The sequence below is a fragment of the Vibrio sp. 1180_3 genome (assembly GCF_029478545.1).
GTDB classification, from domain to species: Bacteria; Pseudomonadota; Gammaproteobacteria; order Enterobacterales; family Vibrionaceae; genus Vibrio; species Vibrio aestuarianus.
Map to the genome: position 1 here is coordinate 1 of NZ_SJFM01000032.1, position 48,719 is coordinate 48,719.

Genomic DNA, 48,719 nt, shown 5'->3' on the forward strand with positions numbered 1-48,719 from the left:
TAGTTCAGTTGGTTAGAATACCGGCCTGTCACGCCGGGGGTCGCGGGTTCGAGTCCCGTCCGCTCCGCCACTTTATTAGAAACCTCAGCAGCAATGCTGGGGTTTTTTGCGTTTAGGGCATTAAGCTTATACTCGTGACCTCTTTTCCTACTAGCCTCTCTTCTCATGTCTTTATTGTTACATTGCTACAGAGACAGAAGTGCGCAGCACTAAAAAATGAGTATGAAAAAGCCGATACATAACATGATCGGCTTAGATAAAGAAATATTTGTTCTTTATTAACGGTTGGCTACTTTCTCTTGTAATGCACTTTTATCTTCTTCTGTAAGGAAAGCAAGCTCCAATCCGTTTATTTGAGCTTGGCGAATTTGAGCTTGAGAAAGACCGGCTTGAGGTGCTGCAACTTCATATTCATAAGGTAATTCAATGCCTTCAACTGCAGGGTCATCAGTGTTGAGACAGGCAAGTACACCATGTTCAAGGAACTGCTTAATAGGATGAAGACTGAGTGAGTCAACTGTGCTGGTTTGGAAGTTGGATGTTAAGCATGACTCGATACCAATACGCTTTTCTACCAAATAATCCATGAGTCGTGGGTCGTGGATTGCTTTTACGCCATGCCCAATGCGCTCTGCGCCGAGCTCTTTAATTGCTTGCCACATACTTTCTGCACCTGCTGCTTCGCCAGCGTGTACCGTTACTTTCAGACCAGCATCTCTTACTTGCTTAAAGTGTGAGATAAAACGGTCTCCGGGTTGACCAAGTTCATCACCGGCGAGATCGACAGCAACGATGTTGTCTTTTTGCGTCAAAATAGCATTCAATTCCTGCTGGCACGCTTCTGTACCAAAAGTTCGACTCATGATACCGATGAGATTAGCTTGAATACCAAAATCTCGAACTCCTGCTCGAACGCCATCAACCACAGCTTCGACGACTCCTGCAAGTGGTAGGTTATGTTTCATCGCCATGTAATAAGGTGAGAAACGCAATTCTGCATAATCAATTTGTGCATTTAAAGCATCTTCAACGTTTTCGTAAGCAACACGGCGGCACGCATCAAGATCACCAAGTACAGCGACGCCCCAATCGAGTTTAGATAGGAAGGCAACAAGTGATGGTTCGGCTTCGACAATTTGTACGTGTGGTGTTAATTGTTCAATGTTGTCTGCAGGAAGTTTTACATTGAATTGTTGGCCGAGTTCTAAGATGGTTTTGGTGCGAATATTACCGTCGAGGTGACGGTGTAAATCTGTAAGCGGCAGGTTTTTAGTTATCATTATTTTCTTTCCGAATGTTTTTATCTAGCACTAGTATAAAAATCAATATGATCAGTGTCAGTAGTAAAGCCGTTAAAATCGTTCTATTTCGTCGATTTTTGTTTCACGTTAACCATATCTGTTGGCCAATCTGCAAAAGGAATGGCTTTGCTGAATAAAAAGCCTTGTCCATGCGCACATTCTAGCTGCTTGAGTAAATCCACTTGTTCATTAGTCTCAATACCCTCTGCGACTATTTCGACATTAAAACCGCGAGTCATGTTAATAATTGCAGCAACAACTGAACTATCTGTGTTTTCTTGAGCTAACTGGGAAACAAATGCCCTATCAATTTTTAAGCAATCAAAAGGGAGTTTGTGCAAATAAGCGAGAGAGCTATAACCTGTACCAAAGTCATCGATGGCAATATCAATCCCAAGTTGTTTGAGTGACTTCATGTTTTCGAGAATGACCGGATCGTTATCTACAATTCTAGATTCAGTTATCTCTAGCGTCAGGTTGCTTGGGGGAAGTTCTGTTTTTTCTAAGGTCTGCTCAAGTTGTTCGATAAAATCTGGTTGAGAAAGTTGGTTTACCGATAGATTTACATGGATCTTGAAAGTGCTATCCCATTTACCCATCTGGATACCTTTCATGGTATCAAAACAAGATTTGTATAAGATTTGCTCGCCAATTAAACCGATGAAGCCACTCTCTTCCGCAATTGGAATAAAGTCTAAAGGGGGGATAATCTCACCACTTGATGTTACCCAGCGTGCTAAAGCTTCTGCACCTACAATCTTACCCGTAGCAAGCTCTACGATAGGTTGATAAAAGGGGATGTATTCTTGGTTCTCAATCGCCAGCTTAATTTGAGTCAGCATTTGCGTGCGTTTACGTGATTGCTCAGCCATTTCTGGTGAGTAATAGCTGATGTGCGTCAGTTCTAATTTTGCATTTCTTAATGCGATACTACCGTTACGTAGACTGAGTGTCATATTCGCGCTCTCATCACCGAGCACAACACCAATGGATACGTTGATCACTACTTGTTCACTGTACATCGCTACGGGGGCTGAAAACATTTGTAGAATGTTATTTGCTGCGCTTTGGGTTTCAGATCTTTGCTTTGCGGATGGTATGTAAATGGCAAACTCATCGCCACCAATACGTGCAATGTATGAGTTGTTAGCAAAAAGAGAGCGTAGTCTTTCAGCAATGATCACTAACAATTTATCGCCTTGTTGATATCCCAGGCTGTCATTGATGTCTCTGAATTTATCTATACCAACGATAAGTAGGCTACCGTTGAGTTTATTTAAATGCTCACAGCTTTCTATTAAACCCTCTCGGCTATAAAGTTTAGTAAGAGAGTCATAGACCAATTGAGAACGAAGTGCTTTAAACGAGGCTTTTAAATTATTTGCCATTTCATTAAATGAATAAACCAATAAGCTTATCTCATAAATCTTTCCTGCCTTGGGCATCGCACTTTCCCAGTCTCCTTTTGCAAGTTGTTTAGCAGCAGAAGCTGTAGCAGTAATCGGTGTGGTTACATGATTAAATGCAATAAGCCCAATTCCAATGCCGATCAGACTTACGATGCATCCGATTATCCAGCTATTTTGCTGATTTTCTGGAAGTTTGCCTAATAGATCAGTTTCCGATATTGAGACCCCTATGAACCAATGAAGACCATATTGATCTTTAAATGGAGTGAGAAGATTGAAGTAACGAATCCTATCGACGCTGGTTTCAAACTTACTGAATGAAGAGGGCAGCAACGTATTATGGGTATCGACATATTGAGCACTGGCTTGTATTACAGGGTTTGCATTTTCTATTGCAAATAGTCGTTCTCCTTGGGGGGATAAGTTAGTTCCCCATGAGACAACGGCGCTTGCGTTTGAGTGGGCAACAAGCCGTTTTTGCTGATCCATGATATATACATTGGCACGCGTCTGTTTTCTTAATGAATTAAGAAAGGTGTTGAAGGTGTTTATTTTTACATCGCTAACGACGACGCCGATAAATTGGCTACTATCAAAAACGGGAGCGAGAGCGGAGAGGGTGACTTCTTGGCGTTCGTCGACATTGGCATAAATAGAAGACCAGCCAGATGTGAGACTTTTGGCTACAGGGCTATACCACGGCCGGATTCGAGGATCATAATCAACAATGGTAGAGCGGATGTTTCTATTTATCGTGTCACCTTTGTAGATGATTAAATTCTGTTGCGTTCTTTCATCTTGCAGCATGAGCGAGTATTCATGGTCATTTTCTTTTCTAAAACCAACAAACTCGGCTTGCTCTCCACCAAAACTGATGACATCAAGCTGCTCGATTGTTTTGTAAAGACTATTGAAGCTGGTTAGCAGATATTGTTCAATTTTACTTGTATTACCTGGGGTATAGAGGTGGTTGAAGCCAATGCTATGACTGATAGCAAGACTCGCTTGAAACGGTTTTTCGAGAAAGTTGAGTAGATGTTGCTCAACGTTATTTGTTAAAGAAATAAGCTGTTTGCTACTAAGATCATCAACGACACCTTCATAGTGATATTTTTGAACGCCAATGATCACACCAATGGTGAGCAGGAAGACCATAACAAATGGGAGAACAACGGCTGTTCTCAGCGTAATTTGGTTGATAAATGGCATGTCGTGTCTTTTTCTTCCATAAAAAAATTGAGAAAACACGCGAAGGAAGAGGGGGGATTTAGCTTGCTGATTACAAGCTAATCACCAGCTTTAAGTTATTAGTAAAGTTCTTTTAACTTCCTTGTCAGCGTGTTGCGTCCCCATCCTAGCACCTTCGCGGCATCTTGTTTATGCCCATTGGTATGATGGAGTGCTGCTTCTAAAAGTATACGTTCAAATTCAGGGAGTGCGTAAGAAAGTAGTTCAGTTTCTCCTGAAGCTAAGGATGACTTAGCCCAACTTGCAAGCTGTTGCTGCCAACTTATATCATTATCAAACTCGTTATTTTTCTTTTCTGATAATAACTCGGAAGGAAGATCACTGGGCAGAACTTCACTGCCACTTGCCATCACGGTTAGCCATCGACAAATATTTTCAAGTTGACGCACGTTACCTGGCCATTCTAATCGATTTAAAATCTCGACACTTTTGGGGGGTAATGTCTTCATCTCCACACCTAGCTCTTTCGCTGCTAGGGCTAGGAAATGTTTTGTCAGCTTTTCAATATCCTGACGTCGTTCACGTAGTGCTGGAATATGAATTCGAATCACATTGAGGCGGTGAAATAAATCTTCGCGGAATTTGCCTTGATGAACGAGCTTCTCTAAATTTTGGTGAGTTGCAGCGACAATGCGTACATCAACTTTGATCGCTGAATGTCCTCCAACCCGATAAAACTGACCGTCGGCGAGGACGCGTAATAAACGGGTCTGAATATCGAGTGGCATATCACCGATTTCATCTAGAAATAACGTTCCACCATTGGCTTGCTCGAAGCGGCCTTGGCGGACGCTATTCGCACCAGTGAATGCTCCTTTCTCATGGCCAAATAACTCAGATTCAATAAGGTCTTTGGGGATTGCGGCCATATTCAGGGCTATAAATGGCTTTTGTGAGCGAGGACTGTGGCGATGAAGTGCATGCGCGACTAACTCTTTGCCGGTACCTGACTCGCCATTAATGAGCACTGAAATAGACGAGCGAGATAAACGACCAATCGCACGAAACACCTCTTGCATTGATGGTGCTTCACCGATTATTTCTGGCGTGTCATCAATGCCAGCTTGCTGGGCTGATTGCTCTTTACGTTGCTCTTGACCGTGAGCGATCGCTCGTTCAACTAAGGTGAGTGTTTCATCTACATCGAATGGTTTAGGCAGATATTCAAAAGCGCCTTTTTGATAAGCATTAACGGCTGCGTCTAGGTCAGAATGCGCGGTCATAATAATTACGGGCAATTCAGGAGAGCGAGAGTGAACTTGATTGAGCAGTTCGATACCGTCAATGCCTGGCATTCGTATATCTGAAATGAGTACATCTGGCGTTTCTCTTTCTAGTGCCATCAATACACTTTCTGCATCCGAGAAGGTTTCACATTTTATATTGGCAGATGAAAGTGTTTTTTCCATTACCCAACGGATTGAACTATCGTCATCGACAACCCAAACGTATCCTTTACTCATAATTTTTATTCCTTAACAGCAAACCGAATCTCACAGTGGTGAAATGGGTAAATATATTGTAAATGTTGTTCTACCTGGCCAGCTTTCTACATCAATTTTTCCATTATGTTGGTCAATGAGATTTTGTGAGATTGAGAGACCTAAGCCTGTCCCGCCTTCTCGCCCGCTGACCATTGGGTAGAAGAGCGTGTCTTGCAATTCCAATGGAATACCTGGTCCGTTATCGGTGATCTCGATACGTGCGACCAATTTATGTCGCTGGCCATGAATATTAGCTTGGTGCACCGTTCTGGTGCGCAACGTTATTTTTCCATGTGGCTGGGATGTTAATATTTGAGCTGCATTGCTAACGATATTAAGCAAAGCCTGCTCGATTTGATCGGTATCCATCAAAATATCCGGCAGGCTTGGATCATAATCTCGCTCTATTACTAAATTGGTGCTAGCTTCTAGCTCGACTAGCTGTCGAACTTTTTCCAAGATGACATGTAAGTTTTCAGACTGCTTTTTGCCAGGTCTTTGTGGACCAAGCAAACGATCCACCAGCGCACGCAAGCGGTCTGCTTGCTCAATAATGATTTGGGTATATTCAGTTAAACTCTGGTCAGGAAGCATTCTTTCAAGCAGTTGAGCCGCACCACGCAGTCCACCTAATGGGTTTTTAATTTCATGTGCTAAGCCTCTCACCAGTAACTTCGCCGCTTGTTGTTGTGCGTGTTGGTTGAGCTCTTGGGTTAGGCGACGCTGTTGCCCCACTTTTCGCATTTCGACCAATAGCATCAATTCACGTTGCCAAGATATTGGACTAACAGTGACTTCAAGCATCAGTGGTTTACCATCAACGACAAACGTAACATCACTGTCAGTAATGCTTTGACCACTTTGCAAAGGTTGAGATAGCAACGCTAAATCTAACGAAGCATGCTGGATTAATTTCGACAAAGGTTGGTTGATGATACGTTTGGCACTTTGGGAAAATAATTGTTCTGCTGCAGGGTTGGCGTAACGGACCGAAAGTGATTCATCTAGCATCAATGTCGCGGTGACCACATTGTTTAAAATGGTTTGGCTTAGCTCGTAATTCACGTTTTCATCCTTGTTCGTGTTCCAAAATAGTGCACTGCACAAACTTGGTGCATCATATGGCTAAGTATGGCGCATTGGTATCAGAAGAAAAAGTGAAACCTATTGTTATATCAAGCGTCTTGGTGAGAGGGTCATTGTTTCACAGTTGCTCGATGTAAATGCACCGTCACAATCGATGAAGATGCAATAACCTTGCCGTTTACAACTGATTGAATTAAAAAGCGATGACTGCCTCGGTCAATGTTTTTTAGCACCCAACGAGTTTGATTTGTTGGCGTGCTATAGGGCTTTTCATTAAGTAGTAGTTGTAATTGTTCTACGGCACTTAAACGGCGATTCAGCTCAACTTGAATCGTAATTTGCCCAGCGCTGTTATGAATATTTTCACTATTGGTTGGTGAAATAATGGTTATGGTAAGTGGCGCTAAAACTGGTGAGTATTTATCTTGCATGGTGTTGTCGAGCTGAGGTTGCTCGGCAGGTTCGAGTGCTTCAAAAGTAGGAGTTGTGGCTACAATATGAGCGTCGGCAATGACTATTTTTTCAGCTCGGTAGTTTAGTTGGGCATCATCACTTATTGGCTCATCACTAAAGTGGCGAATGTTATCGTCATCTACCCATGTGTACACATTTTGAGCGTTGCTAAGTGCTGCAATAAATACGCTGAGCGTAATGATGATGCTACGAATTAGGTTCACGATCTCTTCCTTCAAAAAGATGTTTTCACATTAGGTGAATAGCGGCGTATATGGCCGTTATCGCTATAACACTAATGCTAGCGTGTGCTTGCTTTTCTCCTAATATTAAAAAGGCCCGCCTGCGAGGCGAGCCTAATAAATCAGTAACCAGAGTTACATTTTACACTTGGGATAAGAACTATACAGAGTAGTACAATTCAAATTCTAGTGGGTGAACAGCCATATTCACACGTTCTACATCTTTTGATTTTAGCGTGATGTAAGAGTCGATGAAATCATCAGAGAATACGCCGCCAGCGGTTAAGAACTCACGGTCTTCGTCCAGTGCTTTCAGAGCCACTTCTAGTGATTCTGCTACTTTTGGAATCTCAGCTGCTTCTTCCGCAGGTAGGTCATACAAATCTTTATCCATTGCTTCACCTGGGTGGATCTTGTTCTTGATACCATCAAGACCAGCCATAAGAAGTGCGGCAAACGCTAGGTATGGGTTTGCTGCTGGATCTGGGAAGCGAGCTTCGATACGACGTGCTTTCGGGCTTGGTACCACAGGGATACGGATAGAAGCAGAGCGGTTACGAGCTGAGTAAGCGAGCATAACTGGCGCTTCAAACCCTGGAACAAGACGCTTGTACGAGTTCGTTGACGGGTTAGCAAATGCGTTGATAGCGCGCGCGTGCTTGATGATACCGCCAATGTAGTAAAGCGCTAGGTCAGATAGACCGCCGTATTTGTCACCAGCAAATAGGTTTACACCGTCTTTTGCTAGAGATTGGTGAACGTGCATACCGCTACCGTTGTCGCCAACAAGTGGTTTAGGCATGAAAGTCGCTGTTTTACCGAATGCGTGAGCAACGTTATGAACAACGTACTTATAGATTTGGATTTCATCTGCTTTAGTCGTTAGCGTGTTGAAGCGAGTTGCGATTTCGTTTTGACCCGCTGTCGCTACTTCATGGTGGTGTGCTTCAACAACTAAGCCCATCTCTTCCATGATCAAACACATCGCTGAGCGAATGTCTTGTGATGAGTCAACTGGCGCTACTGGGAAGTAACCACCTTTAACGCCTGGACGGTGACCTTTGTTACCGCCTTCGATTTCTGCACCAGTGTTCCATGCTGCTTCTACGTCATCAATTTTAAACGATGCGCCAGACATGTCGTTGCTGTATTTCACGTCATCGAATAGGAAGAATTCAGGTTCTGGGCCAACAAGCACTGTGTCTGCTATGCCTGTAGAGCGCATGAAATCTTCAGCGCGCTTTGCGATAGAGCGTGGGTCACGGTCGTAACCTTGCATTGTTGCAGGCTCTAGAATGTCACAACGGATGTTTAGTGTTGCATCTTCTGTGAATGGGTCAAGAACTGCACTTGATGCGTCCGGCATCATTACCATGTCAGATTCATTAATGCCTTTCCAGCCAGCAACTGATGAACCATCGAACATCTTACCTTCTTCGAAGAAGTCTGCGTCGATTTGGTGAGCAGGAATTGAGATATGTTGCTCTTTACCTTTTGTATCGGTAAAGCGCAGGTCAATAAACTTAACTTCGTTTTCTTGGATAAGCGATAGAACGTTTTCTACTGACATCTTGGATAACCTCCAGTGTTATTAAAGCGGTAATAGCCCGAATCGATTGAAACTAGCATTGATTAATTTCATTTCAAACTTATTAATCGATGCTGTTTCCGTTAAAGCCAAATTCGTGCCAAAAAAATTAGTCCATTAATTTCAATTGGTTGCTTAATTTAGTGCCTAGTTTTAACAGATGATTGCACCATAATGATCTTTCTATGCACCATATTGGTGCTTGGTTGTTTTCGCTGCACCATTATCAAACAAACTTGGACTATTCAGCCTAGATTTAAACATATTGTCAATGAGGATTTTGTTCCTTTTGATGCAATTTGTTTCAAATCAAGTTAAGGGCTAAACTGGTAGGGAGCGAAAATCAGCGTGATAGATCACATATTTCTAGGTTTTTCGCCAAAATCTGGTACATTATTGACCGTTTTTAAAATCAAGTTCTATGCTCGTTGCGGCAATGTCCCGAAGCGAGTTACTCCTTTAATAAGTGAAGCAAAATCCATGGCTACTCCACAGATTGATAAATTAAGAAATATCGCGATCATCGCACACGTCGACCACGGTAAAACAACCTTGGTTGATAAACTCCTGCAGCAGTCAGGTACGTTAGAGTCTCGCGGTGAAACGGAAGAGCGGGTCATGGACTCGAACGATATCGAGAAAGAGCGCGGTATTACTATTCTTGCGAAAAACACAGCAATCAACTGGAACGATTACCGCATCAACATCGTAGACACTCCTGGACACGCAGACTTCGGTGGTGAAGTTGAACGTATCATGTCTATGGTTGACTCTGTTTTGCTTATCGTTGACGCTGTTGATGGCCCAATGCCACAAACGCGTTTCGTAACACAAAAAGCATTCGCACATGGCTTGAAGCCAATTGTTGTTATCAACAAAATCGACCGTCCAGGTGCTCGTCCTGATTGGGTTATGGATCAAGTATTCGACCTATTCGATAACCTAGGTGCAACTGATGAACAGCTAGACTTTAAAGTCGTTTACGCTTCAGCACTAAACGGTTGGGCTACGCTAGAAGAAGGTGAGACTGGCGAAAACATGGAACCACTGTTCCAAGCGGTTGTTGACACAGTAGAAGCACCAAACGTAGACCTTGATGGCCCACTGCAAATGCAAGTGTCTCAGCTTGATTACAGCTCTTATGTTGGTGTTATCGGTGTTTGTCGTGTAACTCGTGGTTCTGTTAAAGCAAACCAACAAGTGACCATTATTGGTGCAGACGGCAAAAAACGTAACGGTAAAGTGGGTACGGTTTTAGGCTATCTTGGCCTTGAGCGTCATGAAGTTGAAAAAGCCAATGCTGGTGACATCATTGCGGTAACTGGTTTGGGCGAGCTTAAAATCTCGGACACTATCTGTGACCAAAACAATGTAGAAGCTATGGTTCCACTTTCTGTTGATGAACCAACAGTAACCATGACTTTCCAAGTAAACACTTCTCCTTTTGCAGGTAAAGAAGGTAAGTTCGTGACTTCACGTAACATTCTTGAGCGTCTGCAAAAAGAATTGGTACACAACGTTGCACTACGTGTTGAAGAAACTGACAACCCAGACCGTTTCCGTGTATCAGGTCGTGGTGAACTTCACCTTTCGATTCTGATCGAAAACATGCGTCGTGAAGGTTTTGAGTTAGCGGTATCTCGTCCTGAAGTTATCATCAAAGAAGAAGATGGTCAGAAAATGGAACCGTTTGAAACGGTAACCATTGACGTAATGGAAGAGCACCAAGGCGGCATTATGGAGAAAATTGGTTTACGTAAAGGTGAACTGAAAGATATGTCTCCAGATGGTAAAGGCCGCGTACGTCTAGACTTCGTGATGCCATCTCGTGGTTTGATTGGTTTCCAAACGGAATTCATGACGCTGACTTCAGGCTCTGGTTTGCTTTACCATACATTTGATCACTACGGTCCACACAAAGGCGGTAACATTGGTCAACGTAACAATGGTGTGCTTATCTCTAATGCAACTGGTAAAGCACTGACTTACGCACTGTTTAACCTACAAGAGCGTGGACGTCTATTTACTGAGCACGCAGATGAAGTTTACGAAGGTCAAGTTATCGGTATTCATAACCGTTCTAACGACCTAACAGTAAACTGTCTGAAAGGTAAACAGCTAACAAACGTTCGTGCTTCTGGTACTGATGAAGCGCAAGTGCTTTCTCCGGCAATCAAGTACACGCTTGAGCAAGCTCTAGAGTTCATTGATGATGATGAACTAGTAGAAGTAACGCCAGAGAGCATTCGTATTCGTAAGCGTCACCTGACTGAAAACGATCGTAAACGTGCAAGCCGTGGCTAAGCTTAAGAGCTAAAACTGCGCTTCGTAGAGTAATATGAAAGGGTGAGAAATAACTTCTCGCCCTTTTTTGTATCTGTCGTTTTTATTTAAAGGAAGAAGATGAAACCGATTATTATTTCTGGCGGTCCTGGTGCTGGAAAAACCACAATCATTGAACAATTAAAACACCGAGGATATCTCACCTTTGCTGAAGGTTCTCGTACGCTGATTGAGCAGCAAAGCCAGCATAAAGATGGCATATTACCGTGGACTGACTTAGCGGCTTTTGCGCAGTTATGCTTACAATTGATGAGTGAACAGAAGCAGCAGGCGCAACAAAGTGGAAAGCAGTGTTTTTTGGATAGAGCGATTCCTGATATTTGCGCCTATCTAAAGCAAGGTGGCTTGGCAGTGCCTGATGAATATATTCAAGAGAGCCAAGGTTATCATCGATATGCTTTTATCTGCCGTCCTGAAGCGTCAATTTACGTTCAGGATGCCGTGCGTCCTCATTCATTTTTAGAAGCGTTAGAGATTCATCGTAAGCTACAAGAAACTTACCAAACGCTTGGATTTGAGGTGATTGAAGTGCCTTGGGGAAGCGTGATAGAGCGAGCCGACTTTATCGAAGCTAATACCAATCGTAGTGAATAGCTGGTCATCCTCGCTGGTTAAAACACTCGATAACGGCGTTAGAATTTTTGATGGTAGAATAACTGCTGTTCGATAAATTCCGCCTTGTTATCAAGCATTTTTTTCTAAGCTATTTCTGATCACTTATTTACTGTGATTGGTATGAGATTCAGTCGGCGTAAGTGTCTTTTATTTAGCGTTGAGCTTGGTTAAAAACTTATCAGACTCAGCAATCGCAGTGTTCATTTGTTTGATCGCATAGCTGATATCTTGCTCTAAACTGATGAATTCACCTTGCATAGAACCTATCGCACTCGCATTCAAGTTGTGTTTTAAATACAGCGTATTGTCTCTGAGCGTATTAAGTACTGGTGTCATTTTCTGCTCGGCGCGCTTCATGGCTGACAGCATGGTTTGATAAGACGCTTTTGTTTCTTTCAGCTTTTGTTGGCTTGCTCGTTTCAGTTTGCTGCTGGTATAAAGTTCTAGCTCAGATTGCCATTCATCAAATAGGGCATCAGATACATCTTCAATGGCAGCAATACGATTACTAACCTCTTGTGCGGCTTGTTCACTATCCTGGTATTTATCGTTGATCTGGTTATAAACTTCTTCAAGCTCACCGCCGTTGAAATTGGTCAGTACAGATAATGCCTCTAGAGCGCTAGTAAATTCTTGCTGAGCATCTTGTTGTGAGGTTTTAGCATCTTCAACGCGATCAACCATAATGTCTCGTTTGTGATAGCCAACTTGTTCCATCGCGGAATAGTAAGCCGATTGACAACCCGTTAACGTGAAGATGGAGACAAGTACGGCGAGCAAATAAGGCATCTTAATTTCCTTTCGATTAGAATGACTTTGATACGACGGAGTCTCAAAGTGTTGGTGGTATGAGTAAGCGGTTTATGGATAAGTCTAGTACAATGAATGAGTTGTTAGGGAGATACAAGTTGAAATTTGATCAAGCCGTGAAAGCTGGGATCCAGTTTACACGTTATCTGCTGAACCGTATGGGCCATGACCGTGTTAACGTAAATGCGGGTTATTTAGCCTATATCACGTTACTATCGATTGTTCCGATGCTGACTGTTCTTCTGTCCATTCTCTCCTCATTTTCTATTTTCACCAATGTTGGTGTTGTGATTCAAGATTTCGTTATTACCCACTTTGTTCCTGCTGCGGGTGATGTGGTGCGCGAAGCATTGATCGAGTTTATTGCCAATACGGGCAAGATGACGGCAGTCGGTGGTGGTTTTTTATTTGTCGCCGCGTTAATGCTGATATCGAATATTGATAAGAATTTGAATTACATTTGGCGAGTAAAGAAGAAGCGTCGTATGGTGCTGTCTTTTTCAATGTACTGGATGGTGTTGACACTTGGTCCTATTTTGGTCGGTGCGAGTATTGCGGCGACGTCTTACATCACCTCTCTGAAAATCGTTGATAATGAAACCGTTACCGGAGCGTATAATTTACTACTACGTTGGCTACCTTTTATCTTGTCATTTTGCGCATTTGTCGGCCTTTACCTACTAGTTCCCAACAAGAAAGTGCATTTTTCCCATGCGCTTATTGGCGCTATTGTGGCTGCACTTTTATTTGAATTCAGCAATAAAGGGTTTGCTGCATACATCACTCAATTTCCTTCGTATCAACTAATTTATGGCGCGCTAGCTGCGATTCCCATCTTGTTTGTCTGGGTGTATTTGTGTTGGATGATTGTGTTGGTTGGTGCTGAAGTGACAGCTGCTTTAGGTGAGAAAGAGCACTGGAGCAACAGCAAAGAAATGCTAAACTCATCGCCAGTTTCAAATCAAGAAGTGAAAGGAAGTCAAAGTGATAGCGTTGATCCAGAGAGTGAGTGAAGCCGCCGTTCGTGTTGATGGTCAAGTGGTTGGTGAAATAAACCAAGGTTTATTAGTCTTACTGGGTGTTGAAAAAGACGATGATGAAGCGAAAGCAAAGCGTCTAGTCGAACGAGTCACTAGCTACCGCGTTTTTGAAGACCAAGACGGAAAGATGAACTTAAACGTCCAACAAGTGAACGGTCAGGTATTGGTGGTGTCTCAATTTACATTACCTGCTGATACGAAAAAGGGAACGCGAGCAGGATTTTCTAAAGGTGCTCATCCGGCAGACGCTGAACGTCTGTATGATTACTTCTCGGATCGATGTGAGCAAGTCTTACCTACTCAGCGAGGCCGCTTTGCCGCGGATATGAAAGTATCACTGATCAATGATGGTCCAGTAACGTTCTGGCTTCAGGTTTAATAAAGGAATTAATGGTCGCTTCTTCAGTTTGGATATACCTTTCCCAGCTAGAGGCTACAGCAGTGTTGGTTATGTTTTCACACCCCAAGCACATAGTTTATCTATGCTGATGGGGGGAACTTGCTTGCCATCTATCTGTAACTTCAAGCTGTTCGGGTATCGTTCTTACTAATAGGTTCGGCAATTTAGGGATAGCAATATGTTTAAACTGATTACGCCAATTACCGATAACCAACTCAATAAGTATTATCACTTTCGTTGGCAAATGTTGCGTGAACCATGGCATTTGCCGATTGGCTCTGAACGAGATGAATATGATGGCATGAGCCACCACCGCATGATCGTCGATGGGCGTGGACGGCCGATTGCGATTGGTCGACTTTACATCACGCCTGACTGTGAAGGTCAAATTCGCTATATGGCGGTCAAAAGTAGTCGTCGTAGCAAAGGCATGGGTTCACTTGTGCTGGTGGCATTAGAGTCGCTTGCTCGCCAAGAGGGAGCGAAGCGTTTGGTGTGTAATGCGCGCGAAGATGCCATCGCCTTTTATGAAAGGAATGGCTTTGAAAGACGTGGATCGTTAACCGATGAGCGTGGCCCAGTGCGTCATCAGCAAATGGTTAAGCCGCTTGACCCTATGGCAAACGTATTACGCAAGCCTGAATGGTGTACGGAATTACAAGAGCGTTGGGCGACTCATATCCCCATTAGTGAAAAAATGGGTATTAAAGTTACTCAGTATACTGGTTACCAATTTGAATGTAGTGCCCAATTAAATCCCAACCTTAACCCGCATAACACCATGTTTGCCGGTTCGGCATTTACCTTGGCAACTCTTACCGGCTGGGGGATGGCGTGGTTATTGATGCGAGAGAGAAACCTAGACGGTGACATTGTGTTGGTTGATAGTCGAATTCGTTATCGTCACCCTGTAGTACATAATCCGGTGGCATTAACATCACTTGATGGGATCAGTGGTGATTTAGACCGATTAGCCAGCGGACGCAAAGCGCGTATTGTGGTGGATGTGACGATTGCTAGTGGTGATAAACCAGCAGTTGAGTTCGTTGGCACTTACATGCTTATCCCCAATTACCAAGAGCTGTTGGCAGAATTATCTGACTCTTGAGGGTCACATGAATAGTTCATTTGCTGCTTGTCGTGAATCAGTTCAAAGCGAGTTTCACGGCAAGTTTGCTTAACATCAACGTTAATCTGTGCATTTTTCATATCGAGTAAGTCAATATTACCAATGATGTTCAGTTGTATATCCTGCGTGGCTAGTTGAGCTGGTTCAATTTTGATGCGTCCTCGATCAGCGGTAATCGTCAGGTCATCTAGGTTAAAAGGATGCTCTGTTCTTTGGCCGTATTCATTGCTGGTCAGTAACGTTGCTTCGCGTAGGTTTGCTTTCAAACTACCCGTTAGGGAATGAGCTAGAGTTGAGTGATCACTCGCCAGACCTTGCAATTGCACTTCAAATTCACTAACCCCTTCGATGCTAAAAGGTAATGGTAGAGCATTATTGATAAGAGATAGAGGAAAACCATCAGCGTGAATTTCAGTTTGCCAAGGCTCGCTGATTGCGTTGAAGTCCCACTTAGCTATTGCATCGATATAACCTTTTTCTAAAGGAATAAACAGGCGATCTAAACTCCACTTTCCTTGATCGCTGTGCATTTCAATCACGCTTTGCGTGGCAAGTACACTGTCATAACTGGCGCTATTTGCTGTTATCTGCAACTCTCCTTGCCATAACCCAAAGCGTTTGTTGTCAATTAATGTCAGATCGTACCCCTCGATATTGACACCAGAAAGTTGCCAGTAAGGGGCTTTGGCAAGTTGTATAATCTGGCTGTTGCCGATATTTAGCTTTTCTATACTCATGTTTTCAATTGATGATAGCAACTGAGCGAACCAATCGAAGCCATGTGCCGTCTCATTGACCCATTTTAAACCACGAACATTAAGCTGTTTTAATGACAGAGACGATGGAGTCATGCTCCCCGATAACTGAATATCACCCTGATACAGCTCAGCATTAAAGTCATTGATAATGAGTTGCCCTGGGCGCGTTTCGATACTAATACTGGGTTCAACCCATTGCTGACCGAACCAAGTCGCATCGTCTGCTCTAAGGGATACATAGCCTTGCTCTTGTTGCCAAAGTGAAGCGTGCGGATAGAGGTTTTCTAGTGAGATATCAACATTGCGCAAGTTCACATCACCCATAGTCAAATTGCTATTTAAGATATCCAGACTGTTGATGTGGTCGATCTGGTTGGTTAAATACGCTTGGCTGATTTGAGTTAGTCGCTTACTTTCGTTGGCGCTAAGATTGAGTTTATCTAACGTGACGTTGACCAGAGACCATCCTTGTGGATATTGTTCAGCTTGTCCTGAAATGGCCGCACCTTGCCAGGTAAATGAAAGCCCATAAACGGTGCTGTTATGTGGCTTGTAATCCATATCCAGCAGCACATTATTTAAAGCTTCACCTTGCCAGTAGAGTTGTTCGGCAGAAAATTGAATCTCTCCAAAAGGAATTGATGAGTGCTTATCTGACCAAGAGGGGTGTTGGATCTGCATATTAACTCCACGGGCCACCCAACCTTGATGAGCGATATCGACATTATGCAGTGCTAATTGATGAAGATAGAGATAAGGAAGGCGCGGCAGGTTAGGAAGATCATGCTGCAAATTAAGACCATCAAGTAAGATACTATCAATTACCAGTTGGTTATCGTGGATCAGAGTGGCATTAAGCCAAATATCAGCCTGTGCAATAGGGATTGTCTGTTTATCTTGATGTATTACCAGGTGATGAAAGCGAAAATGTAAAGGGTATTGGTACTCGACCGATTCAAAGGTGATATTGCCCTTAGAAAGTCGCTCTACAACCAATTGGCTAACTGGCGTGGCGTATTGGGTATGTAACAAAGCAAAACAGCCCAATAGCGCGGTCAGCACAAGAGCGATAACTGCAATCAGCAACGCCAATACCTTTTTCATGTTTTCCCTATCCTTAGTCCCTTGTCGTGACAGAGTGAAACAAATTCTCTTTATCGGCAACAAAAAAAGCCCCTGTTAAAAGGGGCTTGTTACGCACTTATCAGTTTTAGTCGACTTGAGGGCCTGCTGCCACTAAAGATTGACCTTCTGCGTTATCGGTGTATTTCGCAAAGTTATTGATAAAGCGAGAAGCTAGATCGTGCGCCTTGCTTTCCCATTGTAATGGGTCAACGTAAGTGTCACGAGGGTCTAGAATACCAGTATCAACACCTAGAAGTGATGTTGGTACTTCTAAGTTGAAGATTGGAATATGCTTTGTCTCTGCATTTTCAATCGAACCATCTAGGATCGCATCAATAATACCGCGTGTATCTTGAATCGAAATACGTTTACCGCTGCCATTCCAACCAGTGTTGACTAAGTAAGCTTCTGCACCTGACGCTTCCATACGTTTTACCAATACTTCAGCGTACTTGGTTGGATGTAGCGTTAAGAACGCAGCGCCAAAACAAGCAGAGAACGTCGGTGTTGGTTCAGTAATACCGCGCTCAGTACCTGCAAGTTTAGCAGTAAAGCCTGATAAGAAGTGATACTTGGTTTGTTCTGGTGTTAATTTTGATACCGGAGGGAGCACGCCAAATGCATCAGCCGATAGGAAGATCACTTTATTTGCGTGACCGCCTTTTGAAACTGGCTTAACGATATTGTCGATATGATGAATTGGGTAAGAAACACGAGTGTTTTCGGTTTTCGAACCATCATCAAAATCAATAGAGCCATCATTGCGCACGGTTACGTTTTCTAATAGGGCATCACGGCGAATCGCGTTGTAGATGTCTGGTTCAGCTTCTTTAGATAGTTTGATGGTTTTTGCGTAGCAACCACCTTCGAAGTTAAACACACCTTCGTCATCCCAACCATGTTCATCATCACCGATCAAAGCGCGTTTAGGATCAGTTGAAAGGGTGGTTTTACCTGTGCCAGATAAGCCGAAGAAAACTGCAACATCACCTTCTTTACCCATGTTTGCAGAGCAGTGCATAGAAGCAATACCTTGTAGAGGCAAGAAGTAGTTCATCATTGCGAACATACCTTTTTTCATCTCGCCGCCATACCAAGTGCCGCCAATCAATTGCATTTTTTCAGTTAGGTTGAATACGGTAAAGTTTTCTGAGTTCAGACCTTGTTCTTGCCATTTTGAGTTGGTGCATTTTGCGCCATTCATGACAACGAAATCAGGCTCAAAACTAACGAGTTCTTCTTCTGTTGGGCGAATGAACATGTTTTTAACAAAGTGTGCTTGCCATGCAACTTCGGTAATTACACGTACACTTAAACGCGTATCTGGGTTAGTTCCACAGTAACCATCAATCACAAAAAGTCGTTTTCCAGACAATTGTTGTGTGACGAGTTCTTTAAGCTCGTCCCAGACTTCTTGGGTAATGGGTTTGTTATCGTTTTTAACCGTGTCTGATGTCCACCACATATTTTCACGGGTGGTGTCATCTTTCACAATGAATTTATCTTTTGGTGAGCGGCCAGTAAAAATACCTGTATCGACAGCTACCGCGCCAAGCTCAGTGACGATGCCTTTTTCATAGCCTTCGAGTTCTGGGCGGGTCTCTTCTTCGAACAGTTGTTCATAACTTGGGTTGCGAAGAACTTCAGTTACGTTTTTTAATCCGTGTTGGGTTAGGTCTAATTGTGCAGCCTTTGTATGTTCCATAACGGTCATAGGTGCTCCTTATAAGGATTTTGTAGGGATTTTGTAATAATATTTGTAGTTTGTAATTGTTATCTGCTCACCATGCTAGCAACGAGACTGGGATAAAACAGGGACGTAGCTCAAAAATTGCCCACGACTGTTGTATGGTTTTAGGTGTCCCGTCACATATTGGCCTAACTATTTTATCGCGCACGCAAACCTTTGCGCTAGATCAAAAAGATTAATACTTTTTAAAAATTAAGTATGGCGTACTGTCGCTTTGGTATTTGATTTTATTGGATTTTGATCACAAAAAAGCCAGCTTGATGCTGGCTCTGAGACGTATTTCACGTGCTTGATAATACATACAAATTAATGAAGAGTACCGCTGTTCTGGGTCGCTTGACGGTAGAGTTCAGTTATCTCTGCTTGGTCAAAGGAATAATTCGTGCCGCAGTAATCACAATGTAAAGAAACTGATCCTTCAGTGGCTAAAATGTCGTTAATTTCATCTTGGCCGATAGTGATGATTGCTGCACCACTGCGTTCACGTGAACAACCACAGTGGAACTCTACTGGCTGCGGGTCGAACAGTTGTACTTTTTCTTGGTTATAAAGACGATAAAGTAGATCGTTGGCTGGTAAAGTAAACAGCTCTTCATTTTTGACGGTATTGGTCAGCTGTTCTAAATGTTCAAAGTCATCAGGTGTTCCAGTACCATCAGGCATAGTTTGTAGCAACATGCCAGCGGCATGGGCTTTGCCTTCATGCTCACCGATACGGATCCAAAGGCGAGTTTTCAACTGTTCTGAGCGGATAAAGTAGCCTTCTAATACTTCAACTAAATTAGCGCCCTCTAGGCCGACTACACCTTGGTAACGCTCGCCTTGCTTTGGTTCAATAGTGATAACAAGATGGCCTTTACCCATTAAGGTATGCAGGTCTGCATCATCAGCAATGTCACCTTCCCAGCGTGCAACGCCACGAACTTTTTGTTCGTTGTCACCGTTAATAACGGCAAGCGATACCGGGCCATTACCTTGCAGTTGCATGGTAATCGAGCCTTCAAATTTGAGTGTTGCAGTCAGTAGTGTAGTCGCTACCATCAATTCGCCTAACAGTTTTTGTACAGGCGCTGGGTATTCCTTGCTAGAGATGATTTCTTGATACACTTTATCCAGTTGTACCAATTCGCCACGTACAGAAAGGTCTTTAAATAAGTAGCGATTTAAAATGTTATTTGCCATTTAGCTATTTCCTCGGAGCATGGTCCCGCTTTTATTGATGTTTAAATTTAATAATGTCTCGACGCTGTTTTTTATCAGGCCGTCGCTCTGGGCTTGGATTATGTGCATTGAGTTTACGTTGCTCGGCATGGTGTGCACGTTTAGCGATACTTTCGCTGGTTTCACTATACAAGGCTTGTGCTTCAGGAGCCCCGCGGCGTTGCCCAGATAATTTCTCAACGGTCACGGTTTTCTCTTCTGGACCTTGGCGTAAGGTAATGGTTGCGCCAAGTTCAACAATTTTGCTAGGTTTACTACGCTGACCATTATAGTGAACTTTACCACCATCGACCATGTTTCGAGCGATAGAACGAGTTTTATAAAAGCGTGCAGCCCATAACCATTTATCTAATCTTATTTGTTCAGTCTCAGAACTCATACTAGGAAAGTGCCTCTAACAGAGTTAGCCTTGCGTGTTTATGTTTGGCTTACAATGGTGTTTTCGTTCCAGATTTTCAAGCGACCCGACAAATTAATGTCAGGTAAAGGGACGCTGAAGAGGTATGTGATATATTAGTTCGTCGTATAAGGCAATGAACTATATGAAAATGATATCGTTGGTTACAAAAGCAAAATGGTTAACGAAAAATTGCAAATAAAGGATATCTTTTGAGGCGAATTAATTTTAGCAGTATGACCTCATCAAGCTCATGGCAGATAGGCTTGCTACAAAAAATACCACAGTGGCAAAAACAAATCAGTTTTGCTCTTACTTTGTTATTACTGATCCTATCTGCTTGGATAATGGGCAAGATGGTGTGGTTGCTACAACAAAATACCTTTGATGTTGCACCTTGGGTGCCGACATCAAGTTCATCGACTACTGCTACTCAGCAGTCGCTTGATCTTTCCTCATTACAACAAGGTGACTTATTTGGACGTTATAGTGAGGAAAAAGCAGAGGTGGTGCAAACCGTAATCAAAGATGCGCCTAAAACTAGCTTAAGTTTATTGTTGGTTGGTGTCGTTGCCAGTAATGAACCCAGTAGAAGTTTGGCGGTTATTGCTAATCGTGGCAGTCAGTCCACTTATGGTGTCAATGAAGTAATTGAAGGCACAAGAGCAAAGCTAAAAGCCGTGCTAGTTGATCGCGTTATTATTGATAACTCTGGTCGTGATGAAACACTGATGTTAGATGGGGTTGATTATCACAAGCCAAGTGTGCAAGTGCCTGAAAGAGTTATTGCTTCTAATGCGCGAGGTAATAACCCCGCGTCTGAAGAAGAGAAGTTGGATGACATTCGAATCGCAATTTCTCGCAATCCGCAAGAAATATTCAAGTATGTTCGCCTGTCTCAAGTCAAGCGAGATGATAAGGTGCTTGGATACCGAGTGAGCCCGGGTAAATCCCCTGAATTGTTTGAGTCTGTCGGCTTGCAAAACGATGATATCGCCATTCAATTAAATGGACAGGATTTAACGGATCCAGATGCCATGAGCAAAATTTTTCAGTCAGTCTCGGAGTTAACGGAAATCAACTTAACGGTTGAAAGAGACGGACAACCACATGACATTTATATCCAATTTTAAAAAGACTGATGCATAAGCATGAGTTTAGGGAGTAAGACGTGAAGCATTGGTTAAACAAAAGTACTTGGTTATTGATGGGAGGTTTGCTGTCGTCACCATTGGTACTTGCTAACGATTTTAGTGCCAGTTTTAAGGGTACAGACATTCAAGAGTTCATCAATATCGTTGGCCGTAATCTCGAAAAAACCATTATTGTAGACCCTTCAGTTCGAGGCAAAGTCGACGTTCGTAGTTACGACACGCTCACTGAAGAGCAATACTACAGCTTCTTTTTGAATGTACTGGAAGTGTATGGTTTTGCTGTGGTTGAGATGGACAATGGCGTCCTGAAAGTCATTAAAGCGAAAGATGCAAAAACATCCGCTATACCAGTGGTCGGTGACGACGAGAAAGAAAATGGCGACAGCGTGATTACGCGTGTGGTTGCCGTACGTAATGTTTCGGTGCGTGAGTTATCGCCATTGTTACGCCAATTGATTGATAACGCGGGCGCGGGTAACGTAGTGCATTACGACCCGGCCAATATTATTCTGATTACCGGTCGTGCTGCTGTGGTTAACCGTTTGGCCGATATTATCAAACGTGTTGACCAAGCCGGTGATAAAGACATTGAAGTGGTTGAACTAAACAATGCATCCGCCGCTGAAATGGTACGTATTGTTGAGGCATTAAATAAAACGAATGATGCTAAAAATACCCCAGAATTTCTGCAACCCAAGCTTGTGGCTGATGATCGTACCAACGCGATTTTGATCTCGGGTGATCCCAAGGTGCGTGAACGCTTAAAGCGTTTGATCAAGCAGTTAGATGTTGAGATGGCAACCAAGGGCAACAACCGCGTTATTTACCTTAAGTACGCTAAAGCTGAAGATCTGGTCGATGTGCTAAAAGGTGTTTCTGATAACTTACAAGCAGAAAAGCAATCGGGTCAAAAGTCGGGTCAAGGGGCGCAACGCGGTGAGGTAATGATTTCTGCGCACCCTCAAACCAATTCACTGATCGTCACTGCACCTCAAGATATTATGAAAGCGCTGGAAGATGTGATAGCCCAGCTTGATATTCGTCGCGCGCAGGTGCTTATTGAAGCTCTGATTGTTGAAATGGCCGAAGGTGATGGCATCAACCTAGGGGTTCAATGGGGGTCGTTGGAAAGCGGCTCTGTTATTCAATATGGCAATGCAGGCGCACCAATTGGTCAGGTGATGGTTGGTTTAGAAGAAGCAAAAGATACTATCGAGAAAAAACCAATTCGAGATAGTAATACAGGTGCTATCAAATACTACGAAGAAACAACCACTAAAGGCGATTACTCAACATTAGCTTCAGCACTTGGTTCGGTCAATGGCGCTGCTATGAGCTTAGTGATGGGGGATTGGACGGCTTTAATCAGTGCGGTTGCGAGTAATTCAAACTCCAATATTCTGTCATCACCAAGTATCACCGTGATGGATAATGGCGAAGCATCTTTTATTGTTGGTGAAGAAGTCCCAGTTCTTACTGGTTCAACGGCGGGTTCTAGCAATGATAATCCATTCCAAACCGTAGATCGTAAAGAGGTGGGTATTAAACTCAAAGTGGTACCACAAATTAACGAAGGTGACTCCGTTCAATTGCAAATTGAACAAGAAGTGTCGAACGTATTAGGTGCCAATGGCGCGGTTGACGTACGTTTTGCTAAACGTCAGCTTAATACTTCAGTCATTGTTCAAGATGGGCAGATGCTGGTTCTGGGTGGTTTGATTGACGAACGCGCAGTGGAAAGTGAATCGAAAGTGCCACTGCTTGGTGATATTCCCGGACTCGGTTACTTGTTTAAATCGACTCGCACTCAAGTGGAAAAGAAAAACCTAATGGTGTTTATCAAGCCAACTATTATTCGTGATGGTATGACGGCAGATGGTATTACACAGCGCAAATACAACTACATTCGAGCAGAACAGTTGTACAAGTTAGACCAAGGCTTGAAGTTGATGGATGATAATAACATTCCCGTTATCCCTAAATTTGGTAGTGAGCGCCTTCATGCACCAGAAGTACAAGCCTTTATCGATCAAATGGAAAAGTCGCAATGACCGATGTTTTGCAACAACTTCAGTACCGTCGTTTACCGTTTAGTTTCGCCAATCGCTTTAAATTGGTGTTAGAGCAAGCGGAAGAGAACGCGATACCGACTTTGTTTTACGTTGCACCACTGGCGATAGAATCGCTGGTGGAGGTCAAACGTGTGGTTAAACAACCTTTAAATTTAGTTGAAATGACCGCAAGTGAGTTTGAAAGTAAGTTGACCGATGCGTATCAGCGTGACTCTTCAGAAGCGCGGCAATTGATGGAAGATATTGGTGCCGATAACGACGACTTTTTCTCACTGGCTGAAGAATTGCCCCAAAGTGAAGATTTGCTCGAGTCGGAAGATGATGCGCCAATCATTAAATTGATTAACGCGATGCTGGGTGAGGCGATCAAAGAAGGGGCTTCCGATATTCATATCGAAACCTTTGAAAAAGTCCTTTCGATTCGTTTTCGTGTTGATGGTGTGTTGCGCGAGGTGTTATCACCGAGCCGTAAACTTGCCCCCTTGCTCGTGTCTCGCGTGAAGGTGATGGCCAAGCTTGATATCGCCGAAAAACGCGTCCCACAAGATGGTCGTATTTCATTACGTATTGGTGGCCGTGCGGTTGATGTTCGTGTATCTACCATGCCATCTTCGCATGGAGAGCGTGTGGTAATGCGTCTATTGGACAAAAATGCCACTCGCCTTGATTTACACAGCTTAGGTATGACAGCGGCAAACCATGAAAACTTCCGCCAATTAATCAAAAGGCCGCATGGCATTATCTTGGTCACCGGCCCAACAGGCTCGGGTAAATCGACCACCTTGTATGCTGGGTTGCAAGAGCTAAACAGCAACGAACGCAACATTTTGACCGTTGAAGATCCAATCGAATTTGATATTGACGGTATTGGTCAAACGCAGGTTAACCCTAAAGTGGATATGACGTTTGCACGTGGATTACGTGCCATTTTGCGTCAAGACCCAGATGTGGTAATGATCGGTGAAATTCGTGATTTAGAGACTGCGCAAATTGCCGTTCAAGCCTCTTTAACCGGTCACTTAGTGATGTCGACCTTGCACACCAATACCGCGATTGGTGCGATTACCCGTATGCGCGATATGGGGATCGAGCCATTTCTTATTTCGTCGTCGTTGCTAGGTGTGTTAGCGCAGCGTTTGGTGCGCACCTTGTGTTCAGATTGTAAAGAAGCTTATCCAGCCGACAAAGAGCAAAAGAAACTGTTTAATCTGCAACCGGATCAAGAACTGACATTATATCGTGCCAAAGGTTGTGAAAAATGTAACCAAAAAGGCTATCGCGGCCGAACTGGGATCCATGAATTACTGTTAATTGACGATAAAGTGCAAGAGTTGATCCACAGTGAAGCGGGTGAGCAGTCTATCGAAAAATCGGTTCGTGAACGAACGCCAAGTATCCGTGATGATGGGTTAGATAAAGTGCTTCAAGGCATTACTTCATTAGAAGAAGTGATGCGAGTGACCAAGGAAGCGTAATTAATGGCCGCATTTGAATACAAAGCATTAGATGCTAAAGGCAAACAGAAAAAGGGTGTTATTGAAGGTGATAATGCCCGTCAAGTTCGCCAACGCTTAAAAGAGCAAGGGCTAATTCCGGTTGAAGTGCTGGGAACCAAAGCGAAAGCAGCGAAGCAAGAACAGTCACCGTTTAGCATGAAACGCGGCATTAGCACGCCAGACTTAGCATTAATTACGCGCCAATTATCGACGCTAGTGCAGTCAGGAATGCCACTGGAAGAGTGTTTAAAAGCGGTATCCGAACAGTCTGAAAAGCCGCGAATTCGTAACATGTTAGCAGCAGTGCGTTCAAAAGTGACCGAAGGCTACACATTATCGGATAGCTTGGGTGACTACCCACATATTTTCGATGAATTGTTTCGTTCAATGGTTGCTGCGGGTGAAAAATCAGGACATCTTGATTCGGTGTTGGAACGCTTGGCTGATTATGCAGAAAATCGCCAAAAAATGCGTTCAAAGCTGATGCAAGCCATGATCTATCCAATCGTCTTGGTTGTTTTTGCCGTCGGTATTGTCGCCTTTTTGCTGGCGGCGGTCGTGCCGAAAATTATTGGCCAGTTTGTACAGATGGGGCAGGAATTACCTAAGTCGACTCAATTCCTGTTGTCATCGAGTGATTTTATTCAGCACTGGGGTATACAGCTATTAGTGCTAACCATTGCACTGGTCTTCCTTGCTAAATGGTTACTGAGTAAACCAAATTTACGTTTGAAGTGGGACCGAAAAGTAATTTACATGCCGATGATAGGCAAGATCTCGCGCGGTTTGAATACCTCACGTTTTGCACGCACCTTGTCTATTTGTACCTCCAGTGCCATTCCTATTTTGGAAGGTATGAAGGTGGCGGTGGACGTAATGGCAAACCAATACGTCAAGCAGCAAGTAACGATGGCTGCCGATAACGTACGTGAAGGTGCCAGTTTGCGTAAGGCATTGGATCAAACCAAATTATTCCCACCGATGATGTTGCATATGATCGCCAGTGGTGAGCAAAGTGGTGAACTTGAAAGTATGTTGACTCGCGCAGCGGATAACCAGGATGCAAACTTTGAGTCGACCATCAATATCGCATTGGGCATTTTCACCCCGGCGCTAATCGCTTTAATGGCAGGTTTGGTGCTATTTATCGTAATGGCGACCTTGATGCCAATTTTAGAAATGAATAATTTAATGAGTCGTTAGTAATAGGTAAGCATTCACCTGTTATTTAGACAAAAACTACGTTGGAGATTGGAATGAGAAAAAAAGCAAACAAGCAATCAGGTTTTACCTTGCTTGAAGTAATGGTTGTGGTGGTGATTTTGGGTATTTTAGCGAGCTTTGTTGTTCCTAATTTATTGGGAAACAAAGAAAAAGCCGACCAACAAAAAGCCATCACCGACATCGTGGCATTAGAAAATGCTTTGGATATGTACAAGCTTGATAACAGCGTTTATCCAACAACCGATCAAGGACTTGAGGCGTTAGTGACTAAGCCGTCTAGCCCAGAACCACGTAATTATCGTGATGGTGGGTACATTCGTCGTTTACCAAATGACCCTTGGGGTAACCCTTACCAATACCTAAGCCCTGGCGACAACAGTACCGTGGACATTTTCACCTTAGGTGCTGATGGTCAAGAAGGCGGTGAAGGGGTGAGTGCTGATATTGGCAACTGGAACATGCAAGACTTCCGATAAGCAAATAACAGAGGGCGACTATCGGGTCGCCTCATTTTTCTGACGGCAACGATTTTCTAATGACAGCTATTTTCTGATGACAAGCAAACGTGGTTTCACTCTACTCGAAATATTACTCGTGCTAGTACTGCTCTCTCTTAGTGCTGTGGCAGTCATTGCTACGCTTCCTAGTTCAGGAAAAGATGAAGCAAAACAATATGCGATGAGTTTGTACCAACGTCTGCAACTGGTGAATGAAGAAGCGATTCTCAGTGGTAAGGACTTTGGTTTGCGAGTGGATGAGAAGACATCACGTCTTGTGTTCCTAGCATTGGATGACAAAGGTTGGCAGCCATTAGAGAGTAAAAAAATGACTACCGAAATTCAACTTCTAGAAGAGCTCGCGATGCAATTTGAGCTTGGGGGTGACGCTTGGAAGAATGATGATCGGCTGTTTAAGCCTGGCTCTTTATTTGATGAAGAGATGTTTGCTGAAGAGAAAGAGCAAGAAAAACAGCGACCACCGCAAGTGTTTATCTTGTCGAGTGGCGAGCTAACGCCCTTTGTCTTGAGCATATATCCCAACACGCAAGATGCCGAACAAGGTTGGCGGGTTATTGTCAAAGACAATGGCGAAATTAAGCTATTAGAGCCAGGGGCATCGGATGATGCATAGAACACGAGGCATGACCTTATTAGAAGTCTTGGTTGCTCTAGCGATTTTTGCCACCGCGTCGATCAGCGTGATTCGTTCAGTGAGCCAACACATTAACACCATCAGCTATTTGGAAGAAAAAACCTTTGCGGCGATGGTGGTCGATAATCAAATGGCGCAAGTGATGCTCAGCCCTAAAAGCTTGAAAGCGCAAACCGGAACACAAGAGCTGGCAGGGCGTACTTGGTATTGGAAAGTCACGTTAGTGCCTACGGCCGACAATTTATTGAAAGCGTTTGATGTCAGTGCAGCATTAGAGAAACAAGGATCACCTTTGGTGACGGTGAGAAGCTATGTCGTCAAATAAAAAACGCCAAGGTTTTACTCTGATTGAAGTGCTGGTGGCGATCGCTATCTTTGCGAGTTTAAGTGTTGGTGCTTATCAGGTGCTTAACCAGGTACAGCGTAGCAATGAAATTTCTCAGCAGCGCAGCCAGCGTTTAAATGCGTTGCAGCGAGCCATGGTGTTAATGGACGGTGATTTTCGCCAAATGGCGACTCGTCAATTTCGCACCAATGGTGAAGAACCCAATAAACAGATATTGCAGTGGAAAGAGTACTTGCTCGACTCCGATCAAAAGGGTGTGTTGTTTGCTCGTCTTGGGTGGCATAACCCACAGCAACAATTTCCACGTGGCGAAGTGACTAAAGTAGGTTATCGCATCAAAGAAGGGGTACTTGAACGCGTTTGGTGGCGTTACCCTGATACGCCTGCTGGTCAAGATGGCATTATCACTCCACTCTTGTCAGAGGTGGAATCAATGTCATTGCGTTTTTATAGCAATGACAAATGGAGTGAGGATTGGCAAGAATCATTAAAAATACCGCAAGCCGTCGCGGTGAAGCTAGTGCTGAAAGATTACGGTGAAATTGAACGTATTTATCTGACGTCAGGTGGTGCCATCAACCAGAACACGCAGGGAGCAGATAATGACGCATCATAATCGCTCACTACAAGGCAGGCTTTCGCAGCAAGGTGTGGCATTGATTGTTATTTTATTGCTGCTGGCGATCATGGTGTCAATTGCGGCGACCATGTCAGAACGTTTATTTACTCAGTTTCAAAGAGCCAGTAATCAGATCAACTATCAACAGGCTTACTGGTATAGCCTTGGTGTTGAATCGTTAGCGCAAGCTGCTATAGAGCAGAGCTACAAAGATGGCGATAACATTAATTTGAGTCAGCCTTGGGCGTTGGAAGAGCAAACCTATCCTCTCGATTACGGCACAGTTAAGGGTCGTGTTACCGATAAGCAGGCGTGTTTTAATCTCAATGTATTAGCTCGAGTTACGCCCACTACAGGCGGAGCTAATAAGCCCTATTTAGTGCAGGTGCTGCAACATTTATTAGAAGAGTCAGAAGTTGATAGCTACCAAGCTGAGGTGATTGCTGATTCAGCATGGGAATACATTGATGACGACAGCAATGTCCAGTCATCTTACGGTGTTGAAGACAGCTATTATGAGTCGATGTCTCCGGCTTATTTAGCGGCTAACACTTTACTGGCTGATAGCAGCGAACTTCGCGCAGTGCAGCAAGTGACGGGGGAGGTGATGCAACGTATAGCTCCTTACGTTTGTGCATTGCCAAGCGATGATTGGCGATTAAACGTTAATACTGTCGCACCAGAGAACGCAAAATTGCTGGTGGCGATGTTCAGCCCGCATTTAAGTGAATCTGATGCAAAAAACGTATTAGAAAACCGTCCATTTGATGGGTGGGGGAGTGTCGATGATTTCTTAGCGGAGGCATCAATTGCCGCCGTAGATAGCAAAGTGAAAGATGAAGCGAAACAGTATCTCTCAGTGGATAGCGCTTACTTTGAACTCGATGCTCAAATATTGGTTGATGACTCGCGAGTTCGCATTCGCAGTTTATTGTTTAGTGATAATAGAGAAACCGCAACGGTAGTACGCCGTCGCTTTGGAGGGATCAGTGAGCGAGTTTCTGACCGTTCGACTGAGTAGTCAACAGGACGCTGAAATACCTTGGTTGGTGTGGTCATCACAACAACAAGAAGTCATTGCCAGCGGTGAAATATCTGGTTGGGAGCAGTTATCTGAGCTCGCCACTTACGCTGCGCAGCGAACCACAATTGTGTTGCTGGCTGCAAGCGATTTGGTACTTACGAAGGTTGAGATTCCATCGGGCGCTTCTCGTCAGTTGGAATCTATGTTGCCTTATTTAATTGAAGATGAGATTGCTCAAGATGTCGATGACCTGCATTTTTCTATTTTGCAGAAAACGGCGTCAACCGCTTATGTAGCGGGGGTTGATCGTAGCTATCTTACCCACTGCCTTGAACAGTTAAAATCGGCAGGAATGGAAGTTAAGAAAGTGCTACCAGATGTGCTCGCCGTTCCTTTGCATGATGGGTTATCAGCACTGCAAATGGGTAAAGAGTGGCTGATTCGTAAAGAGGAATATTTAGGCGTAAGCCTTGAGGCTGAGTGGTTAGAGCTGTTTAGCCATTCGGAATGGGTGAAACAAGATGATCAATACTTGCCGTTGAATGCTTATACCCCTTTACCGGAGTTAACCTTGGCTGAAGGTCAACATTGGCAGCAAGCTGAACCTCAATTAGTGATGGCGTTGCTGACAGAGCAAGCCATTGCGAGCAAAACCACGTTGTTAACCGGTAGTTTCAAAGCTAAATCTTCTTTCTTCAAGCATTGGCAGGTTTGGCAAAAAAGTACGTTGGCCGCGTGTTTGTTATTGGTGATCTCGACGGCTTATAACGTATTGCAATCAGGGCAATACGAGACACAAGCGACCGCTTACCGAGTCGAAAGTGAACGCGTTTTTCGCGCCGTTTTCCCTGATAAACAGAAGATACCGACGGTTAGCTATTTAAAAAGACAGATGAATGATGAAGCGTCGCGTCTTGCCGGTGGCGGCAGTGGTGGCGCCATGCTTGAATGGTTAGCTAAGCTGCCAGCAAGTATCGGTAGTGTGCCGAACATGCGTTTGCAAAGTGTTAAATATGATGGCAATCGTGGTGAAATTCGTCTTGAAGCACAAAGCAATGATTTTCAGAGCTTTGAATTGGCGCGCGTTCAACTGGAAAAGCAGTTTATGGTTGAGCAAGGGCAGTTAAACCGCTCCGGTGAGATTGTGAATGGCACTTTTGTACTCAAAAGTAAATGAGGTGAGTTGAATGAAAAATAGTCTTAACGCACTTCAAGCTTGGTGGACGAGTATCAGTGCTCGCGAACAAAAAATGGTGTTGGGTTGTTTGGTGTTGGGCATTGTCGGGGTGATTTATTGGGGCGTTTTGTCGCCATTAGATCAAAGAACTGAGCTGGCTAAAGCGCGTATTGTGAGTGAAAAACAGTTACTGAATTGGGTAACAGATAAAGCGGATGATATTGTCCGATTACGTGCGCAAGGTGGTGTCGTTGCATCCAATCAGCCGTTTAACCAAGTGATTTCTTCAAGTGCACAGCGTTTTCAGATTGAACTCATTCGAATCCAACCTCGTGATGAGATGATGCAGGTATGGGTTCAACCTTTGCCTTTCACCAAGTTGGTCGATTGGATTGCGTTTCTAAAAGAAACTCAAGGCGTTGATGTTGAGTTTATGGATATTGGCCGAGCGCAGCAAAGTGGTGTGGTTGAAGTGAAACGTCTGCAATTGAAGCGAGGTGGCTAGGTGAAACATGGATGGTTATATGGTGGACTGTCGCTACTGGCTTTTACAACAAGTTTGGTTGCACATATTCCAGCCTCTTTTGTCGTAAGCCAAGCCCCGATGCCACCTGAATTACGCATCACAGGTATCGCGGGGACGATTTGGTCTGGCAGTGCTCAGCAGGTATTTTGGCAGGGGCAAAATATCGGTGACCTGAAATGGGATATTCAACTGTCATCACTGTTTGTGGCTAAGTTAGAAGCGGCCGTGCGCTTTGGGCGAGGTAGTGATATGGGCGTGCGAGGTAAAGGTAATGTCGGTCTTAGTTTGTCTGGTCCTTACGCGGAAAACTTGGTGCTGTCTGCTGCTGCTAAGCAGCTAACAGCAGCACTAGTCTTGCCATTTCCTATTGATCTCCAAGGTCAGCTGGAACTGTCACTCAAGCAGTATCAATACTCAAGCCCATGGTGTGAGTCGGCTCAAGGTACATTAGCATGGACCGATAGCAAAATAGGCTCACCGTTAGGAGAGTTGTCTCCAGGCCCTGTAGTGGCTGATTTAACTTGCCAAGCCAATGATGTGGCGTTGACTGGTCAACAAAGCAGTGCGCAAGTCAGTAGCGATTTCTCTGCGCAGCTTAAGCCAGACATGAATTATAGCTTTCAAGCATGGTTTAAGCCGGAAGCACAATTTCCAAGCGAAATGGGCGAGCAGCTAAAGTGGGTTGGTAATCCTGATAACCAAGGTCGATATCAGTTCCAGTACCAAGGGCAACTGTAAGGCTGAAAACTCAACCGCGAAAATTTAGAGGCTGACCCAAGTGGTCAGCCTTTTACTTTAAGGATATCGTCCCAAGGTAAGCCCGCGTCACCAAGCACGATGAAGTTCGGGTTTTCTAACGTTTCTCGCTCATTGTATGACAACGGCTCTAGTAGAGTGCTGAGGATTCTCCCCCCAGCTTCTTCAACAATACATTGAGTCGCCGCCGTGTCCCATTCACCGGTTGGCCCTAAGCGCAAATAACAGTCAACAGCCCCTTCAGCAACTAAACACGCTTTTAAAGCGGCAGAGCCAAGTGGCACTAGCTCATAATTCCAAGCACTGCTCATGCGGTTAGTGATGCGGTTGATGTCTTGACGACGGCTAATCGCAATGGCGATCGATTGTCCCGGAGTTTCATGCTTGTGGGTTTGAATACGTAGGTTTTCAGACATATCGGGAATTTTCCATGCCCCTTTGCCCGTATAAGCATAATAAGTCACACCAGAAACTGGTCCATACACCACACCCATTACAGGTTTATTATCCTCAATTAAAGCAATAATCGTGGCAAAGTCACCGCTGCGAGCAATAAACTCTTGGGTGCCATCCAGTGGGTCGACTAACCAATAACGATTCCATTGGCTACGTTTTTCTAAACTGATGTCGGCTGCTTCTTCGGACAATACCGGAATATCTGGTGTTAGTTCGCTCAGTCGTTCATTGATGAATTTATGGGCCGCAAGATCAGCGCTCGTGACAGGTGTGTGGTCACTTTTAGTAAAAGCTTCGTAGTTTTTTTTCTCGTAGATGTCGAGAATCAATTGCCCAGCGGAGCGTGCAATTTCAATGACATTTGGCAATAGGTGAGATAAATCTTTGGCTGTTGGCATCATCAATCCTTTAGCTCTGCTTCGTTATTTTAAGCGGCGCAAAGCAAGCAGTAGTGCGGTAATACTTCGGGCTTCACAAAAGTCGAGATGGGTGAGTAGCTCTTCAGCTTGCGCTAAAGGCCAGCGAATCACTTCTAATGGCTCGGGTTCATCACCTTCTAGCTTTTCTGAGTATAGATCTTGCGCAAGGAATAGGGTCATCCGACTTGAAAAGTAAGAGGGAGCGAGGACGACCTCTTTAAGAGGCGTTAGCGTATGGGCACCGAAGCCAATCTCTTCTTTTAATTCACGGACAGCGGCTTGTTGTGGTGTTTCACCTTGGTCAATCAAACCCTTGGGAAAACCGAGTTCATAACGTTCTGTACCTGCGGCATATTCTCGAACTAAGAGCAGATCACCTTGCGCAGTGATAGGCACCATCATCACTGCATGTCGGCCGCTGGGTTTCATTCGCTCATAGGTGCGCTGTTCCCCATTTGAAAAGCGTAAATCCAACGATTCAATCGTAAACAGTTTCGACTTCGCTTCCGTGTTGGTCGCTAAAATATCGGGCAGTTTTCTGGGTGGCATACGCTAATTCCTTACAGGCAAATGACTTTTCTAACTATATGAGAAAAATGCCTGATTTGAAAAGAACTAACGGTAGCGAAAGCATTTAAAGATAAAAAAAGCCGAGAATGTTATCTCGGCTTCGCATTTTGTGCGTTGTAACTTAATTTTATTGATTCTAACTTAGTAGTAAGAGTGATCACCACGGTCATGTTCTGTAGCATCGCGAACGGCAGTCAATTCACCTTCGAATTGTTGAAGTAGTTCTTTCTCGATGCCTTCTTTTAGGGTGACATCAACCATTGAACAACCGTTACAACCACCACCAAATGCCACGATGGCAACGCCATCTTCGGTGATTTCCACTAAGCTTACATGACCACCGTGGCCAGCAAGTTGTGGGTTAACTTGAGTTTGAATCGCATATTCAACACGTTCGATTAAGCTCGCGTCATCTGCGACTTTGCGCATTTTGGCGTTTGGTGCCTTCAATGTTAGTTGAGAGCCCATTTTATCGGTAACGAAATCGATTTCTGCATCTTCCAAGAAAGGCAGGCTTAACTCATCCACATAGGCAGAGAAAGCATCATATTTGATTTCAGTATCGGTCGCTTCTACTGCTTCTGGTGGGCAGTAAGACACACCGCACTCCGCATTTTGGGTACCAGGGTTCACCACAAAAACACGAATGTTGGTGCCATCAGGTTGCTGACCAAGCAACTTGGCGAAATGGGTTTGGGCTGTTTCGGTAATAGTAATAGAATTTGACACGACGAATACCTGAGTAATTTTGTAGGCTATTTGCTCACCATTCTACTCCTGAAAAGCTGCGGATCCAGTCCTTTTTTGTTCTCTAAACAAAAACGTAATGGCTAATCTTTTGGTTCAGGAGTGCGGCAGATACAATAAATATCAATCCTTTCGACGCCAACTTCAAGCAGTAATTTACAGATCTGTTGGATGGTACTGCCTGTGGTGACAACATCGTCAACAATTGCGATATGTTTCTGATTTGGTTTGCGTTGTAGTGCAAAGGCATGTTGTAGGTTTTGTTTACGCTGCACCTTAGATAATCCTTTTTGTTGCGGCGTGGCGCGCTTACGTTTTATCAGCTGATGATCACAAGTGGCATTAATAAGTTGCTTGCTTAATTGATTGGCAAGTAACTCACTTTGATTAAAGCCTCGTGTTAAGCGTCTTTGCCAGTGCAGAGGAACGCTAGTTATCAACGGGGCCGGCTCATCAATTCGTGGAGCCAAAAGCGCGCTTAAATTACGCGCTTGCCAAAACTGCCCTTCGTATTTCAGTTTATGAACGGTGTGGTTGAGTGGAAATATGTAATCACCGACACAATACAAACGATGCCAAAGCGGTGGACTAGCTAAGCATTGTCCGCACTGCGGTACATTAAGCAGTGTCGGCAAGCCACATTGTTGACAACGAGGCTGGGGAGCAAAGTAGGTCAAACAGGTTTCACACCAAGCGCTATTTTGGTGTGTAGCGATCGGTAGGTGGCAAAGTGGGCATTGCCTGCTGACTAAGCGATAGATGGTTTTTTGAAGCCAATGCGATAACATAACTCACCGAAAGTGGCGAAAAGATGTTCTGCTATGATCGGTGTTTCTGTAATGCAAAAGAATGAATTTAGTGGGAGAGTTTGCGACCATGGCAACAGCGTTGTATTGGCAAGTGGAAGGAGAAGGGGCTGATTTAGTCCTAGTGCATGGCTGGGGAATGAACGGTGCGGTATGGCAACAAACCGTCGATGTACTGAAGCATCATTTTCGTGTCCATGTTGTCGATTTGCCCGGTTATGGACACAGCGCGAGTAATCATGCGGCCAGTTTAGAAGCCATTGCTCTGGCGCTGCTTGAGCAAGCGCCAAAAGCGGCGATTTGGGTTGGATGGTCTCTTGGTGGCCTAGTCGCCACGCATATGGCGCTGCACCATAGTGAATACGTCAGCCAACTGGTCACCGTGGCTAGCTCACCGAAATTTGCGGCTGACAAACCGTGGCGTGGTATTCAACCTCACGTACTTAGCGCTTTTACTGATCAATTGGTTGATGATTTTCACACCACTATTGAACGCTTTATGGCGTTGCAAGCGATGGGCAGCCCTTCTGCGAGGCAAGATGTCAAATTGCTCAAACAGGCGATATTGTCGAGACCGTCCCCTAATCCGCAGTCCTTACTCGCCGGGCTTAAGATGTTAGCTGATGTCGATTTACGTGAGCAACTGACAACCATTTCGGTGCCGATATTGCGTTTATATGGTCGATTAGATGGCCTTGTACCGATTAAGGTCGCGCACGATCTGCAACAAGCTTTGCCAAAAAGTGAGCAATATATTTTTAGTGAGTCGTCTCATGCACCCTTTATGACCGAGTCTGATGCTTTTTGCCAACAGCTGATTGCTTTTTCTCAAGGTAGCCAATGACGTTATCGGTCTACTAGCGATAAATAAACACTAAACAGTAAATATTTGTTAAAGATGCTAAAAGTTTGTGCGATCTGGTCGATATATAATCTAACCCAACCAGGCTGGCTTAGATAAAGGCGAGCCTCGCGGGGCGGGCGATACTGAGGAGGTTTCGGCTATGATTGTGTCACCAGCGAATATAAGTGTGCCACTCATCGCCCCATCGGTTAATGTGCAAACGGAACAGGCTGCGCGTGATAATAAAATTCGCGCACCGGTTATGCCAACCGTTGAACTGGCTAAGACCAACGCTGAGCGTAAGGTTAAAGCGGATGATAAAAGACGAAAACAGTCGTCATGGGACCCTTCAGAGCATCCTGGCTATGAGGTTGGCACCGAACACGAAACATCGACTTCTTATCAAGCTGAGCAGAAAAGTGAGTTAGAAAGGCTCTTTGATCTATTAGCACTCGCTACTTACAGCAAGGAACAAGGTAAAGGCTATGCAATGCGGTTTAGGCTACCTAAACACATTATTGATGCTGCGATAACCGAGGGAAAAATGGCGCGCAGGCGAACCGTAATTAAATATCATTATGGCCACGCAGTTGCTCCTAATATTCCTTCTGAAGTCATTGCGGTGTTGTAGGTAGCGTTAACGTTATCTATCGCGATAAATAAAATCCCCACCCAATGCGGATGCATGAGTGGGGATTTGTGTTTTTAAGCGTCTATGTCAGGGCCGTTTTAGACTAGCTTAGGCTAATTATTTTTTTGCTTTGGCGAAAGCGGCGGCAAATGCACCACCCATCGCACCGTTTTGTTGTGGCTCTTCACGACGGTTATTTTGCTGCTGGTTGCGCGGCTTGTGCTGATGTTGATCTGGTGCGCTACTTCTCTGGCTACGATTGTCTTGACCAGGTTCGTCATTCAAACGCATAGAAAGCGCAATACGTTTACGTTGAACATCCACTTCCATTACTTTTACCTTGACGATATCACCCGCTTTGACTACTTCACGAGGGTCGGCAATATAGCGATCCGTTAATGCAGAAATATGCACTAAACCATCTTGGTGAACACCTATATCAATAAAGGCACCAAAATTAGCCACGTTTGATACAACGCCCTCCAAAATCATACCGATTTCAAGATCTTTTACTTCGGTGACTCCGTCGGCAAAGGTCGCTGTTTTAAACTCTGGTCTTGGATCTCGGCCTGGTTTATCTAGCTCTTTGATAATGTCGCTTACGGTAGGGACACCGAAGTTGTCATTGGTGTAATCCACCGCGTGTAGTCCACGTAGAAAATCACTATTACCGATCAGTGCTTTGATCTCTTTATTATTTTTCTCAGCGATGGCTTTTACTACAGGGTAGGCTTCTGGGTGAACAGCGGAAGCATCCAGAGGGTTTTTACCATCCATAATGCGCAAGAAGCCGGCACACTGTTCAAATGCTTTAGGTCCAAGGCGCGCTACTTTTTTCAGTGTTGAACGAGAAGCGAAGCGTCCATTTTCATCGCGATAATCGACAATATTCTGTGCGAGCGTATTGGAAAGGCCAGCAACGCGAGTCAAAAGTGCTGCTGAAGCCGTATTAACATCAACACCGACAGCGTTTACACAGTCTTCAACAATCGCATCTAGGCGTTTGGCGAGCATCGATTGACTGACATCGTGCTGGTATTGACCGACACCGATCGATTTCGGGTCGATTTTCACCAGCTCCGCAAGTGGGTCTTGTAAGCGGCGAGCAATTGAGACTGCGCCACGTAGCGACACATCCATATTGGGGAACTCTTTGGCTGCTAGCTCAGACGCGGAGTACACCGATGCTCCAGCTTCACTGACGATAATTTTCTGTACCTTCAAATTGCCACGTTTAATCACGTCGGCGACAAAGGTATCGGTTTCACGTGAGGCGGTGCCGTTGCCAATCGCAATCAAATCCACATTAAATTGACGTACCAGTTGGTCAACAATTTTGGCTGATTTCTCATGCTGATTATGCGGTTGGTGTGGGTAGATGGTTTCAGTCGCCAGTACTTTACCGGTGGAGTCGACAACCGCAATTTTGGAACCCGTTCGTAAACCAGGATCCAAGCCGAGAGTGGCTCTCGGCCCAGCTGGAGCGGCCATCAACAAGTCTTTTAAGTTGGTGGCAAAGACTTCAATTGCTTCGATTTCCGCTCGCTCTTTCATTACGCCCATTAGTTCGGTTTCCATGTGCATAGAAACCTTGATGCGCCAAGCCCAACTAATGGCTTGCTTGCGCCAGTTATCGGCTGGCGCTGAACTTAAATGAATACCGTAATGTTCGGCAATAATGGTTTCGCAGTACGACTGGCGCGCACCTTCTTCTTGCTCTGGGTCGGCGTTGATGTTGAGTGTTAAGAAGCCTTCATTACGACCGCGTAGCATGGCAAGTGCTCGGTGCGATGGCACTTTGCTGATCGCTTCATCGTGAGTGAAATAATCTTTGAATTTCTCGCCAGCGTGTTCTTTGCCATCAATGACTCGTGAAACCAACAGGGCGTTGCGGGTTAAATGGCGGCGAATTTTTTCCAATAGATTGGCATCTTCGGCGATACGTTCCATTACAATGGCTCGCGCGCCATCTAAAGCGGCTTTGCTATCGGCAACCCCTTGCTCTGCATTGATGTATTGCATGGCTTCACTTTCAGGGTCAGTTTGCGGTTGATTCCACAGTTTGTCAGCTAAAGGTTCTAAGCCGGCTTCAATTGCAATTTGACCTTTGGTGCGGCGCTTAGGTTTGTAAGGTAGATACAAATCTTCAAGGCGAGTTTTACTGTCGGCTTGGTTGATATCGTGTTCTAGCTCTGCAGTCAGTTTGCCTTGCTCTTGAATTGACTTAAGAATCGTCTGGCGGCGGTCATCGAGCTCACGTAGATAGGATAAACGACTGTCTAGGCTGCGCAGTTGGGTATCATCAAGCCCACCCGTCACCTCTTTACGGTAACGGGCGATAAAAGGAACGGTATTACCGTCATCAATTAGGGTAACCGCTGCGGTCACTTGCTCAGGGCGAACATTCAGTTCTTGAGCAATCATTTTACAGATAGCTTGGCTCATCCGTGGGTTCTCTTTATTGTTCGGTAGAACCACCATCGGTGGTGGTTGGAATAGGGTAACTATTGGGGTTGATAGCGGTGATTTCTAGTCTTGCTGGTATTCGATAGCGTTTACAAACCACTCTTTTTCCCCTTCTGGGGTACGAACCACAAATTCATCATCGACTTCTTTTTTTAGCAAAGCGCGCGCCATGGGTGAATCAATTGAAATATAGTTCTTTACACCACCGTAGATTTCATCGGGTCCGACAATGCGGAATTTTTTCTTATCTCCGGCTTCATTTTCAATTTCGACCCAAGCACCAAAGAATACTTTGCCTTCTTGTTGTGGTGAGTGATCAACGACGTTGACTTGCTCTAGGCGCTTGCGTAAAAAGCGTACTCGGCGGTCAATTTCACGCAGGCGCTTCTTGTTGTACTGGTATTAGTTCTACTCTATTACCCATACTATTTCTACACAAACGTTCTTTAATCTCTGAGATTGAACGCTCTCAACTTCACACTGGCAAAGGTAAGAGGTATCAACTATATACTAAGTAGTATGTTAAGGATTTCTTAGTTCTATGAGGTAATGTATGAAAAGTGGCAAACAATGGAAAAGCTGGAGCGAGTTTTTAAAATTTGTTAGTGCGGACCGCTCAAATGGGAAGAAATTTGAACAAGAAGCATTAAGGTCATTCAAGCACCAGTCTATAAATATGACTCGATACTACATTTCAAGTTTATCTGGATGGAATGATTTTCAGTCTAAGCGCGATAAATGAGTTTTGTCCTAAAACGTCGAGTCAACTACAAAGTCGGCTATAGAGCCTCTTTGCTCTCTTTCCCTGCAATCTTCACTGACAGTGGGCTGCTACTTTCTCACTTACGCTTTTTATACAACAGCCGAGCAAAATCACCATCTTGGATAGAAAGGAACACCTTTGCTGTTGAACTACTCTTGAAATTTATTGAAAAGCAAATAGTAAGCTTCTCAACTGCTACAGCGTTGCTCAGAGCGTTTGTCGAAGCATTACAATTTGGGACGATACAAGACGGTAAAGATAGTTCAGGTTTATTTTGGTCTCCTCGCAGTAATGAAGACGTTAATGTACTTCTTCACCATATTACAGAGTACTGCGACTATCTAGACACCATTCATGGCATAGGTCTACCAAAACTAAATCCTTTAAGAAAAGCAACTCATGCAGAAGAATGTATGCAGTGGTGTGCCTACTATCGGAGGCATAGTCGTAGCTTTCTGAATCACTTAACTAAACCATCTACCCAACAATTTTCGCTTGCTAGAGTAATTCGCGGACCTGAGAGACATTTTGTTGATGTAGAAGAAGTATATCGCTTTCCTGAGGATCGAATTGAAGACCTACTTCTACATGGGTTTGTTTCTGCTTCAGGGGAGCCGGATTATGCTAGTCAATTGATCGTGATGTTAATGCATTTCGGTGGGCTGCGACTGTCAGAGTGTTTCCACATATATACCGGTGATATATCAATAGATCCGCAATCAGGTTCAGCACTCATATCGGTTTTCCATCCTAGTGATGGTAAGTCTCCAGATAATCGTTTTAGTAAACGAAGTGAATACTTAGCACATAAATATCAACTGAACCCAAGGAATGAGTACCCGAGAAGTCATAGGCTCTATGCTGGCTGGAAAGGACCTCTGCTTACAAATCGCAATCTGTCTTTTGATGTCATGTTTTATCCAGCAAGTAAAGCTGTTGAGTTTACTTTATTACTGCAAAAATACCTTTCGACTAGACCTGATTCTGAATCTCCTTTCTTATTTTTGAACTCAAAAGTTAAGCCGGAAAGTAAAAAAAATTTCATACAGAAGTACAAAAGAGCAATTCGAAGGATTGGTCTTGAATCCATGAAGATGCTTGGGACTACGCCACATGCACATCGTCACTCTTATGGTTATAGATTAAGTCAAAATAGCTTCTCTCAGTTAGATATTCAGAAAGCTATGCATCATAAAAGCCCCGACAGCTGTTTGGTGTATTTAAAACCTACACATGAAGATGTTCGAGCTAGAATGAGAGGGCTACTGAATGAAGCTTAATAGATATAAAACATTGTCGGAAGCTTCTTTAGCAGCTAAAAAACTAGGACTCTGCTCTCCAAATCAATATCACTATTCTTACAAGAAAGATCCCCTGCTTCCTGCCACACCACAACAATTTTATATAAATGAGTGGATTAGTTGGTCCCATTTTTTAGGGATTCCCGAGAAAAAAACACACTATGCTTCAATGCATGAAGCAATGAAAGCAGTTGCAAATCTTAATTTACAGAAAAGAGGTGAATATTTTCTGCGTTACAAGGAAGATGATCACTTACCATCAAACCCCAATAGAACCTATAGTTCAGAATGGAAAAATTGGTCACATTTTCTAGGTAAAAAACAAAAAGCTCTTTATTCGAGTTTGCATGAGGCTCAAAAGAGTGCCCGAAAACTAAAAATCTTGTTTGTTAGTGAATATCAACATCGTTACAAAGAAGATCCAAAGTTACCTGCAAACCCTGACAAGGTATACGCAAGCGATTGGATTAGTTGGCCCCACTTTCTTAGAGGTGAAGATGGTGAGCTCTATGGCCAGCTCAGGTATGCCTCTTCAGCAGTGCGAAAGTTGGGGATCAAAAACAAATCTGATTATCGACTGCGACATGTTCAGGACTTAAAGTTACCTGCTAATCCAGAAGAATATTATTCCACGGAATGGATATCTTGGGAGCGATTTCTAAACAAGTGTAAGAAAGAATATTACGAGACTATCGAAAAAGCGTCTATGGCTGCGATAAAGCTCGGTATTAAAAACGGGGTAGAGTATAAAGCACGCTTTAGAGAAGACCAATCATTGCCCCCCAAGCCTTACATTTTTTACTCAGAAAGCTGGATGAATTGGCTAGCGTTTCTTGGTCAACCAGTGAAGAAAAATTATTGTACGCTCAAGCAAGCTCGTCGTGCAACATTAAAACTAGGCATAAAGTCTTCTAATGAATATCGATTTCGTTATACAGAAGACCATTTATTACCATCAAAACCTGAAAGAACCTATGCTCATGAATGGCGCGGATGGTGCTGGTTCCTTGGAAAACAAGTAAAGGGTTTCTATCCAACAATAAGTGAAGCAATCAAGGCAGTAAAAGTACTTGGGATCAACTCATTTAATGAATATCAAGAACGTTACCGAGAGGATAAGAAACTACCTACAAACCCTCAACGTTTTTACAAAGATGAATGGATAAATTGGCCTACTTTCTTTTCTAGGAAAGAAAAGGTGCATTATTCAAAAATAGAAGCTGCACGTGCCTCTGTACAGGCTCTAGGCATCACCAGCATAGTTGAGTATCGAGTTAGATATAAAGAAGATCGCAGTCTTCCGGCGATGCCGGAGCGAATATATGCAGCAGATTGGCGTAGTTGGTGGGACTTCCTTCAGCCGGAAAAAATTCTAGATTTAAAATCATTTAAAGCATGGTGTAATGCGCTGAAAATTAATAATTCTGTCGAATATAAAGAAGCGAGGAAAGTACACCACAACCTCCCTTCTAAACCAGAGAAAACAATTCATGATTGGACCGATTGGTTTGATGCTTTGAATATCCCGCGACCATATTCTTATAAAGAACTAGAAGCTTTAGTTAGAAAAAATAATATCACCACTCTATCTAAGTACCGAGAATTCAGAACTTCATCCCAAGACCCAAGAATCCCTGTAAAACCAGAAGAATATTACAAAGGAAAAGGCTGGACGAACACGTATGACTTTTGGGGAATACCAAGACCCTACCAAGTAAAATACTTTACTGAAGATTGGAAACTGTGGGCAGAGAAAATAACAGAGTTTCTGAAAGTAGCTCGCGGCGGAGATACAAAAGCGAAAGATTTATGTGAATTTGTGCGTGAATATATTGAACCGAACGAACTAGGAAAATGCCCCCTAGAGTTCTTGACTCGTAAATCAACGAATATTCAATCAATGCTCAACTTACTAGAGCAAGTACCAGTTACACGTAAGAAAAAATGGATTTACTCGATCAATGAGTTTTTGGATTGGGTCATATTGAACTATTTGATCATTGAAGATGAGGAAACGGGAGAGGTCACTTATATCAAAGGGGCAAAAAACCCTTTAGGGCACATCAATTATAATGGTGAGTCTAATTGTCAAAGTATCAGTGAAACCAATAAATTAGCGTTACCCTATCAGTACGTTAAGGAAGGTCGTGAATGGATCTTTCCCGCCGATTCAATGACTCAAAGACTAAATTTCTCAGATTTGGCGCACCTACATAATTTTCCAGCAGATTGGGTTCTAGTCGATGATGAATCTTTATTGGATAAAAAAGACCCTGATTGTGTGTTTAAAGTTGAGGATGGAAAATCTTACCTTTGGCTTCCTATGTATTGGACTTATACCTATTCCCTAATGCAGCTACCAGCTCGAGGAATGCAAATCGTTTATTGTGATTCTGGTGAGGCAGATTCGGAAGTCGCAGACTTTAAAAATGGTCAGGTAATATGGAAGAAGAATAAAACTAGGTTAGTCGGCTTGACCGTCAGACAAGCTATGGTAAGCAAGTCTGGCAAAGATGAGTTTGGCGTCCATTACACCTCCAATAAAACCAAGTTTGATGGCTCAGGTTATACTATTCCTTTTATGCCGATAGAGCTGGCATATTGGTTGATAAAACTCAGAAAATGGCAGCAAAAGTACAATCCAATTGAGGAGCCGACCAAGTGGTCTGATTGTGAGCGCACCAACCTGAATGAAACACAGCGTAAACAAAAAGGTGCTAACTGTTTTCTGTTTAGGGATTACAGAGAACAAGAACCTGGGACTTTTAGTGGGCGTTTAACGTCTAGACTCGCAGCAGCGCTCTTTTTTTCGTCTAAAAGTGACTATACAACAGCAACCTACAGAGGATTATCATACACAGAGGCTATAGCGGAACTCAAAGATAATACTGAAATTGCCCTCTCACATTTTAAGTCTCCTTACACACCCCATTCAATGCGCGTCAGTTTGATTAACGCATACGCGTACGAGTTCGGTATTCCCTTGGAAATCATAATGAAATTGGTCGGTCACTCTAGCATCATTATGTCTATCTACTACCTCAAGAGCGATAAAACCGGAGCCAACTTACGAGAAAAGATGGAGTTAGGTGAGAAAGATGCATTAAACAAGGCGACTCAAACGCTCAAATCATTTGTTGAACAGCAGAGAATTGAGGAGGTTAAATCACAGTTGGTTGGCTCCTCTGGGAATCAACTCAATTTACTCAACAATGCCACACCAGCTTCCAGTTACCTTTGGAAAGATTTTGGTATTTGCCCTGTGGGAGGTGCATTTTGCTCTGAAGGCGGCAACCCTGTAGCGACAAAAGCCAATATATATCACTCAGTACCTGCAGGTTACTTAGGTGAGCAGAACTGTTTTCAGTGTCGATTCTTTATTACAGGTCCTGCTTTTTTGGTTGGACTTGCCGCCATGTTCAATGAGATAAGCTTAGCCGTAAATACCCAGTCTATACGTTACACTTCGCTTGGGCAGAAGCTTGATGATATTGCCGAGAAGATTGATGTCATTGATCACCAACTTTACAGAATGAAAGTGGATAACTCAGAGAAATCGGCTTTAGAGTCTGATAGGCGTGAGTTAGTTGGGGAGCGTATGCACTTGAACTCAGAAATTGAAACACGAGCGAAGAAGCTAGATTTGTACCTCTCAGACATGAACGCGATTCACCGACATATCCATAATTGTCAAATTCTTATGCGCAAACCACCTGAAAATACTGCGAATCACTACCAACTTATTGTTCCTCGTGAATTCACATTAGGTGTAGAGCTAGATGAAGTAAGCAATTTCCACCAACTATCAGAGGTGTGCTCGAACGCTGAACTATACCATAGTTGTAGCGATGATTTGGCAGTAACCAGACGCTCCCAAATGGTCGACAAAATGATGGTTAAAAACGGTATTCAGCCGCAACTCTTTTTACTGTCAGAAGAAGAACAACTCTTAGTAGGAAACCAGTTAACAGATTTGATGCTGACAAGGTTGAAAGGCTGGGAGAATGTAGACCGTCTTATGGATGGTAGTTTGACCTTAAAAGACTTATCGATAGATAACCAGTTCGACGAAAAGACGATTCGTGAATTGTTTGAGAAGTCGAAACCACTAAAAAGGATCGGTTAGCATGTCAGAGATTACTCCCGAACAAGTACTGAATCAGCTAAAAAAGAAAGCTTCATCTCGGGTACAGAACTCACTTGATGCCGTGTTCACCATATGCAAAGAACAACAAGAGCGTGGATTGAACGACTTTAGTTATTCAACGATTGCCCGCCTAGGGCAATGGCGAGGTGTTCCAGCGGCACAGAGTATCCGAAACAAAACGGGTGAATCGTACCGAACCTTAATTGCTTGCTTCAACTCTTCAACTAAAGATCAACCACGACCAGCACGAAATACCTCGAAAAGTAAGATGTACGCTTGGATAGATGAACTCGACGATCCGGTAGTTAAGCTTCAAGCTAACATTCTTTACTCCCAGAAAAAGGAAGCGGAGCGGTTACTAAATGAAGTGGTACCTATCAATCAAGTCATTGAAGTGTTCGATAACGTCGACGTATCCATTGCATCGATTAAGCTCACTGAACTGGAACGAAGCGCACTTGAATATCTTCTCTCATCTGAGTTTTTGAGACGTAATAAATTGGAGCTTGGGAAAAACGGAAGTATAGTTTCATCTGATGAGCAGAAGTCTGTTTTTCCTGTAGCAACTCTTGATGCCATCAAAAAAGCCTTACAACACTTATAGATACCAAGGTTCTTGAATTGAAAACCAAACTGATTACCCGAGAAGGTTATAACAAACTCAAAGCTGAACATGATCATTTGTGGCATGAGAAGCGCCCAGAAATCACTAAGATTGTTACTTGGGCTGCAAGCCTTGGTGATCGCTCTGAAAACGCCGACTACACCTTCAACAAGCGTTTACTTCGTCAAATAGACCGCCGTGTTCGTTTTTTAAGAAAGTTCTTACCTGATGTCACCATCGTTGATTATTCACCACAGCAAGAAGGCAAAGTATTCTTCGGTGCGTGGGTCGAGATTGAAAATGATAATGGGGATGTGAAAAAGTTTCGCATCGTAGGACCTGAAGAAATTTATGGTGATGCTAAAGGTTACATATCTATAGACTCACCGATGGCTCGAGCCTTACTTAAAAAAGAAGTTGATGATGAGTTCGAGGTTAAAACACCTGAAGGTGTAAAAGAATGGTTTATCAATTCAATCTCATACGATAAATCTTAATCATCCTCAGAACTTGTCAACTTACTGATAAGTTCTTTTCTTTTCTCTTCACTCATTTTTGCAATCAAACAAGCTAGCTCAGCAGAACTCTTATCCTCACAAAAAAAGTAATTTAGAGGCACGCCTAACTCATCCGCTAATTGCTTCAGGGTTCGAACATCTGGTGTGTGTTTCCCTTTTTCGTACTGATTCATGCGTGGGCTTGCAGAACTCTCGTCCATACCTATACAAACCCCCAATGCTTTTTGGGATAGGTTTGCTTTTTTTCGCGCGTCTTTGAGACGTATTGGGATTGGGTTGTCGAACGACACTTATTATTCATATTTCAGATTCTACATAACTAAGATTTTCTTAGTTTTACTGATTTCTGTATACTAAGCAATCCTTAGTATTCTGGTTAATATAAGCACTACATGAAACGTTCTAAAAAAATCAGTGCAGTAATGCATAAGCTGTTGATTGAAAAAAGAATGGATGGTTTTTCGGTTATGGAAGCACGAGATGCTTCTTTAAACACTGAAGAAGGCACACAAAACCTTAATGAAGCACGGAAGAAAATTTACCGTCAAATATGGCAATACCAACAAAGGGGTTGGCTGATAAGCAAAGAGGAAGGACGAAATAAAAGGTACTTTCAAACCGAACAGTTCAGAGAGCTTCAAGTAGCACCTCGAAAAAAAATTCAACGTGAAACTTTAAGAAAAGAATTCACTCCTGATTACTCAGTCTTGTTTCGTGAGAGCAACGAGTGCAAGGGTGAGTTGGAGATAGTGCTCGGTGAAATAGATGAATACCAATCACTAAGATGTCGCTTCCCAGAACTTGAGAATCGTATAACCCCACTATTATATCGAGCTCAAGAACGTTCAGCGCACTTGCTTGGAAAGGTAAATGGATTAACCAATATCCTTAAAGCTCTCTCTAAGGACAGTCAACCGTGTTAAGAAAATGGCAGGTAGAGTGTTCTGAAAAAGCGTTACAGAAATTTAAATCCAACCAATCACATTTTTTTTGCCAAGCAACTCCAGGGGCAGGAAAAACCGTACTTGCAGCAACAGTTGCTTCAAGATTGTTGCATGATGATATGGTCGATCTTGTACTATGCTTCTCTCCGTCATTAACTGTTTCAGATGGAATAAAAAGAACCTTTGCAGAGACTCTTAATTGTACTTTTAACGGTGGACTGGGCTCCATCGGGCAGTCGCTAACCTACCAATCTATTCAATTCCTTAATGATGATTTTTGGAAGACGTTACGTAACCATCGAGTATTTGTAGTGTTTGATGAGATACATCATTGCTCTGGTGCCGAATATGAAACAGCAAACGTTTGGGGGCAACAGATCCTTACCAAGGTTCAGGGACTGGCTACCTACACCTTAGCGCTTTCAGGTACACCTTGGCGTTCAGATGCGTTACCGATAGTGATGGCGCAGTATAGCGACCCTGATGGGCAGATCTTGGTCGACTATCAATACTCTCTCAAGCAAGCTATAGTTGATTATGTTTGTAGAGCACCCCAAATTGTACTCGTTGATAATGAACATTTATCAATAACTCGTGACGGAAAAGCTGACTCGTTTTCGTCGATTCTTGAGATGCTAAAGCAAACTAAAGCTTCTTATCAGAGCGTCATACACAACCAAGAAGCGATGGAATACTTGCTTAGACTCGGTTGCAAAAAGCTCGCAGAGATACGTTCCCATTCGGAAAATGCAGGAGGTCTGGTTGTTGCTTCATCTGTTCAACATGCGCAAACAATTAAAAAGATACTTTCTGAAAAGTATGCTCAAACAGTCTCAATCGTCACCTACCGCCACGAAGAACCTTTAGCTGAAATAGAGCGTTATCGTCAAAGTGATGTTCAATGGATTGTGAGTGTTGGAATGATTAGCGAAGGCACGGATATACCTCGTCTACAAGTTTGTTGTCATATGAGTGCTGTAAAGACTGAGCTCTACTTTAGACAAATACTAGGGCGAATATTACGAGTTAATCATGCCCCCAACCAACAGGCGTGGTTGTTTACTTTTGCAGAGCAAAACCTGATTGAGTTTTCTGAGCAAATTGAACAAGACATTCCAGAATCTTGTATGTTTGTAAAAATAGCAAGTACGCTAGAATTTGAGCCGAAATCTATATGTACTAATCTAAAAAAAAATGGTTTGTTAGAAGAACGAAATACAATGAACGCAAAATTATTGTGGGGTAGTACCAACAGTCGTAATGTGAATAGAAATGAGTCTATCAGCGTATTCGACGAACTTAGTTTGGGCCAATTTAAACATCGTGTAATATCAGCATTTTTGTCGTAGACCTGTTCAAAACTGATCTCAATACTCTTATTATTAACAAATATCAGTCACAATACGCAACTTCCTTATATGTGACTGTATTGTAAGCGCGTCATAAACACCGCATTCTAATCAACTTCAGCACGCTATACGATCAAACCTCCAACCTCAAGGAGATTTGAAATGGTAAAACGACGCACCAACCAAGAATGGCAAACCTTGTTCGAGCA

The 48,719-nt window shown here is 43.5% G+C and carries 42 protein-coding genes and 1 pseudogene; 25 read left to right on the plus strand and 18 right to left on the minus strand.

All coding sequences use genetic code 11. The features are described 5' to 3' along the window. Window positions 1–278: 278 nt before the first annotated feature. The 6 genes from add to glnA form a co-directional block, all read right to left on the minus strand. Window positions 279–1,280, minus strand: a complete 1,002-nt coding sequence (gene add / locus EYW48_RS16725) for an adenosine deaminase (RefSeq protein WP_176245569.1) — start codon at window positions 1,278–1,280, stop codon at window positions 279–281. Window positions 1,281–1,363: 83 nt separating this feature from the next. Further along, window positions 1,364–3,919 (minus strand): EAL domain-containing protein, encoded by a 2,556-nt coding sequence (locus tag EYW48_RS16730; RefSeq protein WP_274681962.1) that lies wholly within the window; start codon window positions 3,917–3,919, stop codon window positions 1,364–1,366. 98 nt (window positions 3,920–4,017) lie between these two features. Continuing rightward, on the minus strand, window positions 4,018–5,421 hold the full coding sequence (glnG, locus tag EYW48_RS16735; protein WP_277432699.1) for a nitrogen regulation protein NR(I): 1,404 nt from the start codon (window positions 5,419–5,421) through the stop codon (window positions 4,018–4,020). 30 nt (window positions 5,422–5,451) lie between these two features. Further along, window positions 5,452–6,507, minus strand: a complete 1,056-nt coding sequence (gene glnL / locus EYW48_RS16740; RefSeq protein ID WP_053312253.1) for a nitrogen regulation protein NR(II) — start codon at window positions 6,505–6,507, stop codon at window positions 5,452–5,454. A 131-nt stretch (window positions 6,508–6,638) separates the two neighbouring features. Next, on the minus strand, window positions 6,639–7,205 hold the full coding sequence (locus tag EYW48_RS16745; protein WP_277432700.1) for a DUF4124 domain-containing protein: 567 nt from the start codon (window positions 7,203–7,205) through the stop codon (window positions 6,639–6,641). 178 nt (window positions 7,206–7,383) lie between these two features. After that, the gene (gene glnA / locus EYW48_RS16750; RefSeq protein WP_274700902.1) at window positions 7,384–8,793 is read right to left on the minus strand and encodes a glutamate--ammonia ligase; all 1,410 of its coding nucleotides are present in this window, start codon (window positions 8,791–8,793) and stop codon (window positions 7,384–7,386) included. A 498-nt stretch (window positions 8,794–9,291) separates the two neighbouring features. On the opposite strand from glnA, the gene typA reads away from it, so the two are divergent. Together typA and EYW48_RS16760 are read left to right on the plus strand one after the other, a co-directional pair. Beyond that, window positions 9,292–11,115, plus strand: a complete 1,824-nt coding sequence (gene typA / locus EYW48_RS16755) for a translational GTPase TypA (RefSeq protein WP_053312261.1) — start codon at window positions 9,292–9,294, stop codon at window positions 11,113–11,115. A gap of 99 nt (window positions 11,116–11,214) precedes the next feature. Continuing rightward, window positions 11,215–11,748 carry an AAA family ATPase gene (locus EYW48_RS16760; RefSeq protein WP_277432701.1) on the plus strand — a complete coding sequence of 178 codons (534 nt, stop codon included), beginning with the start codon at window positions 11,215–11,217 and terminating at the stop codon, window positions 11,746–11,748. Window positions 11,749–11,916: 168 nt separating this feature from the next. Here EYW48_RS16760 and EYW48_RS16765 read toward each other — a convergent pair whose 3' ends face one another. Further along, window positions 11,917–12,558: a DUF2959 domain-containing protein gene (locus EYW48_RS16765; protein WP_053312249.1), complete on the minus strand. Its 642-nt coding sequence runs from the start codon at window positions 12,556–12,558 to the stop codon at window positions 11,917–11,919. 92 nt (window positions 12,559–12,650) lie between these two features. Here EYW48_RS16765 and EYW48_RS16770 point away from each other — a divergent pair, with 92 nt between their 5' ends. From EYW48_RS16770 to EYW48_RS16780, 3 genes are all read left to right on the plus strand, one after another. Then, window positions 12,651–13,592 carry a virulence factor BrkB family protein gene (locus EYW48_RS16770; protein WP_255199736.1) on the plus strand — a complete coding sequence of 314 codons (942 nt, stop codon included), beginning with the start codon at window positions 12,651–12,653 and terminating at the stop codon, window positions 13,590–13,592. Beyond that, window positions 13,564–13,998, plus strand: coding sequence for a D-aminoacyl-tRNA deacylase (dtd, locus tag EYW48_RS16775; RefSeq protein ID WP_053312248.1), 435 nt, complete (start codon window positions 13,564–13,566; stop codon window positions 13,996–13,998). The genes EYW48_RS16770 and dtd overlap by 29 nt, the downstream gene beginning before the upstream one ends. 199 nt (window positions 13,999–14,197) lie before the next feature. Beyond that, window positions 14,198–15,127: a bifunctional GNAT family N-acetyltransferase/hotdog fold thioesterase gene (locus EYW48_RS16780; protein ID WP_053312247.1), complete on the plus strand. Its 930-nt coding sequence runs from the start codon at window positions 14,198–14,200 to the stop codon at window positions 15,125–15,127. On the opposite strand, the gene EYW48_RS16785 is transcribed toward EYW48_RS16780, so the two are convergent. The 4 genes from EYW48_RS16785 to hslR all read right to left on the minus strand — a co-directional run bounded on the left by EYW48_RS16785 (window position 15,091) and on the right by hslR (window position 20,381). Further along, entirely contained in the window at window positions 15,091–17,010 is a 1,920-nt protein-coding gene (locus EYW48_RS16785) for an AsmA family protein (RefSeq protein WP_274681965.1), read from the minus strand. The two genes, EYW48_RS16780 and EYW48_RS16785, sit on opposite strands and share 37 nt — an antisense overlap. Before the next feature lie 106 nt (window positions 17,011–17,116). Next, window positions 17,117–18,745, minus strand: coding sequence for a phosphoenolpyruvate carboxykinase (ATP) (gene pckA, locus EYW48_RS16790; protein ID WP_277432702.1), 1,629 nt, complete (start codon window positions 18,743–18,745; stop codon window positions 17,117–17,119). Window positions 18,746–19,087: 342 nt separating this feature from the next. Then, entirely contained in the window at window positions 19,088–19,963 is an 876-nt protein-coding gene (gene hslO, locus EYW48_RS16795; protein ID WP_053312244.1) for an Hsp33 family molecular chaperone HslO, read from the minus strand. A gap of 31 nt (window positions 19,964–19,994) precedes the next feature. After that, window positions 19,995–20,381 (minus strand): ribosome-associated heat shock protein Hsp15, encoded by a 387-nt coding sequence (hslR, locus tag EYW48_RS16800; protein WP_053312243.1) that lies wholly within the window; start codon window positions 20,379–20,381, stop codon window positions 19,995–19,997. Window positions 20,382–20,635: 254 nt separating this feature from the next. Here hslR and gspC point away from each other — a divergent pair, with 254 nt between their 5' ends. The 12 genes from gspC to EYW48_RS16860 all read left to right on the plus strand — a co-directional run bounded on the left by gspC (window position 20,636) and on the right by EYW48_RS16860 (window position 31,927). Next, entirely contained in the window at window positions 20,636–21,532 is an 897-nt protein-coding gene (gene gspC / locus EYW48_RS16805) for a type II secretion system protein GspC (RefSeq protein ID WP_277432707.1), read from the plus strand. Between the two features lie 38 nt (window positions 21,533–21,570). Then, window positions 21,571–23,604, plus strand: a complete 2,034-nt coding sequence (gene gspD, locus EYW48_RS16810) for a type II secretion system secretin GspD (RefSeq protein WP_171980791.1) — start codon at window positions 21,571–21,573, stop codon at window positions 23,602–23,604. After that, window positions 23,601–25,100 carry a type II secretion system ATPase GspE gene (gene gspE / locus EYW48_RS16815; RefSeq protein WP_053312240.1) on the plus strand — a complete coding sequence of 500 codons (1,500 nt, stop codon included), beginning with the start codon at window positions 23,601–23,603 and terminating at the stop codon, window positions 25,098–25,100. The genes gspD and gspE overlap by 4 nt, the downstream gene beginning before the upstream one ends. A 3-nt stretch (window positions 25,101–25,103) precedes the next feature. Beyond that, the gene (gene gspF / locus EYW48_RS16820) at window positions 25,104–26,324 is read left to right on the plus strand and encodes a type II secretion system inner membrane protein GspF (protein ID WP_053312239.1); all 1,221 of its coding nucleotides are present in this window, start codon (window positions 25,104–25,106) and stop codon (window positions 26,322–26,324) included. Window positions 26,325–26,377: 53 nt separating this feature from the next. Continuing rightward, the gene (gene gspG / locus EYW48_RS16825; protein WP_277432703.1) at window positions 26,378–26,821 is read left to right on the plus strand and encodes a type II secretion system major pseudopilin GspG; all 444 of its coding nucleotides are present in this window, start codon (window positions 26,378–26,380) and stop codon (window positions 26,819–26,821) included. A 76-nt stretch (window positions 26,822–26,897) separates the two neighbouring features. After that, window positions 26,898–27,476 carry a type II secretion system minor pseudopilin GspH gene (gene gspH / locus EYW48_RS16830; RefSeq protein ID WP_053312237.1) on the plus strand — a complete coding sequence of 193 codons (579 nt, stop codon included), beginning with the start codon at window positions 26,898–26,900 and terminating at the stop codon, window positions 27,474–27,476. Further along, window positions 27,469–27,822 carry a type II secretion system minor pseudopilin GspI gene (gspI, locus tag EYW48_RS16835; RefSeq protein ID WP_171980808.1) on the plus strand — a complete coding sequence of 118 codons (354 nt, stop codon included), beginning with the start codon at window positions 27,469–27,471 and terminating at the stop codon, window positions 27,820–27,822. The genes gspH and gspI overlap by 8 nt, the downstream gene beginning before the upstream one ends. Further along, the gene (gene gspJ / locus EYW48_RS16840) at window positions 27,809–28,459 is read left to right on the plus strand and encodes a type II secretion system minor pseudopilin GspJ (RefSeq protein ID WP_053312235.1); all 651 of its coding nucleotides are present in this window, start codon (window positions 27,809–27,811) and stop codon (window positions 28,457–28,459) included. The genes gspI and gspJ overlap by 14 nt, the downstream gene beginning before the upstream one ends. Continuing rightward, window positions 28,446–29,483 (plus strand): type II secretion system minor pseudopilin GspK, encoded by a 1,038-nt coding sequence (gene gspK, locus EYW48_RS16845; RefSeq protein ID WP_277432704.1) that lies wholly within the window; start codon window positions 28,446–28,448, stop codon window positions 29,481–29,483. Before gspJ ends, gspK begins: the two co-directional genes overlap by 14 nt. Then, window positions 29,452–30,663 carry a type II secretion system protein GspL gene (gene gspL, locus EYW48_RS16850; protein WP_171980793.1) on the plus strand — a complete coding sequence of 404 codons (1,212 nt, stop codon included), beginning with the start codon at window positions 29,452–29,454 and terminating at the stop codon, window positions 30,661–30,663. Before gspK ends, gspL begins: the two co-directional genes overlap by 32 nt. Window positions 30,664–30,673: 10 nt before the next feature. Beyond that, window positions 30,674–31,168: a type II secretion system protein M gene (locus tag EYW48_RS16855; protein WP_053312232.1), complete on the plus strand. Its 495-nt coding sequence runs from the start codon at window positions 30,674–30,676 to the stop codon at window positions 31,166–31,168. After that, window positions 31,169–31,927, plus strand: a complete 759-nt coding sequence (locus EYW48_RS16860) for a type II secretion system protein N (protein WP_168523665.1) — start codon at window positions 31,169–31,171, stop codon at window positions 31,925–31,927. Window positions 31,928–31,971: 44 nt separating this feature from the next. Here the strand turns inward: EYW48_RS16860 and cysQ are convergent, their stop codons facing one another. The 4 genes from cysQ to EYW48_RS16880 all read right to left on the minus strand — a co-directional run bounded on the left by cysQ (window position 31,972) and on the right by EYW48_RS16880 (window position 34,925). Further along, window positions 31,972–32,799, minus strand: a complete 828-nt coding sequence (cysQ, locus tag EYW48_RS16865) for a 3'(2'),5'-bisphosphate nucleotidase CysQ (RefSeq protein ID WP_168786871.1) — start codon at window positions 32,797–32,799, stop codon at window positions 31,972–31,974. A gap of 24 nt (window positions 32,800–32,823) precedes the next feature. Beyond that, on the minus strand, window positions 32,824–33,369 hold the full coding sequence (nudE, locus tag EYW48_RS16870) for an ADP compounds hydrolase NudE (protein ID WP_053312229.1): 546 nt from the start codon (window positions 33,367–33,369) through the stop codon (window positions 32,824–32,826). 162 nt (window positions 33,370–33,531) lie between these two features. Then, entirely contained in the window at window positions 33,532–34,119 is a 588-nt protein-coding gene (gene nfuA / locus EYW48_RS16875) for a Fe-S biogenesis protein NfuA (RefSeq protein ID WP_053312228.1), read from the minus strand. 101 nt (window positions 34,120–34,220) lie between these two features. Then, window positions 34,221–34,925, minus strand: a complete 705-nt coding sequence (locus EYW48_RS16880; RefSeq protein WP_176245576.1) for a phosphoribosyltransferase family protein — start codon at window positions 34,923–34,925, stop codon at window positions 34,221–34,223. Window positions 34,926–35,013: 88 nt separating this feature from the next. Here EYW48_RS16880 and bioH point away from each other — a divergent pair, with 88 nt between their 5' ends. Both bioH and EYW48_RS16890 read left to right on the plus strand, forming a co-directional pair. Continuing rightward, a complete protein-coding gene (gene bioH, locus EYW48_RS16885; protein WP_053312259.1) occupies window positions 35,014–35,787 on the plus strand; it encodes a pimeloyl-ACP methyl ester esterase BioH in 774 nt (257 codons plus the stop codon). A 160-nt stretch (window positions 35,788–35,947) separates the two neighbouring features. Then, window positions 35,948–36,418 (plus strand): ATP-dependent Lon protease, encoded by a 471-nt coding sequence (locus EYW48_RS16890; RefSeq protein ID WP_176313454.1) that lies wholly within the window; start codon window positions 35,948–35,950, stop codon window positions 36,416–36,418. Window positions 36,419–36,535: 117 nt separating this feature from the next. On the opposite strand, the gene EYW48_RS16895 is transcribed toward EYW48_RS16890, so the two are convergent. Further along, window positions 36,536–38,863: a Tex family protein gene (locus EYW48_RS16895; RefSeq protein ID WP_277432705.1), complete on the minus strand. Its 2,328-nt coding sequence runs from the start codon at window positions 38,861–38,863 to the stop codon at window positions 36,536–36,538. Window positions 38,864–38,947: 84 nt separating this feature from the next. Beyond that, window positions 38,948–39,286 (minus strand): annotated as a pseudogene (gene greB / locus EYW48_RS16900) (transcription elongation factor GreB); the annotation flags it as partial. 336 nt (window positions 39,287–39,622) lie between these two features. On the opposite strand from greB (EYW48_RS16900), the gene gmtY reads away from it, so the two are divergent. The 4 genes from gmtY to greB (EYW48_RS16920) are packed head-to-tail and all read left to right on the plus strand — an operon-like array spanning window position 39,623 to window position 46,196. After that, window positions 39,623–40,927 (plus strand): gamma-mobile-trio recombinase GmtY, encoded by a 1,305-nt coding sequence (gmtY, locus tag EYW48_RS16905; protein ID WP_171980796.1) that lies wholly within the window; start codon window positions 39,623–39,625, stop codon window positions 40,925–40,927. Continuing rightward, on the plus strand, window positions 40,917–45,074 hold the full coding sequence (locus EYW48_RS16910) for a VPA1269 family protein (protein ID WP_176245578.1): 4,158 nt from the start codon (window positions 40,917–40,919) through the stop codon (window positions 45,072–45,074). Before gmtY ends, EYW48_RS16910 begins: the two co-directional genes overlap by 11 nt. 1 nt (window position 45,075) lies before the next feature. Beyond that, window positions 45,076–45,699, plus strand: coding sequence for a gamma-mobile-trio protein GmtX (gene gmtX / locus EYW48_RS16915; RefSeq protein WP_171980798.1), 624 nt, complete (start codon window positions 45,076–45,078; stop codon window positions 45,697–45,699). Window positions 45,700–45,716: 17 nt separating this feature from the next. Continuing rightward, complete coding sequence (gene greB / locus EYW48_RS16920) at window positions 45,717–46,196, plus strand: transcription elongation factor GreB (protein WP_171980799.1); 480 nt, start codon at window positions 45,717–45,719, stop codon at window positions 46,194–46,196. Here greB (EYW48_RS16920) and EYW48_RS16925 read toward each other — a convergent pair. Beyond that, window positions 46,193–46,507, minus strand: coding sequence for a helix-turn-helix transcriptional regulator (locus tag EYW48_RS16925; RefSeq protein ID WP_171980800.1), 315 nt, complete (start codon window positions 46,505–46,507; stop codon window positions 46,193–46,195). The two genes, greB (EYW48_RS16920) and EYW48_RS16925, sit on opposite strands and share 4 nt — an antisense overlap. 102 nt (window positions 46,508–46,609) lie before the next feature. On the opposite strand from EYW48_RS16925, the gene EYW48_RS16930 reads away from it, so the two are divergent. Both EYW48_RS16930 and EYW48_RS16935 read left to right on the plus strand, forming a co-directional pair. Continuing rightward, on the plus strand, window positions 46,610–47,140 hold the full coding sequence (locus tag EYW48_RS16930) for a hypothetical protein (RefSeq protein WP_171980801.1): 531 nt from the start codon (window positions 46,610–46,612) through the stop codon (window positions 47,138–47,140). Further along, window positions 47,134–48,510, plus strand: coding sequence for a DEAD/DEAH box helicase family protein (locus EYW48_RS16935; RefSeq protein ID WP_277432706.1), 1,377 nt, complete (start codon window positions 47,134–47,136; stop codon window positions 48,508–48,510). Before EYW48_RS16930 ends, EYW48_RS16935 begins: the two co-directional genes overlap by 7 nt. The last annotated feature ends 209 nt before the right edge of the window (window positions 48,511–48,719 follow it).

What these genes read in the sequence shown, in the direction of transcription:
- add (WP_176245569.1), bottom strand. Translation starts at nt 1,280, where the DNA reads ATGATAACTAAAAACCTGCCGCTTACAGATTTACACCGTCACCTCGAC.
- EYW48_RS16730 (WP_274681962.1), bottom strand. Translation starts at nt 3,919, where the DNA reads ATGCCATTTATCAACCAAATTACGCTGAGAACAGCCGTTGTTCTCCCA.
- glnG (WP_277432699.1), bottom strand. Translation starts at nt 5,421, where the DNA reads ATGAGTAAAGGATACGTTTGGGTTGTCGATGACGATAGTTCAATCCGT.
- glnA (WP_274700902.1), bottom strand. Translation starts at nt 8,793, where the DNA reads ATGTCAGTAGAAAACGTTCTATCGCTTATCCAAGAAAACGAAGTTAAG.
- typA (WP_053312261.1), top strand. Translation starts at nt 9,292, where the DNA reads ATGGCTACTCCACAGATTGATAAATTAAGAAATATCGCGATCATCGCA.
- EYW48_RS16760 (WP_277432701.1), top strand. Translation starts at nt 11,215, where the DNA reads ATGAAACCGATTATTATTTCTGGCGGTCCTGGTGCTGGAAAAACCACA.
- EYW48_RS16765 (WP_053312249.1), bottom strand. Translation starts at nt 12,558, where the DNA reads ATGCCTTATTTGCTCGCCGTACTTGTCTCCATCTTCACGTTAACGGGT.
- EYW48_RS16770 (WP_255199736.1), top strand. Translation starts at nt 12,651, where the DNA reads ATGAATGAGTTGTTAGGGAGATACAAGTTGAAATTTGATCAAGCCGTG.
- EYW48_RS16780 (WP_053312247.1), top strand. Translation starts at nt 14,198, where the DNA reads ATGTTTAAACTGATTACGCCAATTACCGATAACCAACTCAATAAGTAT.
- EYW48_RS16785 (WP_274681965.1), bottom strand. Translation starts at nt 17,010, where the DNA reads ATGAAAAAGGTATTGGCGTTGCTGATTGCAGTTATCGCTCTTGTGCTG.
- pckA (WP_277432702.1), bottom strand. Translation starts at nt 18,745, where the DNA reads ATGACCGTTATGGAACATACAAAGGCTGCACAATTAGACCTAACCCAA.
- hslO (WP_053312244.1), bottom strand. Translation starts at nt 19,963, where the DNA reads ATGGCAAATAACATTTTAAATCGCTACTTATTTAAAGACCTTTCTGTA.
- hslR (WP_053312243.1), bottom strand. Translation starts at nt 20,381, where the DNA reads ATGAGTTCTGAGACTGAACAAATAAGATTAGATAAATGGTTATGGGCT.
- gspC (WP_277432707.1), top strand. Translation starts at nt 20,636, where the DNA reads ATGACCTCATCAAGCTCATGGCAGATAGGCTTGCTACAAAAAATACCA.
- gspE (WP_053312240.1), top strand. Translation starts at nt 23,601, where the DNA reads ATGACCGATGTTTTGCAACAACTTCAGTACCGTCGTTTACCGTTTAGT.
- gspF (WP_053312239.1), top strand. Translation starts at nt 25,104, where the DNA reads ATGGCCGCATTTGAATACAAAGCATTAGATGCTAAAGGCAAACAGAAA.
- gspG (WP_277432703.1), top strand. Translation starts at nt 26,378, where the DNA reads ATGAGAAAAAAAGCAAACAAGCAATCAGGTTTTACCTTGCTTGAAGTA.
- gspH (WP_053312237.1), top strand. Translation starts at nt 26,898, where the DNA reads ATGACAAGCAAACGTGGTTTCACTCTACTCGAAATATTACTCGTGCTA.
- gspI (WP_171980808.1), top strand. Translation starts at nt 27,469, where the DNA reads ATGCATAGAACACGAGGCATGACCTTATTAGAAGTCTTGGTTGCTCTA.
- gspJ (WP_053312235.1), top strand. Translation starts at nt 27,809, where the DNA reads ATGTCGTCAAATAAAAAACGCCAAGGTTTTACTCTGATTGAAGTGCTG.
- gspK (WP_277432704.1), top strand. Translation starts at nt 28,446, where the DNA reads ATGACGCATCATAATCGCTCACTACAAGGCAGGCTTTCGCAGCAAGGT.
- EYW48_RS16855 (WP_053312232.1), top strand. Translation starts at nt 30,674, where the DNA reads ATGAAAAATAGTCTTAACGCACTTCAAGCTTGGTGGACGAGTATCAGT.
- cysQ (WP_168786871.1), bottom strand. Translation starts at nt 32,799, where the DNA reads ATGCCAACAGCCAAAGATTTATCTCACCTATTGCCAAATGTCATTGAA.
- nudE (WP_053312229.1), bottom strand. Translation starts at nt 33,369, where the DNA reads ATGCCACCCAGAAAACTGCCCGATATTTTAGCGACCAACACGGAAGCG.
- EYW48_RS16880 (WP_176245576.1), bottom strand. Translation starts at nt 34,925, where the DNA reads ATGTTATCGCATTGGCTTCAAAAAACCATCTATCGCTTAGTCAGCAGG.
- bioH (WP_053312259.1), top strand. Translation starts at nt 35,014, where the DNA reads ATGGCAACAGCGTTGTATTGGCAAGTGGAAGGAGAAGGGGCTGATTTA.
- EYW48_RS16890 (WP_176313454.1), top strand. Translation starts at nt 35,948, where the DNA reads ATGATTGTGTCACCAGCGAATATAAGTGTGCCACTCATCGCCCCATCG.
- EYW48_RS16895 (WP_277432705.1), bottom strand. Translation starts at nt 38,863, where the DNA reads ATGAGCCAAGCTATCTGTAAAATGATTGCTCAAGAACTGAATGTTCGC.
- gmtY (WP_171980796.1), top strand. Translation starts at nt 39,623, where the DNA reads ATGAGTTTTGTCCTAAAACGTCGAGTCAACTACAAAGTCGGCTATAGA.
- EYW48_RS16910 (WP_176245578.1), top strand. Translation starts at nt 40,917, where the DNA reads ATGAAGCTTAATAGATATAAAACATTGTCGGAAGCTTCTTTAGCAGCT.
- gmtX (WP_171980798.1), top strand. Translation starts at nt 45,076, where the DNA reads ATGTCAGAGATTACTCCCGAACAAGTACTGAATCAGCTAAAAAAGAAA.
- EYW48_RS16930 (WP_171980801.1), top strand. Translation starts at nt 46,610, where the DNA reads ATGAAACGTTCTAAAAAAATCAGTGCAGTAATGCATAAGCTGTTGATT.